Origin of the sequence: Sandarakinorhabdus sp. AAP62 (assembly GCF_000331225.1) — a bacterium.
Taxonomy (GTDB): Bacteria; Pseudomonadota; Alphaproteobacteria; order Sphingomonadales; family Sphingomonadaceae; genus Sandarakinorhabdus.
In genome coordinates this window covers 1-55,803 of sequence record NZ_ANFY01000020.1, presented here as the reverse complement: position 1 = coordinate 55,803, position 55,803 = coordinate 1, and the positions used below count along the sequence as shown (strand labels likewise).

The window sequence follows — 55,803 nt, the reverse complement described above, 5'->3', positions numbered from 1 at the left end:
CCCGCCTGTGCCACCCCTCTCCCGGGCCGCCTGCGGCGTCTCTCGACCTCTCCCCAACGGGGAGAGGTGACACAGGCTCGCCTATCCCCTAAAGCCGCGAGCACCATGACCGCGCCCGATTATCGCCCCACCGTTTTCCTGCCGAAAACCGACTTTCCGATGAAAGCCGGACTGCCGGAGCGCGAGCCGCAAATTCTGGCGAAATGGCAGGCGGCCGATCTCTATGCGCAGCTGCGCGCCGCCCGTAACGGCCGGGAAAAGTTCATCTATCACGACGGCCCGCCCTATGCGAACGGGGACATGCACATCGGCCACGCGCTGAACCACGTGCTGAAGGATGCCGTGGTGCGCACCCAGTCGCTGCTCGGCAAGGATGTACCCTATGTGCCCGGCTGGGATTGCCATGGCCTGCCCATCGAATGGAAGGTGGAAGAGGCCTATCGCGCCAAGAAGCTGAACAAGGATGATGTGCCGGCGAAGGATTTCCGCGCCGAATGCCGGGCGTACGCGCAGCATTGGGTGAATGTGCAAAGCCAGCAACTGCAGCGGCTGGGCATCAATGGCGACTGGAAGAAACCCTATCTCACCATGGACTTCGCGTCGGAAGCGACCATCGTTTCTGAACTGCTGAAGGTGGCGGAGAGCGGCCAGCTCTATCGCGGCGCCAAGCCGGTGATGTGGTCGCCCGTGGAAAAGACCGCGCTGGCTGATGCCGAGGTGGAATATCACGACATCACCTCCACGCAGATCGACGTGGCGTTCGAGATCACGCACGCGCCCAACGCGCCGGAACTGGTGGGGGCCTACGCCGTCATCTGGACGACGACACCGTGGACCATCCCGGTCAACCAGGGCATCGCTTTTAACCCCTTTTTCCATCATGTTCCATTGAGCGATGGTCTCAATGGAGCCACCAACGCCGGCTATGCTGCCTTTCGCTCGAATGACGGAAGGTTGTTTGTATTGTCACGCGCATTAGCAGGCGCGTTCGCTTCACGGTCAGGCCTTTCCCTTGTTGAAGAGCTTGAGGTTGGTCCTAACGCATTCACTGGTGCCTTCGTTCGCCATCCGATGCATCATCTCGGCAGTTTCTTTGCCGAGCTTCGCCCCTTCCTGCCCGGTGAGTTTGTTACTACCGATGCCGGCACAGGGCTCGTCCATATGGCTCCCGATCACGGCGAAGATGACTTCGCCTTGTGCAGGCGATGGGCGGATGAGCTTGGCACGCCGAATCTTCCTCTTCGGCCGGTGTTCGCCGTGGAGGGTGATGGCCGTTACCGCGCCGATTGGCTGTGGCTGGGCGGCGAGGCGAAGAATGTCATCAATCCCAATCTCAATGCCCCGGATGGGCCGATCTGCAGCGATCTGAAGGCGGCAGGGGCGCTGCTCTCTGCCGGACCGTTCGCGCACAGCTATCCGCACTCGTGGCGGTCGAAGAAGAAGGTGATCTTCCGCTGCACGCCGCAATGGTTCGTGCCGATGGACAAGCCCTTGGGGCACGAACCCTCCCCCAGCCCCTCCCTGCAAGCAGGGAGGGGAGAAGAAGCCCCCCTCCCTGCAAGGGAGGGGTTGGGGGAGGGTGCGAGCGCAGCGAGCCCGGACACACTCCGCAATCGCGCCCTTGCCGCCATTGCTGCCACCCAGTTCACGCCCGACAAGGGCCGCAACCGCATCGGTTCGATGGTGGAAGGCCGCCCCGATTGGGTGTTGAGCCGTCAGCGCGCCTGGGGCGTGCCAATCACCTTGTTCGTTGATCGCAAGACCGGCGAATATCTTGTTGATAAGGCGATCAATCAGAAGATCGTGGAACGCTTCAAGGCCGAAGGCGTCGACGCCTGGACGCCGGAATTCGCCGCCGAACTGCTGGGCGACAGGGTCGACCAGTATGAGCAGATCACCGACATTCTCGACGTGTGGTTCGACAGCGGCTGCACCCATGCCTATGTGCTGGAAAGCGGCATCTGGCCGGAATACGCCTGGCCGGCTGACCTCTATCTGGAAGGCAGCGACCAGCATCGCGGCTGGTTCCAGTCCAGCCTGCTGCAAAGTTGCGCGACGCGCGGCCGGGCGCCCTACAAGGCCATCCTCACCCACGGCTTCACCATGGATGCCAATGGGCGCAAGATGTCGAAGTCCGAAGGCAACACCATCAATCCGCTGGATGTGATGAAAACCTATGGCGCCGACATCTTGCGGCTGTGGGCGCTGAGTGTCGATTTCACCGAGGATCACCGCATCGGCGATGAGATCCTGAAGGGCGTGGCCGATCAGTATCGCAAATTGCGTAATACCTTCCGTTACTTGCTGGGCGCTCTTGATGGCTGGACGGAAGACGAACGCCTGCCCGTCGCGGAGATGCCGGCGCTGGAACGCTGGGTGCTGCACCGCCTCGCCCTGCTGTCGGCCGAATTGAAGGCGGCGGTGATCGCCTATGATTTCAACCGCTACACCAGCCTGATCACCGAGTTCGTGCAGAACGATCTTTCGGCCTTCGCCATGGATGTGCGCAAGGACAGCCTTTATTGCGACGCGCCGGCATCAACCACGCGCCGCGCCTGGCGCTCCGTGCTGGATATCACCTTCCACGCCCTCACCCGCTGGCTGGCGCCGGTGATGGTGTTCACCGCAGAGGAAGTGTGGGGCACGCGCTATCCCGACGCGGGCAGCGTGCACCTGCTGGAATGGCCGGAGATCGAAGCCGCCTGGCAGGATGAAGCGCTGGCCAATCAGTTCATTCTGGCGCGCAAGTTACGCGAAGAAGTCTATCTGAAACTGGAAGAAATGCGCCGCGCCAAGGAAATTGGCAGCTTCCTCGAAGCCGCCGTGCGCATCGAGACCACCAACGAGGATCATTTCGTCGCCTGCCAGTCGCTGGATCTGGCCGAACTGCTGCTGGTCGCCCGGGTTGACCTGCTGAAGGGCGCCAGCGACGCGCTGACCGTGGGCAAGACCGACGACGCCAAATGTGCCCGCTGCTGGCGGCACTTGCCTGATGTGGACAGCGACAGCGGCCTGTGCGGGCGCTGCGATGCGGTGGTAAATGGCTAAGCGCGGCTATCTTCTCGCCCTCGTGGTGTTGATCCTTGATCAGATCAGCAAATATTGGGTGCTGGAGATCATCCACCTGCCGGAACGCGGCGGCATCGATGTGCTGCCCTTCTTCCGCCTGACCTTCGTGGGCAATATCGGCGTGTCCATGGGCATGTTGCAGGCCGATAGCGATCTGGGGCGCTGGCTGCTCACCGCTGTCACGGCAGGCATCGCGCTGGCCGTGGCCAATTGGCTGCGCCGGGAACAGCATCCCGTGGACGTGGCGGCCCTGGGCCTGGTGCTGGGCGGCGCGATCGGCAACATCCTCGATCGGGTGCGCTTTGGCTATGTGGTCGATTTCCTGCACTTCTTCTGGCAGCAATATAGTTTCTGGGTCTTCAATCTTGCCGATGCGGCGATTACAGTGGGCGTGATTTTACTGCTGGTCCGCGCCGTGCTGGCCAAGCCCGCCGAACAAAGGGACACGAAAGATGCGTAACCTGTTGATCCTGACCGTTTGTGCGCTGGCGCTGACGGCCTGCGGCGGCAAGCGGAACCAGCTGAGCGGCCGTGGCCCGGATGAACTGGCCATTGCCCGCGGCGCGCCGCTGGTGGTGCCGCCCGATTTCGCGCTGGCCCCGCCCACGCCAGGCGCACCACGGGCCGTGGGCGTTGATTCCCAGGCCGCCGCCATGGAAGCCCTGTTCGGCCCCGGCGTGAAGCCGCCGCCGAAGAGCGCCGCCGAACAGCAATTGCTGGATCGCGCCGGCGCCAACACACCCGATCCCGCCGTGCGCAGCCAGGCCGGCGATCCGCGCACCAGCACGGTGAACAAGGGCGTGTTCCTGCAGGAAGTGCTCGCAGCGCCGGTTGGCGTGCGTGACAGCAAGGTGGCCGAGTTCAAGACTCCAGCCTGATCGGCAGGTGATGGGCGTCCGGGGCGCTCGACACCGCCCCCTGACGGTGTGGCCCGCGCCCCGGACCGATGCACGGAAGCCGGCACTGCCCGCAACCGGCAGATCCTGCACGCCCACTGATGAATTGCACGAGGTCAGCGCCCCGAGTCATGTCGGGAAATTCCCCTAATCGCTGTCGATCCGGATCGTGCGCGCCAACAAGGCGTCGCCGGTGGTGACGCTGATGCCATGATCCCCCGGCTGGAAGTGCCAGCGCCCTGCCCCGCGCCAGCGCAGATCGGCCAGCCGCACCGTCATCATCACGATACGGGTTTCGCCGGGCTGCAGGGCAACACGGGTGAAGGCCGCCAGCTTGCGCGGCCAGCGTTCCACAGGGCCGGGCGGCGACGTCACAAAGGCGAGCACCGGCGTTTCGGCCGCCATCGCACCGTCGTTGCTGACCGCCACACTGATCAAAAGCGCGCTGCCGGATTGGCGCAGCGCCAGCGCCCGCAGGCCAAAGCGCGTGTAGCTGAGACCATGGCCAAAGCCATAGCGCGGCGCCGTGCCGGCGGAATCAAACAGCGCATAGCCGTGCCAAAGATCATAGGTGATGGCTGCTGCCGTGCGATCGAACCGCGGATAATGCGCCGGATCGCGCGCCACCGTGAACGGCAGCCGGCCCGAGGGTGAAACCTGCCCAAACAGCAGACGTGCCAGCGCAGTGCCGCCGGCCTGGCCGCTGTAGAAGCTCTGCAGGATGGCGCCGGCCTGTTCGTGCCAGGGTTCGACCAGCACGGCGGACCCGGCGACGATCACCACCACCAGCGGCTTGCCAGCGCTTGCAGCTGCCTTGATCAGGGCGATCTGGTCAGCCGGCAGACCGAGGTCGGACCGGTCGCCGCCAATGTCCTTGCCGCCGCCCTCCTGGCCAAGCGTGATGCCGCCGGGGATATATTCGCCTTCTTCCTGCGCGGTGTAGCCAGCGATCACCACGACGGCATCGGCGGACTGCGCGGCGGCCGTGGCGGCAGCCAGATCGGCTTCGTCGCCGGTGACCACCTGGCTAACCGCAGACAGGCCCTCCAGTGCGGTCACGACATGACGGGCGCGCACCCGCGACGAGCCATTGTCGCCCGTATTGGCGATTCCAGCCAGCCGACCCAGCACGGCCAGCCTGGTGCCCGGCGCGAACGGCAGCACGCTGTCGTTCTTCAACAGCACGGCCGATTTTTCCGCCGCTTCCAGCGCCAGGGCGGCATGGGCCGGGCTGGCGACCAGCGATTCCGGATAGTCGGGCAACGGGTCTTCGGCGCTGCTGAGGCTGTAGAGCGTCGTCAGGATGCGGCGGCAGGCCGTGTCGACCACCGAAGCGGCCAGGGTCCCGGCCTCGACAGCGGCGAGCAGCTTCTCGCCCCACACACGCGGTTCCGGATTTTCGACGTCAAGGCCGGCGGCGGCACCCCAGACGGTGTGAACGCCCATGATCCAGTCCGAATGCACGAAGCCGGTGAAGCCCCATTCGTGGCGAAGGATATCGGTGAGCAGCGTGCGATTCTCGCCGCAATATTCGCCGTTCAGCTTGTTGTAGGCGCTCATCACGCTGCGGCAGCCGGCGTCGAGCACGGTCTTGAAATGCGGCAGATAGACTTCGTGCAGCGCGCGCTCGTCGATGCTCACATCCACGGTGAAACGCATGTTTTCCATGGAGTTGAGGGCGAAATGCTTGACCGTGGCGCAGACATTGTGCGCCTGCAGACCGATGGCGAGGGCCGCGCCCATCGCGCCCAGGTGCTGCGGATCCTCGCCATAGGTTTCCTGCGCGCGGCCCCAGGCCGGGTGGCGCAGCAGGTTGATGCAGACAGCGCCGGAAAGATTGCAACCCTGGGCGCGCAGTTCGATGGCCATGGCCTCACCGATGCGGCGTTCCAGATCGGTATCAAACGTCGCGCCGCGCGCCATGGTGCAGGGAAAACAGGTCGATTGCCCGCGTGCGACGCCGCGCGGACCGTCGGAGAAGAAGAACGCCGGCACTCCCAGCCGTGCGACGCCGCCGCCCGCGCGATAGGGCGAGGCGCCCCAGACCTTGCCATCAGCCTTGTATTGCTTGAAAAATCCCTGGCCCGACATCATGGCGACCTTTTCCGCCAGTGTTGCTGTCGCCAGCACATTTTCGACCCGTTCGGCGATCGCGGTGTCGGACAGGCCGGGTTCCGGGAGCAGGGGCAGATTGATCATGCGCGGCAGGCTAAGCCCATCGCGGCTTGATTCCCAGCCGGCTTTGCAGTGAGGTGCCCGCCATGACGATGAAAGCAAATGGGGGGCGGGAAGCAAGCGGGGGCTGCCATTGCGGCAAGGTGCATTTTCGGGTGCGCTTTGCCGATCCGCCGGAACTGCTCGATTGCAATTGTTCGATCTGCGCCAAGACCGGGTTTCTGCACCTGATTGTCGACAAGGCGGATTTCACGCTGGAACGCGGCACCGATGCGCTCAGTGATTATCGCTGGGGCAGCGGCACGGCGCAGCATCTGTTTTGCAGCACCTGCGGCATCAAGAGCTTCTATGTGCCACGCTCGCATCCGCACGGATATTCGGTGAACTGGCGGGCGCTGGACGGGGTGGAGGATGTGGCGCCGCGCATCCGCGCCTACGACGGACGGCACTGGGAAAAGGCGCGGGCCGAGCTGGGCTGACCGCCACGGCGTGAAACCGCGCTGGCTGATGCTGCGTAGCTGGGCAGGTCAGCAACACCTGTCGGCCGGGTGGCTGATGTGTCTTTTTCCAGACACGGCGGCGCGCTCACCCAGCGTATCGGGGCTGGTCTTCCGGGGGGAACCAGCCGCGCCGCCTCCCTTTTGGCTCAGCGGCCGGTCTGCCCCCGGTGCAGCAGCATGGCATCGGCCAGCACCAGCGCCACCATCGCTTCCAGCACCGGGGCGGCACGGATGCCGACGCACGGATCATGGCGGCCCTTGGTGACGATTTCGGCGGCAGCGCCGTCCCTGGTGATGGTTTCGACCGGCGTGAGGATCGAACTGGTGGGTTTGAGCGCCATGCGCACCACGATCGGCTGGCCCGTGGAGATACCGCCCGCGATACCGCCCGCATGGTTGGAAAGGAACTCCGGGCCGCCTTCGCCGGGCCGCATGCGATCAGCGTTTTCTTCACCGCGCAGGCGGGCAGCGGCGAAACCGTCGCCGATCTCGACGGCTTTCACCGCGTTGATGCTCATGGCGGCGTTGGCCAGTTGCGCGTCCAGCTTGTGGTAGAGCGGGCTGCCCCACCCGGCCGGCACGCCGGTGGCCACGCATTCGACGATGGCGCCAAGCGAGGAGCCGGATTTGCGCGCCGCGTCGAGGTTTTCGGCCCAGATGGCGGCGGTCACAGCGTCAGGGCACCAGAAGGGATTGCGCTCCATCTCGGCCAGATCGAGCCGGCTGCGATCAATGGAGACGCCTCCGATTTCAACCAGATAGGCCGTTATGTTCACACCGGGAATGATTTTTCGCGCCACTGCGCCAGCGGCCACGCGGCTCGCCGTTTCACGCGCCGACGAGCGCCCACCGCCACGCGGATCGCGCAGGCCATATTTGGCATCATAGGCATAATCAGCGTGGCCGGGCCGATATTTGGCGGCGACGTCGCTGTAATCCTTGGAGCGCTGATCGACATTCTCGATCATCAGGCTGATCGGCGTACCGGTGGTCTGGCCTTCATACACGCCCGACAGGATGCGGACTGCATCCGGCTCCTGGCGCTGGGTGGTGAACTTGTTCTGGCCGGGCCGGCGCTTGTCGAGAAAGGGCTGGATATCGGTTTCGGACAGCGCCAGGCCGGGAGGGCAACCATCCACCACCGCACCGATCGCCGGCCCGTGGCTCTCGCCCCAGGTGGTGAAGCGCAGCAGATGTCCGAAGCTGTTCAGGCTCATTTTTCGAGCCCGATATCCGGCGCATCCTCCGCCTTCATGCCGATCACATTGTAGCCGGCATCGACATGGTGGGTTTCGCCGGTCACGCCGCTGGCGAGATCGGAGAGCAGGTAAAGGCCGGCGCCGCCGACATCCTCGATGGTGACATTGCGGCGCAGCGGGCTGTTATATTCGTTCCACTTCATGATGTAGCGGAAATCGCCGATGCCACTGGCAGCCAGCGTCTTGATCGGGCCGGCGGAAATGGCATTGACGCGCACATTCTGCGGGCCGAGGTCCATCGCCAGATATTTCACGCTGCATTCCAGCGCCGCCTTGGCCACGCCCATCACGTTGTAATGCGGGATCACCTTTTCAGCGCCATAGTAGGACAGGGTGAGCATGGCGCCGCCTGCAGGCATCATCGCGGCGGCTCGCTGGGCCACCGCGGTGAAGCTGTAGACGGACACGTTCATGGTCAGCAGGAAATTATCCAGGCTGGTATCGACATAGCGGCCGCGCAGCTCGTTCTTGTCGGAAAAGCCGATGGCGTGGACGAGGAAATCGATGGTCGGCCATTCGGCGGCCAACGCGGCGAAGCAGGCATCCATGCTTTCGGTGCTGGAGACGTCACATTCGAACAGGCGCGCGACGCCCAGCGCTTCGGCCAGCGGGCGCACCCGCTTTTCCATCATCGGGCCCTGATAGCTGAAGGCGAGGTCGGCGCCCTGTTCGGCCAGGGCCTTGGCAATGCCCCAGGCCAGGCTCTTGTCGTTGGCCAGGCCCATGATGAGGCCGCGCTTGCCGGTCATGATTCCCATGAAAATCTCCTTGGAGGCGGCCTTAATGGGCAATTGCGGCAATTTCCAGCCGGGCACGGCCGACAGCGGCATTCAGTTGCGCGCCAAGCACCAGGCCAAGGCCGATGATGTAGAAATAGAGCAAGGCGATGATCACCCCCGCCAGGCTGCCATAGGTGAGCGCATAATCATTGAACAGCGTGAGGGCACGCGGCAGCGCCAGGGTGGTGGCCGTCCACGCCGCCGCCGTGGCCAGCGCACCGGGCCAACTCGGCGCCACCCGGAAACGGCGCGGGCACAGCACCGAGAACAGCGACCACAGCGCCAGAAACAGCAGCAGCGCCGGCACGATGCGCTGCAGGCCCAGCGCCGGAAACACATTGGCCGCCATCGGCATCAGCCGATAGACGAAGGTTTCCGCGCCTGTCACCACCACCTGCGCGGCAAAGGCCAGCAGCAGCAGGATCACCAGCGCCAGCACTTCGGCCAATCCGATCAGCCGCCAGCGCCAGAACGGCATTTCCGATGGCGTACCATAGGCTTGCTGCACGATGGTCCTGAGTGTGACCAGCACGCCGCTGCTGGTCCACAGCGCGACGATCAGGCCGAAGGTGACCACGCCGCCCGTGGCCGGCGCCGCCACCACGTCGCGGATGGCTGGCGCGATGATGGCCGTCACTCCTTGCGGCAGCGCATTCAGAAAGCCGTTGACCGCCGCCAGGCCATCGGCGGTGCGGCCCAGCCGACCGGCAATGGAGGCGAGCAGGATGACGAACGGAAACAGCGTGACCAGGCTGAGATAGGCGAGGTTTCCGGCATGGGTGAAGCCGTGCTGGAACGTCCCGTCGACAGTATCGGCCACGATGCGGCGCAGCGACAGGCGCCGGGCAGAGGCGGCTTCAGCCATCAAGCGTGGCACGGATATTGCGCGGATCAAGGAAGCTTTCGGCAAAGGCCTTCAGCGTTTCATCATCCGGCGGAATATCGATCTGCACCGTCACCAATTGATCTCCGCGGGTGCCATCAAGCTTGCGGAAGCCCCTGCCCTTCAACCGGAACATGCGGCCCGAACTGGTGCCGGGCGGAATGGAAAGCGAGACCATGCCTTCGGCGGTGGGCATGCGGATCTTGGCGCCCAGCACGGCTTCGTCCAGCTTGATCGGCAGTGTCAGCCGCACATCGTCGCCATCGCGGCTGAGCGCGCGGTGCGGCGCGATCTCGATGGTGACAATGGCATCGCCGTTGCCGCCGGGGCCGGGCTCGCCCTTGCCGGCCAGCCGCATCTGCTTGCCGGATTCCAGGCCGGCCGGCAGCTTGATCTCGATGGTCTGTCCCGATCGCAGGGTGACGCGCTGCGGGGTCAGCTGCACGGCGTCGGTGAAGGGCACGGTAAGGCGATAGGCAACATCGGGCCCGCGCACCTGGGTGCGAAAGCCGCGGCCGCTGCCGCTGCTGCCGCCAAACGGGCTGCGGCCGCCGAAAATTTCGGCAAACAGATCATCGGCCGCGCCAGCAAAATCGGCACCGCCGCCGGCGCGCGCACCGCTGCCGAAATCGCGCGGGTTGAAGCCGCCACCGCCGCCGAAACCCCCGCCAGCAAAGGGATTGGTGGGCTGGCCATCGGGGCCGATTTCGCCGCGATCGAACTGGCCGCGCTTGGCCGCGTCGGACAGAAGTTCATAGGCCAGATTGGCTTCCTTGAAGCGCTCCAGCGCCTTGGGATCATCGGCGTTGCGGTCGGGGTGATTGTCCTTGGCGAGCTTGCGGAACGCCTTCTTGATATCGGCATCGCTGGCCGAACGTGGCACGCCCAAAACGCTGTAGGGATCTCGCATCGTCTGTCTTTATCCTGTTGGCCCAGAGATTGGCAGCAAGGGGCCGCTTTGCAAGCCCATACAGCCACCCTGCGGCACTGGCCAGCGTCACCATCCTGCGGCATGGGCGTTGGTCATGTCGCACCGCCTGATTCGCGCCCTTTTGCCCCTTGCCCTGCTGGTCGCGCAGCCGGCCTGGGCGTGGAGCGAATTTGCCCACCGCCTGACCGGCAGCATCGCCTGGAGCCAGCTGGCGCCGGCAGCGCGGGCCGAAGTACGGCGGCTGTTGCGGGCGGAAGCCCGGCTGGACACGCCGGAATGCCGGCTGGCCAGCATCGAGGATGCCAGCGTGTGGCCCGATTGCGTGCGCGGCCGCTACAGTGAGCGTTTCGCTTTCTCGGCGCCGTGGCATTATCAGAACATCAGCGTGTGTGCGCCGTTCGACATCAACGCCAAGTGCCCCAACGGCGATTGCGTGACGGCGCAGATCCCGCGCCAGCAGGCCATCCTGGCTGATCGCAGCCGGCCGGCGCATGAACGTCTGCAGGCCTTTTCCTTCCTGGTGCATTTCACCGGCGACATGCATCAGCCGTTGCATCTGGGCGACAAGGGCGATCTGGGTGGCAACCAGGTCCGTGCTGGTTATGGCGCCAAGGCGTTTGATCGCATGAACCTGCACCGGATCTGGGATTCGGATCTGGCCGAACGCGCGCTGACCGAACCGCCGGCGATCACCCCGCCGCGCATCACGCCGGCCATGCGCCGCGCCTTCACCGCCGAACCAGCCGCCACGCGGATCGCCATCTGGGCGCGGGACGCGTGGGAGATTTCGCGCACGGTCGCTTATCCGGAACTGCAAGGCTATCCTGATTCGTGCCCGATCCCCAGCGGGGAACGGCGCACCCTGCCGCGTGGACAAGTGACGCCCGATTATATCAGCAAGGCAACGCCAGCCGTGCGCGATCAGGTGGCCAAGGCCGGCAGCCGCATCGCCCTGCTGGTGAACGAGGCGCTGGCGCCGGGCGGGCGCAGCCGGTAACGTTCCGGCCGGGAGACGCCGGCCATGAACCTTGATGACGAACAGGAAAGCAGCAACATCGTAGATCGGCGCGGAGAGCGCGGGGGCGGTGGCATGCGGCTGCCGATCGGCGGCGGCAAGCTCGGCATCGGCGGCATGATCGTGGTGGGCGTGATCGCGCTGCTGCTGGGACAGAACCCGCTGGCAATGATCGGCATGGTGGAAGGTGCTGGCGTTGGTGGCCCGGGTGTGGGCCAGCCGCAGGAGGCCAATGCCCCATCAGCACCCCCTGCTCTGGATGGCGCGCATGACCGCTTCATTGCCAAGGTGCTGGGCAGCACCGAACGCACCTGGGATGCGGTGTTCCGCGATCAGTTGGGCAAGCCCTATCCGCAGCCAAAGCTCAACCTGTTCGAAGGCGGCGTGAACAGCGGCTGCGGCCAGGCCGATAGCGGCATGGGGCCGTTCTATTGCCCGGCAGACCAGCAGGTCTATCTGGATGCCAGCTTCTTCGATGATCTGTCGCGCCGCTTTGGCGCCCCCGGCGATTTTGCCGCTGCCTATGTGATCGCGCACGAAGTGGGCCATCATATCCAGACGGTGCTGGGCATTTCCGCCGAAGTGCAGAAGGCCCGCCGCGCGTCTGGGCCGGCGGAGGGCAATGCGCTTTCGGTGCGGCAGGAACTTCAGGCCGATTGCCTGGCCGGGGTGTGGGCACACCATAATCGCGATCTGCTGGAACCCGGCGATATCGAGGAAGGCCTGCGTGCTGCCGAGGCCATCGGGGATGACACGCTGCAGAAAAAGGCCGGGGCGCGGGTGAATCCGGAAAGCTTTACCCACGGCACGTCGGCACAGCGCATGCGCTGGCTGCAGGCCGGGCTGCAATCCGGGCAGATGAACAGCTGCGACACCTTTGCGGCGCGCAGGCTCTGACGCGGCTCAGCCCTTGCGGTCGGTGATGGTGATGCGGCCGCGCGCGACGCCGGCGGTGCCTTCATCCACGGCGATCACCATGCGATCACCATCATCGGTGGTGCCGGTGAGCGTGTTGCCGCTGCGGCTGGCGGGGCGGCCATCGGCGGCCAGCGCCTTGGCATACCAGTCCGCCACCTGCGTGGCGGTGCCGGGCGCCGTGAAGCCCAGCACGACCTGGCCGCGGCCATCATCGTCCTTGCCGCTGGCCTGCACATCGACATTGACCAGCTTTGCCCCCGGATAACGGCCCAGGCCATCAAGATCGAACTTGGCATCAGGTTCCATGCCTTCGGGGATCTTCACCTTGCCTGCCAAGCCGCCGGGCAATTTCAGTTCGACTTCGCCCGATTCCATGTCGGCCTTGATGTTCAGTTCGCCCTTCCCGCCATCGCTGCTATTTTCCTCGCTGTTCTCCAGCGCGATCTCGGCCGTGGTGCCTTCTTCCAGCTTTTCCTTCCGGTTGGCATCGCAGGCGGCGATGGCAACGCCGCACAGCAGGATGGCGATCAAGGCATTTTTCATGGCTTCAGGCTCCAGTGTATTGTAGATACAATACAGAAACAGGCCGCACGAATCAATGACCCTTGCGTGGGATGGCGTGCAGGCCGGCAACAATCAGCCCGCCCAGCAGGATGCCGAACAGGCCGGCTCCGCCCGCTTCCGCCAGCCAGCGCGCAACGCCGCCGGCGCCCTCCACCGCGTGCATGGCGGCGTGCAGCAGATCATGCGGCAGATGCGCGCCAAACTTGTGCAGGCCATCGATGACGATATGGCCGCCCACCCACAGCATGGCGAGCAGGCCCACCCAGCCCAGTATGGCCAGGAAAGCCGGCATGCCGGTGACCAGGCCGCGCCCGAACGCCGCCAGCGCGCCATTGTTCTTGCGGGCCAGAAACACGCCGAAATCATCGGCCTTCACGATCAGCGCGACAGCGCCATAGACCATTGCCGTGATGCCCAGCGCCACCACGGTCAAGGCGGCGGCCTGTTCGAAAATCGGTTCCTGCTCCACCGTACCCAGCGCGATGGCCATGATTTCGGCCGAAAGGATCATGTCGGTCCGGATGGCGCCCGACACCATGGAGCGTTCCTTTTCCACCGGGTCGAGGGCACCGATTTCCTCGGCAAATTCGTCATGCGGCGTCAGTTTTTCCCACAGTTTTTCCGCGCCTTCAAAGCACAGGAAGGCGCCGCCGGCCATCAGCAGCGGCGTGATGACGACGGGCAGGAAGTATGACAGGGCCAGCGCGCCAGGCAGCAGGAAGACCAGCTTGTTCTTCAAGCTGCCGCGCGCGATCTTGGCCACGATGGGGATCTCGCGATCGGCCGTGAAGCCGACGACATAGCGCGGCGTGACGGCTGCATCATCCACCACCACGCCCGCTGCCTTGGCCGAAGCCTTGGCCGCCGCAGCTGCCGTGTCATCCAGGCTGGAAACCGCCATGGTGCCGATGTCATCGACACTGGCTGCCGCCACCTTGGCGATGGCGGCAATATCATCCAGCAGTGCAAACAAACCGCTCGCCACGCGTCGTTCCCCCGTAAGTGCCAGGCCGTGATAGCGCAGCCAACGGCCAGCGCAATGCGGCGTTCAGCGGCGGTCGCGCAGAGCCAGCAGGATGGTCGCCACCACGCCCACGCCAAACCCGGCCAACAGCCCGATCGACGGTTGCCCGACCAGCGTGCCGCCAACTGCGCCCGCCACCAGGCCAAAGGCAATGAAGATACCGCCGCCGCGCTGTGGTGGCCGCGAAACAGGAGAGCCGGGAGACGCCATGCCCAGCCCCTTGCACCAGAGACGCGATGAGCGCCAGAGCCGGCTGCGGCTTGCGCTGTCTTGTCCATCCGGTAAACCCGGTCTGGTGCATCGGTTGCTGCCCCTCTTGCTCGTCGCTGCGGCCGGAACCGCACAGGCCCAGACTGCGCCCGCTGCCGAACCGCTGCCGATGCCGCCGCCTGCCACCGATGCGATTCCGGGGCCGGAATCGCCCCTGCCCGATCTGCCCGACAGCGATGCCGTGGCCTGGCCCGATGTCGAATCGACCACCGGCGCTGCCGACGCTCCGGATGCCGCCGTCCGCTACAGCGTGGAAGTCAGCGGCCTGGCCGAACTGGGCCTCGATGATGAATTCCGCAGCCTGTCGGCGCTGTGGCTGCACCGGGGCGAGGAAACCAACCTGGCGCAACTGGGCCGCCGCATCGCCGAAGACCGCGATCTGGCCGATCTGTTGCTGCGCTCGATCGGCCATTATGGCGGGCAGGCCCGGATCAGCATCGAGCCGGCACAGGCCGGCAGGCCCAGCATCGTGCGGGTGCGGGCGACGCCGGGGCCGATCTACAATTTCCGCGAGATCAGCATCACCGCCCCGATCGGCGCGCTGGGCCCCGATCCGGCGCGCATCGTGGGCCGGCTGCTGCCGATCCGGGTGGGCGATGCGGTGGAAGCCGCGCGCGTGCAATCGGCACAGGACGGCCTGCCGATCCGCCTTGCCGATGCCGGCTATCCGTTCGCGCGCATCGCACCGCCCGACATCACCATCGATCACGCCAGCCGCGATGCCACGCTGGTGCAAAGTGTCGATCTTGGCCGGCGCGGCGTGTTTGGCGCGATCCGCATTGATGATGGCGTGAAGGGCATGGACGAAAAACATGTCGGCCTGCTCGCCCGCTTCAAACCCGGAGACCGGTACAGCAACGCCGGGCGCGAGGATCTGCGCCGCGCGCTGGTGCAGACCGGCCTGTTCGGCGCGGTGGCGATCAAGCCCGGCGAGGGCGAAGTGCGCGAGGATGGCACCCAGACGGTCGATCTCGAAATCAGCAGCGAAGCCGCGCCCATGCGCACCATCGCCCTGGCCGGCGGTTTTTCCACCGGCCAGGGCGTACGCGCCGAAGGCAGCTGGACCCATCGCAACCTGTTTCCGCCCGAAGGCGCCTTCACCGCCCGCGCCGTCGCCGCCGAGCGCGAGCAGGTGGCGCAGGTGGAACTGCGCAAGCGCAATTTCGGCCAGCGTGATCGGCAGTTGCTGGTCACCGGCGGCTTCACGGCCAGCCAGCAATTCGCCTTTGCCGCCGAAACGCTGGGCATATCGGCGGCGCTGGCGCGCGAATCCAACATCCTGTGGCAGAAGGACTGGACCTGGAGCATTGGTGCCCAGGCGCTGATCACCAGCCAGCGCGACCGTTCGGTGCGCGGCGATCCGCGCCGCACCTTCACCGTGCTGGCGCTGCCGGCCAGCATCACCTGGGACCGGTCCGATGATCTGCTCAACCCCTCGCGGGGCTTCCGGCTGACCACGCGCCTCAGCCCGGAATTCACACTGAGAAACCAGAGCAATTTCAATTATCTCAAGGCCCAGTTCGAAGCGACGGCCTACAAGCCCTTTGGCGACAGCCTGGTGCTGGCCGGGCGCTTTCATCTGGGCAGCATCGTTGGCGCCAATCGCGGCGTGATCGCACCGGATCGGCGCTTCTATGCCGGTGGTGGCGGGTCGGTGCGCGGCTATGTGTTTCAGGGCGTTGGCCCGCGCAATGAGGACAATGTGCCGACCGGCGGCAACAGCCTGACCGAACTGGCGGTGGAAGCCCGCTATCGTTTCCAGGCGCTGGGCCAGGATCTGGGCATTGTCGCCTTCGTCGATGCCGGCGAGGTTTCCTCCGGCACCACCCCGGCCTTTGATCGGCTGTCGCTCGGCGCCGGCATCGGTGCGCGCTTCTACACCGGCTTTGGACCGGTGCGGGTGGATATCGCCACGCCGGTGAACCCGCAGCAGGGCGATCCCCGGCTGGTGTTCTATGTTTCCATCGGGCAGGCGTTCTGATGCGGCGCTGGCTGCGCCTTGCCTTGCTGTCGCTGCTGGCGCTGCTGGCGCTGATCATCGCCCTGCCCTTCGCGCTCGACACGCAACCCGGCCGCGACTGGGCGGCGCGCAGGCTGGGCGGCTTCAGCCTGGCCAATGGCCTTTCGCTGCATGTGACGCGCATCAGCGGCAGCCTGTGGGACAAGGCGACGCTGGAAGGCGTGGAACTGCACGATCAGCATGGCCGCTTCGCCCGCGCCCCGCGCGTGGCGCTCGACTGGTCACCTCGGGCGCTGATCGGCAACCGCTTCGAAGCCACCGAACTGATCATTCCCGATGCCACGCTGGAACGCCTGCCGCGCCTGAAGCCGGTGGCCGATCCGCGCATCCTGCCCGATATCGACATCAGCATCGACAGGCTGGAACTGGGCCGGCTGGTCGTGACAAAGGGTATCGCCGGGCCACAGCGGCTGCTGCGCGCGAAAAGCCGGCTTGATCTCCACGCCGGGCGGGCGCTGGTCGATCTGGATACGGCGGTGGCGGCGGGCGATACGCTGGCGCTGCACCTTGATGCAGAACCGGATCGCGACACGTTCGCGCTGGATGCCAGGCTGGCCGCGCCAGCCGGTGGCCTGGTGACGACACTGGCGCGGCTGCAGGCGCCGCTCAATGCCACTGCCACCGGGCGCGGGCGCTGGCGCGATTGGACCGGTCAGCTGGTGGCCAGGCTGGGCACCACGCCGCTGGCCAATCTGGCGCTGTCGGGCAAGGCGGGGGCGCTATCGGCGCGCGGGCGCATCGATCCGCTGCCGCTGCTGGGCGGTGCTGCCAATGATGCGCTGGCCGGCGGGCTGGCCGTGGTGGCCCAACTGGTGCCCGATGGCGACCTCATCCGACTGAAGCTCACCGCTGATGGCCGGCACTTCACTGGCCGCCTGAATGGCCGGATCGACCGCGCCGAAGAACGCTGGACCGACGCCGAAGCCCGGCTGGCGCTGGCAGATGGCAGCGCGCTCGCCAGATCGTGGGGCGTTGATGGGGGCCTGCTCAACGCGCGCCTTGCCGGGCCCTTGCTGGCGCCGCTGGTCGATGCGCGGCTGCTGGCAAAGCGGCTGGCGCTGCCGGGCGGGCTGGCGCTGAACGGACTTTCGGTGGCCGGGATTGCCGATCTGAACGAGACGGGCCTTTCGGTGCCGCTGGTTGCCGTCGCCACGGGCCTTGTTGGCCTCCCCGAAAATCTGGCGCCGCTGACCGGCAAATGGCGCGCCGAAGGCCGGCTGCTTTATGCCAGGGGCCAGTTGCAGACCAATGATCTGAAGCTGACCAGTGGGCCCTTGGCCGCTCGCATCGGCCTGTCGTTCGTGCCCGCCACCAGCGCCTGGGGGTTGAACGCGACGGGCGATGTGCGCGGTTGGGCGTTGCCGCAACTGGGACTGGCCGATGCCAGCTTCCGCGCCAATCTGAAACCCGGCGCCAACCAGAGCATCGCCGGCAACGGCGAATTCCGCCTGATCGCGGCGCGCCCGCCGGCCAGCGGGCTCACGCGCCTCACCGGTGGCGGCCTCACGCTGGGCGGGCGTTTTGCACTGCTGCCCGGCCTGGCGGTCACCCTGTCGGAGCTGGCGCTGTCCTCGCCGAAACTGGCTGCTGCCGGGCGGGCGGGTTGGGCCAATGGCCGTTTCACCCTGGCCGCCACCGGCAGAAGCCTCGATTGGGGGCCATTCGCCCTCGATGGCGAAGGCACTGCGGCCGCGCCGCACTTCACCGCCCGGCTGGCCAAGCCCGGCTATGGCCTCACCGCTGTCGCTGCCCGCATCGATCCCGCCGGCGATGGCTGGCGGGTGGAGGGTGACGCGCAATCCGGGCTGGGGCCGGTCACGCTGAAGGCCGATATCACGCTGTCGCCGGTGCTGCGGATCGATGTCGACCGGCTGGCAGCAGCCGATCTTGTCGCCAGCGGCCGGCTGGACCAGTCTGCCGCCGGGCCTTTCGCCGGCACGCTGGCGCTCGCCGGCAAGGGCCTCACCGGCAGCGCCAAACTGTCGGCCGCCGGCGACGTGCAGTTGGCTGAGCTGGCACTGGCCGGCGACATGCTCAACCTGCCGCTGGCGACGCCGATCACGGTTGACCGGCTGCGGCTTGCAGCGCGTGTGCTGCTGCCGGCCAGCGGGCCCGATATCGATGCCGCGCTTGATCTGGCCGGATTGGAACGCGGCAGCCTGGTGGTGGAAAAGGCGGTCGGCGCGCTACACATGGAGGGCGGTTCGGGCACCGCCAGCCTGGCACTGGCCGGCAACAGCGGCGAGGCGTTCAACCTCGCCTTCAGCGGCACCATCGCGCCCGATCGCTGGCAGATCAGCGGCGGCGGCGAATATGATGGCCGCGGCGCCAAACTGGCCGGGCCAGCGGTGATTACCCGCGATGCCGCCGGCTGGCACCTGGCGCCCGTCACGCTCACCAGCGCGCTCGGCAATGCCGAATTGGCTGGCGACTGGGGCGAGACGAAGCGGCTCAATGCCCGGCTCGACAAGGTGTCGCTGCAGATGGTGGGCCTGGCCTATCCGTCGCTCAATCTGGCCGGGCGGGTTTCGGGCACGCTGGCGCTGGCGCAGGCCGGGGATGCCGCCCCCACCGGCACGGCGGCCCTGCGCCTCAATGGTCTGTCGCGCAGCAACATCACCTCGACCTCAACCCCGATCGACGTTGGCCTCAACGCGGCGCTCGGTGCTGGCGGCACGGTGATGCGCGCGGTGATCGTGCGCGCCGGCAAGGTGGAAGGCCGTGCCCAGGCCCGATTGGGCCCGATCCCCGCCGGCGAGGCTGACCTCGTGTCCCGCCTGTTCGATGCCAGTGTTACCGGCCAATTGCGCTATGCCGGGCCGGCGCAGGATCTGTGGGGCTTGTCCGGCCTGACGGCGCTGGATGTGCGCGGCGCGGTGCAGGTGGCGGCCGATGTGTCGGGCACGCTGGGCGATCCGCAGGTGGCGGGCCAGATCCGCGGCACGGGCGGCCGGGTGGAAGCGCCCTTGTTGGGCGCAGTGGCCACCGATGTCAGCCTGGATGCCCGCTTCACCGCCTCAAAACTGGAACTCACCCGCTTTGCCGGCAAATCCGGACAGGGCAGCATCACTGGGTCGGGCGCCATCGACTTGAGCTATGAACGCGCCTTTCCGATGGATATCCGCATGGTGGCGACCAACGCCGCCATCCTGGGCCGCGACGATGTCTCGGCCACCGGCAGCGGCAATATCCGGGTGGCGACCGACGAATATGGCGGCGTCGTTTCAGGCGCCCTCACCCTGTCGCGCGCCGATTATCGGGTGGGGCGCACGGCCGTGGCCGATGTACCGGTGCTGCAGGTGACAGAGAAGAACACCCGCGTGCTCGGCCGGCGTACCCTGCAATATGTCGCCCCCACGCGCTGGCTGTTCAACCTTGCCATCAAGGCCGATCGCCGGCTGCTGGTGACGGGCATGGGGATCAATTCGGAATGGCAGGCCGATGTGCGGCTGCGCGGCGGCGCCACCACGCCAGAACTCTTTGGCCGGGTGCAACTGGTGCGCGGCGATTATGATTTTGCCGGGAAACGCTTCCAGCTCACCCGCGGCGATATCCGCTTCGTCGGCGGCTATCCGCCCGATCCGATCATTGCCGTGACCGCAGAAAACACCGGCAACGGCTTCACCGCCTTCCTGACCGTGGAGGGCACCGCACAACGGCCGCAGATCAAGTTCAGCTCCGTGCCGGCCCTGCCGGAAGACGAAGTGCTGTCGCGCGTGCTGTTCGGCAGCCGCGTCACCGATCTTTCGGCGCCCGAAGCCATCCAGTTGGCCGGTGCGCTGACCAGCCTGCGTGGTGGCGGCTTCAATCCGATCGGCGCGGTGGGCAAGGGGCTGGGCATCGATCGGCTGCGCATCCTGCCGGCCGATGTCGTCACCGGCCGGCGCACCACCGTCGCTGCCGGGCAATATGTGGGCCGCAATGTCTATGTGGAGCTTGCTACCGACGCGCAGGGCTATACCGCCACCAGCATCGAGATCGGGCTGACCCGCACCTTGTCGGTGCTCAGCCAGGTGGCAACGCTGGGCGGCACCTCGGCCAGCGTGCGCTGGAAGAAGGATTATTGAGGCAGTAGCCCAGCTGACAAAGCCAAAACCCGCTCATGCCGAGCTTGTCGAGGCACACGCCCCAGTCCGTGCGTGCCTCGACAAGCTCGGCATGAGCGGGTCTGGTCTTGTCCGGTCGCAGCGGAGAGTGGCGATTCAGCGCCCGATCAGCCGCTGCGCCGTCTGGTCCGCCACCACATCCGTCGCCAGCCCGCTGGTATCGGCTTCGGCAAACAGGGCCGCCAGGCGCGGGCCGATGGCGTCCACCTGTTCATGCACCTCGGCCAGAGTCACCTTGTTGCCTTCGGTCTTCGCCAGATATTCCGCCACCACCGAAATGATGCCGCCGGCGTTGATGACATAATCGGGGGCATAAAGAATGCCGCGCGCCGCCAGCCGGGCGCCGTCTTCGGGGGTTGCCAGCTGGTTGTTGGCAGCCCCTGCCACCACCGCCACGTCGAGCGCGGCGATGCTGTGCTGATCAAGGATCGCGCCCAGCGCGTTCGGGCTGAACACGTCGGCCTTCACTGCCATGATCGCCGAAACATCCACCTGGGTCGCGCCCAGTTCAGCGGCCAGTGCGGCAGCGCGGGCCGGATCGAAATCGGCGATGGTCAGGCGCGCGCCCTCGGCGGCCAGCGCCCGGGCCAGCGCACCGCCAACGCTGCCAACTCCCTGGATGGCGACGTGGAGGCCGGCGACACGATCGCTGCCCAGCTTGTGGCGCACGGCAGCCTTCAGCCCGGCCAGTGCCCCACGCGCGGTGAACGGGCCGGGATTGCCGCCCACTTCGCCGGGCGCAACCGGCAGGCCAGCGACATGCGCGGTGCGGCGGGACACGACCACCATGTCGTGCTCCGTCATGCCCACATCCTCGGCGGTGACATAATGGCCGCCCAGCGCGGCGACGGCGTCACCAAAGGCTTCCAGCAGCGCCTCTGTCTTGGGTGCGCCGCCTGACTGTGGGGCAATCAGCACCGCCTTGCCGCCGCCGGCCTTCAGGCCTGCCATGGCGTTCTTGTAGCTCATGCCGCGCGACAGGCGCAGCGCATCGGTGAGCGCAGCGGTCTCGCTGGCATAGGCCCAGCGCCGCACGCCGCCGGCCGCCGGGCCAAGATGGGTGGAATGGATGGCCACGATGGCATGCAGGCCGGTAGCCACATCCTGCACCAGCGCCACGCGTTCATGGCTGTCAAACGCCGGCGCGCCAGCGGCATCAAGCGCGGCCAGCTGCACGGTGGCGAAATGGGCAGCAGCGGTGGCAGCGGTCATCAGGGCGACTCCAACAGGCGAGATTTCATTGCGTCATATTGTAATAAAATTTCCGCAACGCGCAACGGCCATTCACGCACCGACGCCCGGAACTTCTGGCTTGCCTCTGGCCCCGCCCTCGTCTATCCCGCGCCTCCCGGCAGGATTGTCGTGGCGACTGTAGCTCAGCTGGTTAGAGCGCTGGTTTGTGGTACCAGAGGTCGCGGGTTCAAGCCCCGTCAGTCGCCCCACCTGTTTTCCGCACCTCGCCGCACGCAATGCGCGTGCCCGCATTGCCGGCCGGATCGCTGCGATAATCATCGGCCTTGGCGTGCAGCACCACCGCCGCGCCATCGGCATCAAGCAGCGGCGCGTCGCCATCGGCCAGGCGCAGCCCGGGCAGCATCAGGTTCATCTCCCCCATGCCCTTCTCGGTCACGGCCAGATTGGGCAGATCGCCGGCATGGGCACCCATCGGATTGTCGCGGCCATGCTGCTTGCCCGCCGGGTTGAAGTGCGGCCCGGCGCTGGTGAAATCCGGGCCAACACAGCGGCCGACGGCGTGCAGGTGCATGGCATATTGGCCTACCGGCAGCCCCTTCACCGTGGCGATCAGCTGCACGCCGTCGGCCATCTGCAGCAGTTCGACCTCGCCCAGGCTGTTGCCTTCCGCCGTGAGCAGGCGGGTGGAAAGCATCAGCGACGGCGGCGCGCCGCCCACCCTACCGAGGGATTCCGCCTTGAGCCCGCAGGCCGAAAGCGCCAGAAGCGGCAGGATCAGGGCGGCACGATGCATGAGATTCACTCCGAAATTTGCATCCCATAATGGCTGACAAGCCGATCAAGCGCCAGTTGCAGCACGAGTTTTCCCGCACGCACCGGCCAACCAAGCGCCCGTTCCGCCGCTTCCAGGCCTTCGCCCTGGCAGATCACCCGCCAGGCGATATCGGAAAGGCCCGGCCCGCAGGCAGCGACGGCCGCCTCGAAACGGCGCTTGGCCGCAATCTGTCCGCCGGAAAGATCGGGAGGCCCACCCGCATTGTGGCGCGCGGCTGCCGGCAGCGGATCCCAGCGCATCGTCACGCGCGGACCCAGTTGCGCATGGTGGAAATCGGCGCGCAGCCGTTCGCTGGCCAGCAGTTGCACCGGCGAGACATGGCCGCGCCGCACCAGCCAGGCCAGCGGCGATTCGGCCAGGTTCACCGTCACCCGGGCGCGATCGACGATATCCGGCGTGGCAAGGATTCGCGTCGCCAGCAGGCGATTTTCGGTTGGCGCAGCGATGTCTGGCGAGGCTGCAGAGGCACGGCGCGGCATGATTTATCTCCTTCATGGCACGTTGGAAGCAGGATAATCCTTGCACAAACCAACGTTTGTAGGACAGAACTAACCACATAGGTTATTTTAGAGGGAAAGATGCTCACTCGTATCCGCGACGTTCGCAAAGCGCGTGGCTTCACGCTGGCCGATGTCGCCGCCGCCTGCGATCCGCCCACCACGCCGCAAACCATCGGGCGGCTGGAAACCGGCATGCGCACCGTCTCCATCGATTGGCTGGAGCGCATCGCTACCGCGATGGCGGTGCCGGCCTCCAGCCTGGTCGCCCTGCCTGACCGCGCCGATGTGCCGGTGGCGGCGCTGATCGGCAGCAATGGCGCCGATGCACCCGAACGCCCGCGCACGCTGCTGCCGCCGCAACCGCAACCCGATCTGATCGGCCTGGTGGTGGAAACCGCCCAGGGCGATTATCGCAGCGGTGACGAACTGTGGGCACAACGCCTTGCCCCGGCCCAATTCGGCCGCGCCATCAACCGCGATGTGCTGGCGCCGCGCCCGGCCGGCCGCTTTGCCTTTGGTCGCCTGATCGCCGTGGACGGCGGCCGCATCCAGCTGCTGCCCACCACACCCGGCGCGCGCCAGCAGGTGCTGGCCGAAGTACCGTGGCTGGCCATGGTAACGCTGCTGGTCCGGCGGCCCTAGGCCAGGCTTAGCTCGGCAGATTGCCGTTCAGTTCCAGCGCCCTGCCTGCCAGGTGCAATGATCCGGTGACCAGCACCAGCGGCGGGCTTTCACTGTTGCGTGCGATGGCACGGATCGCCTTGGTGAGATCCGGCGCGGTGACAGCGGCCATGCCCATGGCCGATGCGGTAGCGGCCAGCCGGGCGGGATCATGCGCGGCATGGCCCGGCACCGGCACCGCATAAAGCGCCGAAGCCATGCCGGCAAAGCTCTTCAGAAAGCCCTCGGCATCCTTGGCCGCCAGCATGCCCGTGACCAGCAGCAGCCGCTGGCCGCTTTGCAGCAGGGGCCGCACGCTTTCCGCCAGGGCCCGCCCGGCAGCCGGGTTGTGACCGCCGTCGATCCACAGGCTGCTGCCCGTCGGTAACAAGGCGCACAGGGGCCCGCTTTCCAGTTTCTGCAGCCGCGCCGGCCATTCCACCCAGCCCATGCCAGCGCGATAGGCGGCATCCTTCACCGGCAGCGCCGTCTGGGCCCGCAGCATGGCGATGGCGAGCGCGGCATTGTCGTGCTGGTGGATGCCGGCCAGGCGCGGCAACGACACGGCCAGCTTTCCGGCTTCATCGCGGTAATGCAGCTGGCCCTCATAGGTCGCCGCATCCCAATCCTGGCCGCGAATCAATAGCTTGGCACCGGCGAGGCCCGCGACTTCTGCGATGCGGGCAGTGACGGCAGCCGGGTGGCGGCCGGTGACCAGCGGCACGCCCTTGCGCGCAATGCCGGCCTTTTCGCGGGCAATATCGAGGATGGTCGGGCCGAGCCATTGCGTGTGGTCCAGCCCGAGCTGCGCGATGCCCGAAACCAGCGCGGTGGGGATGATGTTGGTGGCATCCATCCGGCCGCCCAGGCCAACCTCGATGATGCAGGCATCGGCCGGCACCGTGGCAAAGGCCAGGAAGGCGGCGGCCGTGGTGAGTTCGAAGAAGGTGATTGGCGCTTCGCCGTTGCGGCTGACGACGTCGTTCAGCAATATGATCAGCGCATCATCGTCGATCAACTGGCCGGCAAGGCGGATCCGCTCGTTGAAGCGCACCAGATGCGGGCTCGAATAGACATGCACCCGCCGCCCTTCGGCTTCCAGGCAGGCGCGCAGCATGGCGCAGGTGCTGCCCTTGCCGTTGGTGCCGGCGACATGGAACACCGGCGGCAGGCGATGGTGCGGATTGCCAAGCGCGGCCAGCAAGCGTTCGAGCCGGCCGAGGGTGAGATCGATCTCGGTTGGGTGCAGATCGTGCGCCTTGCGGAGCAACGCGTCCAGGCGCGGGTTGTCAGACCGCGCCGGCGGCATGCGCGCGCCGGTCGGAGGCGGCGGCAGGCTCACGCGGCCACAATGTCCTTTGGCCGGCGCGCCATCAGCAGGGTAATCAGCCGGCCCAGCGTTTCCTTCAGGTCGCGGCGGTGCACCACCATGTCGAGCATGCCGTGTTCAAGCAGATATTCGGCGCGCTGGAAGCCTTCGGGCAGCTTCTCGCGGATGGTCTGTTCGATGACGCGCTGGCCGGCAAAACCAATCAGCGCATTGGGCTCGGCGATGTGGATGTCGCCCAGCATGGCATAGCTGGCCGTCACGCCACCGGTGGTGGGATCGGTGAGCACGACGATATAGGGCAGCCCGGCTTCGTTCAGCTGCTGGATGCCCACCGTCGAGCGCGGCATCTGCATGAGGGAGAGAATGCCTTCCTGCATGCGGGCGCCGCCGGCCGCGGTAAAGACGATATAGGGCGCGTTGGCCGCCAATGCTGCATCAACACCGGCCAGGAAAGCCTCCCCCACGCCCATGCCCATCGAACCGCCCATGAAGGCGAAATCCTGCACGCCCACGATTGCCCGCTGGCCCATGATCTGGCCATCGGCGACCATCATGGCTTCGGGTTCGCTGGTGGCGGCGCGGGCCGCTTTCAGGCGATCAGTGTATTTCTTCTGATCCTTGAACTTCAACGGATCTTCCGCGACTTTCGCCGCTGGCAGCAGCTTGTAATCGCCGTCGAACAACTGGGTGAAGCGCGCCTTGGGGCCGATGCGATCATGATGGTCGCACCGCGGGCAGACGCTGCCATTGTCTTCCCATTCCTTGGTGTAGACCATGGCGCCACAATTCTTGCACTTGGTCCACAGATTGTCGGGCGTGTCGCGGCGGGCGAGGAAACCCGTCAACTGCTGGCGGGTGCGGGTGATCCAGCTCATGCTGCTTGCTCCTTGCGGGCTGTTCGCACAGCCTGAGCCAGCGCCGCCACCTGGGCGGCAACGCGGGCGGGAATGTCGTTGGCGCGTTCCTCGGCGGCCGCACCGATGGCATCGACAATGGCGCTGCCCACCACCACGGCATCGGCATGGGCGGCAATCGCCGCAGCCTGCTCGGGCGTGCGCACACCAAAGCCGACGGCGATGGGCAGGCTGGTGGACGCCTTCAGGCGCGCCACGGCGGCGGCAATGTCGGTGGCGGCCGCGCTGTTGGCACCGGTCACACCGGCGACAGCGACATAATAGAGGAAACCCGACGCGCCATTGAGCACGGCCGGCAGGCGCTGGGCATCGGTGGTCGGCGTCGCCAGCCGCACCAGGTGCAGGCCATGGGCCGAAAGGGCGGGCACCAGTTCGCCAGCCTCTTCCGGCGGCAGATCGACAACGATGCAGCCGTCGATGCCGGCGGCCCTGGCGGCGGCCGCAAAGCGCTCCGGGCCGAAGGCGAGGATGGGGTTGAAATAGCCCATCAGCACAATCGGCGTGGCATCATCGGCCTTGCGGAAGTCCGTCACCATCGCCAGCAGCTGGCGTAGCGTGGTGCCGGCAGCAAGGCTGCGCAGATTGCCGCGCTGAATTGCCGGGCCATCGGCCATCGGATCGGTGAAGGGCATGCCGATCTCGATCACGTCGGCGCCTGCACCCGGCAGTGCGGCGAGGATTTCGGCGCTGGTGGCGAGATCAGGATCGCCCGCGGTCACGAAGGTGACCAGCGCAGCGCGCCCTTGTGCAGCGCAGGCGGCGAAGCGGGCGGACAGGCGGTCGCTCACATCGTCACTCCCAACGCGGCGGCGACGGTGAAGATGTCCTTGTCGCCGCGCCCGCACAGGTTGGCGATGATGATCTGGTCCTTGCCCATCGTCGGCGCGATGCGGGCGACAGCGGCGATGGCGTGGGCCGGTTCCAGCGCCGGAATGATGCCTTCGGTGCGGCACAAGAGCTGGAAGCCTTCCAGCGCTTCGGCATCGGTGGCGCTCTGATACTCCACCCGGCCAATGGCGTGCAGCCAGGCATGTTCGGGGCCGATGCCGGGATAATCCAGGCCGGCCGAAATGCTGTGGGCTTCGGTGATCTGGCCGTCTTCATCCTGCAGCAGCATGGTCTTGTTGCCGTGCAGCACCCCGGCGCGGCCACCGGCCAGCGAAGCCGCATGTTCGTGCGTGTTCAGGCCTTTGCCCGACGCTTCGATGCCAACGATCCGCACGTCCTTGTCATCAAGGAACGGGTGGAACAGGCCGATGGCGTTGGAGCCGCCACCAATGGAGGCGACCAGCAGATCGGGCAAGCGCCCTTCCCGCTCCAGGATTTGCGCGCGGGCTTCCTTGCCGATCACCGTCTGGAAATCGCGCACCAGTTCCGGATAGGGATGCGGGCCGGCCGCCGTGCCGATGATGTAGAAGGTGTCGTGCACATTGGTCACCCAATCGCGCAGCGCCTCGTTCATCGCGTCCTTCAGCGTCTTGCTGCCGCTCTCGACGCTGCGCACTTCGGCGCCCAGCAGCTTCATGCGGAACACGTTGGGCGCCTGCCGCTCGATATCGCGGGCGCCCATGAAGATGGTGCAGGGCAGGCCGAAGCGCGCCGCCACCGTTGCCGTCGCCACCCCGTGCTGGCCGGCGCCGGTTTCGGCAATGATGCGCGTCTTGCCCATGCGGCGGGCGAGCAGGATCTGGCCGATGCAGTTGTTGATCTTGTGCGCGCCGGTGTGATTCAGCTCGTCGCGCTTGAGGTAGATTTTCGCACCACCCAATTCGTCGGTGAGGCGTTCAGCGAAATAGAGCGGGCTGGGCCGGCCGACATAATGTTTGAGCAGGTCTTCCAGCTCGGCGTGGAAGGCCGGGTCCGCCTTGGCGTCCGTATAGGCCTGCTCCAGCTCAAGGATCAGCGGCATCAGCGTTTCGGCGACATAGCGGCCACCGAACTGGCCGAAATGCCCGTTGGCATCCGGTCCGGCGCGCAAGCTTGTTTCGGCGTTCATGCCGACCTCACAGCGTTGGCAAAGGCCCTGATCTTCTCCACCGATTTCACCCCTGCACTCTCTTCCACACCCGATGCCACGTCCACCAGCGCCGGCGCCACCCGGCGGATGGCCTCGGCAACATTGCCGATGCCCAGGCCGCCAGCCAGCCCGAACGGCCGCCCCGGCCGCGTATCAACCAGCAATTGCCAATCAAAGGCCAGGCCATTGCCACCGGGAAGCGGAGCGTCGTTAGGCGCTTTGGCATCAAGGAGCAACAGGTCGGCCGGCCCTGCGGCTTTTTCCGCCGCGCGGATATCGGCGCGGGTTTTCACGCCGGCCGCCAGCCAGACCGGCATATTATGGCGCGATTTCAATTCGTTCAGCCGTTCAGGCGACACATCGTGCAGCTGCAGGATGGTAATGCCGGCTGCGATCACGGCGGCGACCAACGCTTCATCGGGCGCCACCAGCACGGCCACCCGGCCCACACCAGCCGGCACGCGGGCGATCAGCGCGGCTGATGCGGCCGGATCGACAAAGCGCGGGCTGGGCGCGAAATAGTTGAAACCCAGATGCGCAGCGCCCACGGCAACCGCTGCATCCACCGTTTCCGGGGTGCTGAGGCCACAGATCTTGAACGGGGTCACAGGCTGGCGGCGATGGCGGCAGCCGCCGCGGCCGGATCAGCAGCCGCCGTGATCGGGCGGCCGATCACCAGCACACCGGCACCCGCGGCCAGCGCCTGCGCTGGCGTCATCACGCGCTTCTGGTCACCCACATCGCTGCCGGCCGGGCGCACGCCGGGAATGACGAACAGGCCGCCGGGCCATTGCGCCTTCACCGCCGCAACCTCGTGCGGCGAGCAGACAATGCCGTCCAGCCCGGCGCTGCGTGCCAGCCCTGCCAGGCGGCCAGCCTGAACAGCCGCCCCATCGGGCACCCCGGCGCTCAGCAGATCATCATCATCCAGGCTGGTGAGCACGGTCACCGCCACCACGCGGGTAAGGGCCGGCGCCGCAGCGCGGGCCGCCGCCAGCATGGCGTGACCACCGGCGGCGTGGACCGTCAGGATCGACGGCGCCAGCGGTGCCAGGCTCTTGATTGCACCGGCCACCGTGTTGGGAATGTCGTGCAGCTTCAGATCAAGGAACAGCGGCAGCGACTGGCTTTCCATCACGGCGGCGACACCCGCCGGGCCGTGGGCGCAGAAAAACTCCAGCCCCAGCTTCACCCCGCCAACATGCGGCGCCACTGCCGCCACCAGCGCACGTGCAGCCGCCACATCGGGCATATCCACTGCCACGAAAACCGGATTGGTCATGGCATCAGGCTCCGCTGGAAGGAGAGGCAATCTGTGTCTGCTCGCCCCGGGGCGGACGAACCCGGCGGCTTTCGGCCAGCGGGCGCAACAGGACGTGCCACGCCCAGGTGGGGATCACGCCCGCCAGGAAGGCGCCGCCCAGCAGCAGCGGCAATGGCACTGCCGTGGGCGTGCCATCCGGCAGGATGAAATCCACCAGCGTCCAGTTGGACACCGCCAGCAGGATGAAGATCACGGCGATCGCCGCCACGAAAACCCAGCGGAAAATCGCCATCACAGCTCTCCGTCAACCGGGGTGATACCAGCTTCCGCCAACGCCGCCATCAGGCTTTGCGCCACCTCTGCCAGTTGCGCTTCGCTGGTCGAGCGCATGACGAAATTGGCGCCGGTCTTGCCTTCGCGCCAGAACGGATAGGAACCGATCTGCACGCCGGGATTGTCCTTCTCGGTGCGCTTCAGGATGTCGGCGGCCTTGCTTTCCTGAGTCCAGGCACCAACCGTGCGTGACAGCACGGGCGCGCCACCGGGCAGTTTGCCATCCAGCCAGGCCAGCATGCCCTGGGTGATCATCGGCACGCCGGCCATGATGAAGATATTTTCCACGCGGATGCCCGGCGCCTTGGTGCGCGGATTTTCGATCAGGCTGGCGCCAGCCGGGGTGCGGGCCATGCGCAGGCGAGCATCGGTGAGCTGATCACCATAATGCGCGGCCAATATGGCGCGGGCATCGGGGTGCACGATCACTTCAACGCCCAGCGCGGCAGCGATGGCGTCCACGGTGATATCATCGTGCGTCGGGCCGATACCGCCAGTGGTGAAAAGATAGTCGTGCTTTATGCGCAGGGCGTTGATGGCTTCGGCGATGGCGTCCATCTCGTCGGCGACCACACGCACTTCCTTCAGGCGGATACCCTGCACGCCCAGCCATTTCGCCAGATAGGCGGCGTTGGCATCCTGGGTGCGGCCCGAGAGGATCTCGTCCCCGATGATCACCAGGGCGGCGGTGTAAATGCGGCTGCTGTCGCTCATGACTGGCGACTTAGCGCAGGCGGGCGGCCGTGACCATGGCGAAGATGGACTTTGCCGGTCCAAATCCCTATGTGCGAAAGGATGACGCAAGCGCTGTATACCACGGTAATGGACCCGCACGAGGGCCAGTTGCGCCTGCACGGGGCTGCGGCCTTTGAAGGCATGCGCAAGGCCGGCCGGCTGGCGGCCGAGGTGCTGGACCATCTCACCCCGCACGTGCTGCCCGAAGTCGCCACTATCGAGCTCGATACGATGGCGTGGGAGTTCGTGCGTGCTGCCGGCGCGGCTTCGGCGACGGTGTTCTATCGCGGCTATTCCCATTCGCTGTGCACCAGCGTCAATCATGTCGTGTGCCACGGCATTCCCGGCCCCAAGAAGCTGAAGAGCGGCGACATCATCAATATCGATGTCACCGTGGTGGTGGACGGCTGGTATGGCGACACCAGCCGCATGTTTCTGGTTGGCGATGTGCCGCTGAAGGCGCGCAAGCTGGTTGATGTCACCTATGAATGCCTGATGCTGGGTATTGAACAGGCGAAGCCCGGCAAGACGCTGGGCGACGTGGGCCACGCCATCCAGACCCATGCCGAACGCAACCGCTTTTCGGTGGTGCGCGATTTCTGCGGGCACGGGCTGGGCCAGGATTTCCACACCGCACCCAATGTAGTGCATGTCGGCAAGCCGGGTCGCGGGGTGGTGCTGAAGCCTGGCATGTTCTTCACCATCGAACCGATGATCAACGCCGGCGGCCCGGCCGTGAAGGTTCTGGACGATGGCTGGACGGCCGTGACACGCGACCGCTCGCTGTCGGCGCAGTTCGAACATAGTATCGGGATCACCGAAACCGGCTGCGAAATCTTCACGGCCTCGCCCAAGGGCTGGCTGGTGCCGCCGTACAGCTGATCAGCGGCGCTTTGGCGGCGGCTTCTTCGCCGGCGGCTTCACAACAGGTTTGGCTGGCGGTTTCGGCAGCGGAATCAGCCGGTTCACGCTGATGATCTTCACCGGCGTCTCGATCATCTGGCCCTTCATCACACCTTCGCCCTTGGTGGCAGAGATCGGCACGTTCAGGATCCTGCGCACCACGTCCAGGCCTTCGGTCACCCGGCCGAACACGGCAAAACCGAGATTGTCGCCCGGCCCAGCCGGATTGGCATCCAGCCCCTTCAGATTGCCCAGGATGAAGAAAAATTGCGCCTGCGCCGTGCCAGGCGCCGCGCGGGCCAGGCTGACAGCGCCTTCATCATGGGTGAGGCCCGTGGCGGTTGTCGGTTCGTGCGCCACCGGTGGCAGCAGCTTGCGGCCATCCTGGATGCCGGCCTGCACCAGGCCGATGCTGCCATCGGGCACCACCTTGTAGGCGCGATAGAAGGCACTGCCATCCAGCCGCCTTTCATCGACATGCTTGAGGATATAGCCCGCGGTCACCGGTGCGCGTTCGGTTTCCAGCGCGATGGTGATGGGCCCCAGTTCGGTGGTCATCACCACCTTCACCGTCGCCGGCTCGGGTGCAGCGGGCGGCGGCGGCGGCGGGGCTGGCACCTCTTGTGCAAGGGTGGGAAGGGCCAGCCCCAACAGGGCGGCGGCAAGAAGAGCGCGGCGAATCATGGCCGCAGCATAACCGTGCCGGCCGCAATCGCTACAGCTTGCAGGTGTTGACCCCGACCAGTCGATAAAGCGGGCAGAAACCAACCAGCCCGGTGACCAGCGGCACCAGCCCCAGCCAACCCCATGGTGTTTGCGGACCAACGAACACCATGGCGATCAGGGCAATGCCCAGCCCGGTCCGCAGAACGCGATCAATCGTGCCTTCGTTGCGCATGTCGGATTCCCTTTCATTGTTGCCCGAACAACATGGCACCGAGCAGGCCAATCGACGTTGATCCTGATCAAATCACCCGCAACGGCAGCCGCAGGAACCGGCGGCCCTTGGCATCGGCGGACGGCAGTTCGCCAGCAGCGATATTCACCTGCAGGCTGGGCAGGATCAGCAGCGGCGGCGCCAGGGTGGCGTCGCGGGCGCGGCGCATGGCGATGAAATCGGCGGCTTCCACGCCATCATGCACATGCACATTGCCGGCCTTCTGCGCGGCCACCGTGGTTTCGCAGGCAAAATCGCTGCGCCCGGCCGGCAGATAATCATGGCCCACGAAGATCCGGGTTTCCGGCGGCAGCGCCAGGAGCTTCTGGATGGAGGCATGCAGCGTCGCGGCGTCGCCGCCCGGAAAATCACAGCGCGCGGTGCCATAGTCCGGCATGAACATCGTATCACCCACAAAGGCCGCATCGCCTATCAGATAGGTGACGCAGGCCGGCGTGTGGCCCGGCGTGTGCAGCACGCGGATGGTGAGATTGCCGAGCGGCAGGGTGGCGCCCTCCTCCACCAGCATGTCGAACTGGCGGCCATCGGTAGCCAGATCATCCATGGCAAAGCGCGGCGCAAATTCGCGCTGCACATCGCCAATGCGCGCGCCGATCACCAGCGGCGCGCCCGTCTTGTCGCGCAGCCAGTGGCCGCCGGCCAGGTGATCGGCGTGCACGTGGGTTTCCATCACATATTTCAGTTGCAGCTGGCGCTGCTGCACCGTGGCGAGCAACCGATCCAACCCGGCGTGGGAAACCACAGCCCCCTTGGGCTCATAATCCAGCACGGCATCGATGATGACAGCATGGCCCGTGGCCGGATCGGCCACCAGATAGGTCCAGCTGTTGGTGGCAGGATCAAAGAAGGGGGTGATATCAGGGTGATTGGCGATGGTGTTCATGCGAGTCTCCTATCAACTTATATTATCACTTGCTAATTTAGATTCAACTGATATATTTCGACCCATGATCCCGACCGACCTTGCCAAATTCGAACAATCTGCAGGGGCTGCGGCGCGCCTTTTGAAGGCGATGGCGCATGATAGCCGGCTGCTGGTGCTGTGCCAGTTGGTCGATGGCGAAATGCAGGCCGGCCAGTTTGCCACCCGCCTGTCGCAATCGGCGCTGTCGCAGCATCTGGCGATGCTGCGCACCGAAGGGCTGGTTGCCACCCGTCGCGAAGGCCAGGCGATTTTCTATCGCCTCGCCAATCCGGCGGTGAAAGCCGTGATCACCACCCTGGCCGGCATCTACTGCCCCCCACCGGCCGACATTCTGGAGACGAACCATGTTGAAAAGCTTGTCACCCTCTGAAGCGGCAACGCTGGTCGATGCCGGCCATGCCCTGCTTGTCGATGTGCGCGAAGCCGGGGAATTTGCCGGTCGCCACATCCCCGGCGCCCTGTCGCTGCCCTTGAGCCTGCCCGATTCCGGTCCGCTGGCCTGCGGCATGGACAGCAGCCTGATCTTCACCTGCCAGACCGGGCGGCGCACCAGCAGCAACGCCGGGCGCTTGCTGGCCCGGGTTCCGGGTGGCCGCGCCTTCGTGCTGGAAGGCGGTGTTGACGCCTGGGCCCGGGCTGGCCTGCCGATTGCTGGCAGCGAAGCGACACAGGCGATCCCGATCATGCGCCAGGTGCAGATTGCCGCCGGCCTGCTGGTGCTGACCGGCGTGCTGCTCAGCATCTTCGTGGCGCCACCGTGGATCGCGCTGGCCGGCTTCGTCGGCGCGGGCCTCAGCTTTGCCGGTCTGACCGGCTGGTGCGGCATGGCCCAGTTGCTTGGCATGATGCCGTGGAACCGGCGTACGGCGTGATCCGATGACGGAAATGCTGCTCGCCGCCCTCGGCGGAGCCATCATCGCCCTGCTGCTCGGCCTCTTTGGCGGCGGCGGTTCGGTGCTGGCCACGCCATGGCTGCTCTATGCCGTGGGCATAGCCGATGCGCATGTGGCGATTGGCACGGGGGCAGCGGCGGTCGCGTTGAATGCCGGCGCCAATCTGGCACTGCAGGCACGGGCCGGCACGGTGAAATGGCCCTGTGCGCTCAGCTTTGCCGGGGCAGGCCTCGCCGGCTCCCTGGCCGGCGCAGCGCTGGCCCAGCGTGTGGACGGCACGGCGCTGCTCGGCGGCTTTGCGCTGGCGATGCTGGCGGTGGGTTTCGCCATGCTGCGACCACCGCGTGATGCAGGCGATCCGGCCGTGCGGCTGGATGCGGCGATGACGCTGAAACTGGTGCCGGCCGGGCTGGCGGTCGGGCTGGCTGCCGGCTTTTTCGGCATTGGCGGCGGCTTCCTGATCGTGCCCGGCCTGATGGCGGCGACGGGGATGACGCTGGCCAATGCCGCGGCCTCGTCGCTGGTGTCGGTGCTGATCTTCGGTCTCGCCACCTCGGCAACCTATGCAGCCTCGGGGCGGGTCGACGTCCCTGCCCTGCTGGCGATGCTGGCCGGCGGCCTGATCGGCGTGCTGGCGGCGCGGCAGCTGGCACCGAAACTGGCCGGCCATGCCCTGCTGGCGCGCCGGCTGTTTGCCGCGATGGTGATCCTGACTGCCCTTTATGTCGGCTGGCGGGCGCTGGGCTGAGCTTCAGGCCGGCTGTTCGGCCGTGAACCAGCCAAAACAGGCAATCACGCCATAGCAGGCGGCCGGCAAGGCCAGGCCCAGCGCGAGGCTGCCGCTGGCATCGACCAGCATGCCGGTGAGCAGCGGCACCACCGCGCCGCCGACAATGGCGACATTGATGATCCCCGAACCATCGGCGGCACGTGCGCCAAGGCCTTCGCAAGCCAGGCTGAAGATGGTGGGGAACATGATGGCATTCATCAGCCCGATGGCCAGCAGGCTGTAGCCCGACACATCACCCGTCGTCTGGGTGGATATCGTGATCAGCACCATGGCCCCGACCGCGACCAGCGCCAGCAAGCGGCCCGGCGCCACCAGTCGCAGCAGCGCCGAACCGATGAAGCGGCCCACCATGGCACCGCCCCAATAGAGGCCAATCAGCTTGCCGGCCTGTTGTTCGGCCAGGCCCATCACCTGCGCCTGACCAAGATAGGAAACGATCAGCGAGCCGATCGACACTTCGGCGCCAACATAAAGGAAGATGCACAGCGCGCCGAAGCCGAAACGACGCTGGCCGAGCAGATCGAGCCCGGCGAGGCCAGCGCTGGCTTCATGCTGTTCGGCCGGCAGGGCATTGCGGAAGAGCCAGACGACACCGGCGACCACTGCCAGCGCCACGGCCAAGCCGAGATAGCCGTTGACAATGGCCTGGCTGCCGGCGGTGCGATAGGCATCCAGCGCTGCGCCCGACAATTCGCCCGCCGACTGGCTGGCCAGCGCCCCCAGGATCAGGATGGCGCCGAAATAGGGAAAGATCGTCGTGCCCAGCGAGTTGAAGGCCTGCGCGAAGGTCAGCCGGCTGTGCGTGGTTTCCGGCTTGCCGAGCATGGAAATCAACGGGTTGGCGACCACTTGCACGATCACCACGCCGCTGGCCAGCACGAACAGAGCGGCAAGGAACAGGCCATAGGTGGCGGTGCTGCTGGCCGGAATGAACATCAGGCAGCCGATCATCATCAGCGCCAGCCCGGTCACCGCGCCGCGCATGTAGCCGACGCGCTTGACCAGTTTCGCTGCCGGAATGCCGATCACGGCATAGGCGGCGAAAAAGCATACCTGCACCAGCATGGCCTGGGTGTAGCTGAGGGTGAAAAGCTCCTTCAGCTTGGGAATGATGACGTCGTTCAGGCTGGTGATGCCGCCGAAGATGAAGAACAGCGCCAGCACGAAGACCTGCAGGCGCGGCGCTTCGACATGGCCGGCCACCGGGCGATCAGCAGTGACAGAGGGTGCGGCCATGGCAGGTTCCGATCAGATCAGGGCGCTGCTGGCGGGCAGGCCGGAAGCGGCAAGGGTTGGCTTAGACGGGCCGTGCGCAAACTCATGGCAAATCCACGCGGTGCTGCCAAGCGCAGCGGTGTGCCAACATGCGCAAGATCGGCCCCGGCCGCCGCAAAACAGGCCAGCGGAATCTCCAGCTTGGCCGGTTGCCCTTGCGGCAAGGCGCGCAGCGCAGCGCTGATATCAAGCGTCGCGCCGCCCAGGCTGAGCCGCACCGGGCCCGTGGCCAGCGCATCGATGCGCCAATCCAGCTGCAGGGCAAAGCCGCCGGTGCCCTGGCGGGACAGGCTGACCGGCGGACCATCGATGGCAATGGCGCCGGGCGCTGTCCAGCGGAACTGGCGCGCATCTTCCTGGGCCGAAATATCGACGGCGCGGGCGGTCACGACGCTATCCACACCCAGGCGCCAGGGATCGAGGATCTTGCCGCGCAGCATGTAACTGTCTTCGCTGGCCACCGCCGCCAGATCCATTTTCGGATCCTCGCTGAGGCTGCCAACAGTGACAGCGGTGCGGTAATTCAAACCATGGCCCACCGGCAGCACAGGCGAGGCCACCGGCGAGCGGGCGTCAGCCGGCCAGGCAAAGGGCAAGCGGCCGGTGAAATCGCGGGCCGGCGTGCCGTCGCGGCGCGCCACCAGCACATCGGCCACACCCTGCCCTTGCGAACCCGGCAGCCAGGCCGCGACAAAGGCATCAGAGGCATTGATCAGTTTCGGCACGAACAGCGGCCGCCCCGACAGGAAGACGGAAACCACTTTGGTGCCCTGCGCCTTCAACCGGGCAATCAGCTCGGCCTCGCCGGCCAGCGTCCGGAAGGCCAGATCGGGCACATCGCCCTGGAATTCGGCATAAGGCTGCTCACCAAACACCACGATGGCCACATCGGGCTTGCCGGGTGCGGCGCCATCGCTGGCAATCACCGCTTCGCCGCCAGCGTCGCGCACGGCGGCGGCGATCGCACGACCAATGGTCTGGCCCTTGGGGAAATCCGCCGCGCTGGTGTCGGTGCCCTGCCAGGTCACCGTCCAGCCGCCGCTCTGCATCGCCATATTGTCGGCACCGGGGCCAGCAATCAGCACGCGCGCGCCGGGCCGAACCGGCAGCACGCCATCATTGTTCTTCAGCAGCACCAAAGATTTGGCCACGGCTTCGCGGGCAACTTCGAGATGATCCGGCACGCCGATGCGCGACGGGTCACCACGCTCCATCGGCGCGGCGTCGAGCAGGCCCAGCTGCGCCTTCACGCGCAGCACGCGGCGCACGGCATCATCGATGCGGGCCGGCTTGATGGTGCCGCGGCGGGCGTGGCGCAGCGTGCTGTCGAACAGGCCCTTCCAACTGTCGGGCGCCATCACCAGGTCGAGCCCGGCATTGATGGTGTGCGGGCAATCGGTGGGCGTGCAGCCGGGGATCTGGCCGTGGCCATTCCAATCCCCCACCACCAGGCCTTCGAAACCCATGCGCCCCTTGAGGACATCGGTGAGCAGATACTGGTTGCCGTGCGCCTTGGCGCCGTTCCAGCTGGAGAAACTGGCCATCACGGCCAGAACGCCACTTTCCACCGCCGGCGCATAACCAGCCGCATGCACGGCGACCAGTTCGGCTTCGCTGATGCGGGCATCGCCCTGATCCTTGCCGCCTTCGGTGCCGCCATCGGCAACGAAATGCTTGGCCGTGGCAGCCACCTTGTTGGCCGGCAGCGGCGTGCCGGCCTGGAGCGGCCCCTGCAGGCCAAGCGTGAGCGCCCGGGCATAGGCCGCGATCAGCGACGGCTGCGCCGAATAGCCTTCATAGCTGCGACCCCAGCGCAGATCCTGCGGCACAGCGAGCGTGGGCGCGAACGTCCAGTCGATGCCGCTGCCCGACAGTTCGGCGGCGGTCACGGCACCAATGCGTTGCAGCAATTCGGGATCATGGGCAGCGCCCAGGCCGATATTGTGCGGGAAGATGGTCGCCCCTGGCAGATTGCTGTGGCCGTGCACGGCATCGACGCCAAACAGGATCGGGATGCCGGCACCCGACCGGCGCGACATGGCGCGAAATTCGCTGACCAGCTTCACCCAGGTCGCGGCATCGGCGCGTTCATTGCCATAAGGGCCGCCATTGCCGCCGGCGAGGATCGAACCCAGCGGATAGCGCTTGAGATCGCTCGGCTGGATGGCGGTGATATCGGCCTGAATCAGCTGGCCGACCTTCTGGCGCAGCGTCATCCGCTGGATGAGGGCGGTGATGCGCGCTTCGGTGGCCGGATCGGTGAGCGCGGCCGGGCTGCGCGTGGCAGGCCACGCCTGCGGATCGGCTTGTGCGGCCTGTGGTACTGCCACTGCCAGCACGATCAGGCCCATCAGCCAGCGCGCCTTCTTCATTGCCATCCCCTGCCCCGGCTCCCGCTGCACCCTGTTGCCAGATGCTGGCGGGATGGGTGCCATCGGCACCCGGTTCCACTCGCAAGCAGCACGTGTTCGCACTGCCTTCACCAACATCGTGAGATGTTGTGAACGTTCTCACCATTTCACGGATGCAAAGCGAAATCAAGAGGCTGCCGTTCGCCTGTCCCGTCAGTCCCGGCGCGACAGGCTGGCCAGCACAAGAGCACTCGTCAGGCACAAGACCGCAAGCGCCGCGAACAGCCCGGAAAAACCGAAGCGCGGCACCAGGCCAACGGTGATCCACGGCATGATCAGCGACGGGATGGTGTTGGTGAGATTGAACAGGCCAAGGTCACGTCCGCGCCGGTCCGGCCGTGGCAGCACACGCAGCGTCTGGGCGCTGTGCAGCGCCAGAAACACTGCCGAGGCCAGCGAAAACAGCGCAAAAGCCGCCGCTGCTGCCACCAGTCCCTGCGCCAGCGCCATCGCGACCAGCCCGACGAACGCGCCAAGGGCCGCCAGCACCAGCGGCCGGAACGGCTGGCCATGCCGATCGGCCCAGCGTCCGGCTGCCAGCGTCACAGGTGCCGAGACCACCAGCGCGGCAGCAAACACCCCAGCGACACGATTGTCGGTCATGTCGGCATCGACCGCCACGAACCAGAAATAGAGATAGGCAAACAGGGTCGCTTCGGCGATCTGCAGGGCCAGACGGGCCAGCCACATCCGGCGCACTGTGGCGGCAGGGTGCAGTGGCGGCGCGGGCTTGGCCAGCGGCGCCGGATCGGTTCGCCCCGGCAGCGGCAACAACAGGATCGGCAGCACCGTGCCGGCCACCAGCGCCGCCACCAGCGCCAGCCGGCCCTGCGGCGACATCAGATCCGGCCAGGTGACCAGCGCGCCCGACAGCGCACCCAGGCCCGGCGCGAACGCCAGCAGCCCGCCGAGCAAGCCCTTCTGGTCGTCGGGCACATGGTCCCCGGCCAGCGCTGCCAGCGGCGCCATCATCATGTTGAGCGCCAATTGCCAGGCAACGATCAGCACCAGCAGCATGTCGAGGCTGTTTGCCTGCCCCATCGCCAGCAGCAGCAGGCACGACAGCAACAATCCGGCGGCAATCCATGGCCGCCGCCGGCCGCTCAGGTCACTGAGCCAGCCAAACAGGAGATGGCCGGCACTGGCCGCCATCGCCCCGCCAAAACTGAGCCAGGCCAGCCAGTCGACGCCCACGCTTGTGCCCGCCAGGCCTTCGACCTTCACCGGCAACAGGATGGTCAGGAACGGCACATAGGCAATCGCCGCGCCCGCCCAGGCCAGTGCATAGAGCAGCAGGAAGCGGCGCGGCGCGACCGCGTCAGCCACGCCGGGCCACCGATGACCGTTCGATCAGGCGGGATGTCACCACGGTCAGCGTTTCCGGCAGCGGATCGCCCTTCAGCGAAGCAATGATCAGCTCGACCGCGGTGGACGCCGTGGCGGCAATCGACTGATCGATGGCGGTCAGCGGCGGCTGGGCGAACTGGACAACGGGCGTATTGTCGAAACTGATGATCGACAGATCGTCCGGCACGGCCAACCCCAACGCGCGCGCCACGTCCAGTGTGGCGATCGCCATCTGATCATTGCTGGCGATGATGGCGGTCGGCCGCTGCGGCGGATCAAGCAGGCGCAGCGCCGCCGTCCGGCCAGAATCATAGGAGAAATCCCCGGCATCGAGCAGACCATCGGTCGCCAGCCCGGCTTCGGCCATCGCGGCGCGCCAGCCATCGACGCGCCAGCCGCTCAGTTCATATTCGCTCGAACCGGCGATGAAGCCGATCCTGCTGTGGCCATGATCGATCAGGTGGCGCGTCGCGGTGCGGGCCGAGCCTTCATCGTCCATCGAGACCGGAATGCCAGCTTGACGTTGCTTGGATCCGATGCGGACGAACGGCATGTCCTGTTCGGCAAGGAAGGCAACGATCTGCGGATTGTCGCTGTGCGGCGGGGTCAGGATGATGCCGTCGGGCTGCAGCGCGGCGATCGCACCGGCCAGTTCGCGTTCGACATGATCGCTGTGCGTGTCGACCAGTTCAAAGATCATGCGATAGCCGTGCTCGGCACATTTCAGCATGCCGCCCAGCAGCATCTGGTCAACCCAGTCAGTGCCCTGCCGCGCCTGCCAATCGGCGATGGTGCGATCCCGATCGTTGATGGCGAGAATGAGATAGGATCGCGAGCCGCTCATGCGCTGGGCCGCGATGGACGGCACATAGCCCAGCCGGTCGATGGCGGCCTGCACGCGCTCCTTGGTTTCGGGGCGCACATTGGGCTCGTTGTTGATGACACGGCTGACGGTCTGCAACGACACGTCTGCCTCGGCGGCGACATGCCGGATCGTCACGGCCTGGCGACGTCTTGCCATGCTTCAACTGCCTCTCTTCACGCGGCTTTATGCGCCTGCGCCGCCGCATCGGTAGCACCGCAATAGCGCGCGACATAGGCGTGATGGTCAGGCAGGCCGGCCACCGTTTTTGTCACGCTGTCGCGCAGGCCACCCAGGAAGGCCTTCAGCTCTTCCGGGCGCAGCTTGGCCGCGACGGGGTGATGGCTCTGCGGCACGATCCCCTGCCCCATCATCACCTGCACCCAGCTGTTTTCCACGAAAAGCTCTTCATTCTTGCGGAAGACGCGAGCCGTTTCGCGGAACAGTTCGATCTTGTGGGCAAGGCTGTCGGGGATTTCCATGCTCGCCATCTGGCGCCAGAACGGGCTGTCGCGGCGCTGGGTCACCTTGTAGTGCAGGATCAGGAAATCGCGGATCTGCTCCATGTCGGTGAACATCTGCTCGTTGAATTCGGCGCGGTCGCGCTCGCTCACCTTGCCGGCGGGCAGCATGCGGCAGATGCGCAGCACGGCGCGCTGGATCAGGTGGATGGAGGTCGATTCCAGCGGCTCCATGAATCCGCCAGACAGGCCGACCGCGACGCAATTGCGGTGCCACTGCTTGCGGCGCACCCCTGTGCGGTAACTGATGATGTTGGGCTTCACCAGCTTCTCGCCCTCGATGGTGGCGAACAGGCGTTCCTGCGCGGCCTCCTGGCTCAGATAGCGGCTGCAATAGACGATGCCATTGCCTTGCCGGTGCTGCAGCGGGATGCGCCACTGCCAGCCGGCATCATGGGCGATGGCGCGGGTATAGGGCACGGCAGGGCGCACGCTTGCCGTCTGGATGGCGATGGCGCTGTCGCAGGGCAGCCAGTTGGTCCAGTCATCAAAGCCGGCGTGCAGTGCGCCTTCGATCAGCAGGGCGCGGAAACCGGTGCAATCGATGAACAGATCGCCTTCGATGCGGCGATCACCATCAAGGCAAAGCGCGGCGATGTCGCCGCTCTCGCCATCCAGTTCGACGGCGCTGATGCGGCCTTCGATGCGCCTTGCCCCGCCAGCCTCGGCGCGCTTGCGCAGGAAGGCGGCATAAAGGGCGCTGTCGAGCTGATAGGCATAGTTCAGCCGGTCATCGGGCAGATGGGCAAACTTCGATTGCATTGCCGCCTGCAGTTCCAGCGCATAATCATCATAGGGCGCGTCGTGGCCCTGCGTTTGCCCATGCAGCCAGAAATGCTGGAAGCCGGCCGACCAGTGATCCTTGCCGGTGCTGCCAAAGCTGTGGAAATATTTATGGCCCACATCACGCCAGTTTTCGAACATGATGCCCAGCTTGAAGGTGGCCTGGGTGGCGCGCATGAACTCGGCTTCATTGATGCCGAGCAGACGATTGAACAGCACGATCGGCGGAATGGTGCTTTCGCCCACGCCGATGGTGCCGATGGCATCGGATTCCACCAGGGTCAGATCGATCACCGGCCCCAGCGTGTGCGCCAGCGCCGCGGCGGCCATCCAGCCGCCCGTGCCGCCACCTGCAACCACGACCCTCAGTGGCTTGGCATTCATCGCGACAATCCTCTCAACAAACGGGCCTTGATCTGGCCGGCGGTGGTGGCGTCCAGCGGCGCCAATATTCCGCGGGCGCCGTCAGGCAGATGGGCGGTGACCATATCATCCGCGGCAAACACATGATGATCAAACAAGGCCTGCCACTGCGCGCGCTGCTGCGGCGGCAGGTCGCGCACGGCCAGGATGGCATGCAGCAGGGCATCTTCGGGATTGCCAAGCCAGCGCGGCACATCGCGCCACCAGAAGTTGATCAGCACATTGAAGGCCGCCAAGCCTTCAACATGATGCCACCACAGCGACGGCACGAAAATCGCATCGCCCGGCTCCAGTTCCGCCACCTGCGCGTGGCGCAACGCCTCGGCAAAACGCGGGTAGCGCGCCAGATCGGGCGCCCGCACGTCAACCATGCTGACCTGGCGGCCGGCCGGGGTATTTTCCAGCGGGCCCAGATAGAGATTGGCGAACTGATCGGGCGGGAAGAGGGTGAAGCGGCGGCGCCCGACGGCGCAGACGGCGATATTTTCGGGAATGTCGTTGTGGGCGGCAATGCAGGTGCGGTTGCCGATCCAGATGCTGGCGATCGGCTGGCGCGCGCCCAGGGGCAGGGCGTGGCTTTCGGCGAGGCCGGTGAAATAATCGCCCATGTCGATGGAGGACAGATAGACGGTGGGCGCTGCGGGATCGGTTTCGGCCGCCGCCATCGCCGCCAGCCACTGCGGCAGCGGGGCCATCTCCATGCGAAAGTTCATCGCCATCGCCGCATCATAGAACAGGCGATCATCAGCCCCGATGCTGGCCGGAAAGGCGCGGTTGCGGGCATGGGCCGCCAGCCAGTCCCGCGCGACACCGGCGCCCCTGCGGCCCGCCTCCACCAGCGGCCAATCCGCCGCCAGCCCGCGCACCACGAACGGCCCGGTGGCACAAGTGACGCGCTGCGCCAGCGCATCCGGCGCCATTTTCTCCTCGGCCACGCGCGGCAGCCGCTCCAGCAGCGCAGCGTCAGCCATGATCCCGCCGGTTCTTGGCGCCCACCAGTCGCGCCAGATTGCCCAGCGATGCCAGCGCCATGTAGGTAGGGAGCAGATGGCCTTCGGCGTGAAGTTCGGCCAGCGCGCCCGGCTCCAGCGCCGCCAGTTTTTCCTCGTTTACCAGGTGATAGCCCACCAGCCGATGCATGGCGCCACTCTCCAGGGTCACGTCCATCGAAAAGGGTTCGATCAGGTCATAACGGATGAGCGCGGCGAAATAGTCACCACTGGCGCGGTAGCCAGCGTCGAGCGCGCCCAGCATGTCGGCAATCTGTTCGAGATAAGGCGTCGGCTGGCCGCCCGGCTCGAACAATTTGATGCCCTCGCCATTCCGGGAAATGCGGGGGTGGTCCATATCGATATGCACCTGCCCCGGCCCGTCGCTCGTCCGGCTGCGGCCAACCAGGAACGGCTGCACCGCCAGCGCCAGCGGGCGGTTGGTGGCATCCCAACGGTCGCCATCAAGAAAGAGATTCTCGCCCGGTTCAAAGCCCATCAGCACCAGCGCCGAAAAGGCCCCGGTGGCTTCATCCTGCCGAAACAGGATGGGATAATCGATGGCGAGGCGGCGAAATTCGGCCGGCACGGTGATGCAGGCCATCACCGCATCGCCGAGCGCCGCGCCGGGCTGCGCCAGCACCCGCAGATCGGCATGGGCGTCGTGGGTGAGGATCTGGTGGTTGGACATGGCGTTCCTCAAGCGGCCTGGGCCGCGATGGCGGCAAGATAGGTCCGGTTTTCGGGGAGACCGGCAGCCATGCGGCGGGCCCGGTCCTGTACTTCGGCAAGCCGGGCAGCGGCGGCGGTGATGGCGGCGGCAGGCGGCGGGAGCGGCAAGCCATGGCCCATGCCATAAAGCACATAGGCCTGGCTGGCCGCCGGAAACATCTCGTCGTGCAGCGGGAAATCGCGGGCCGATGGCGGATGCTCGCGCCAGAGGACCAGATCATCGGCAAGGCGCTGCGGGATGGTGGCCGGATCGCGCTGCGCCAGCCAATAAGGTTCGGTCCGGCGGCTCAGCACATAGTGCAGCTTGAGGAAATTGACGATCCGATCCCAGCGGGTGCGGAACATCTCGTTGAAGCGCGCGGCATGCACCGCCATCGCATCGCGGCTGGCCGGCAAGGCATCGGCCAGCGCCCGGGCCGAAAGTTCGATCAGCACAATGGCAGACGCTTCCAGTGGCTCGATAAAACCCGCCGAAAGGCCAACGGCAACCACATTGCCCTGCCAGAAGCGCGCCCGGTGGCCGGTGGCAAAGCTGAGCTTGCGCGGGGCCAGTGCGGTGACATCTGCCCCCGGCACCTGCGCGGCAACGTGCGCGCGCAGCACGTCATCGGCTTCGTCATCACGCATGAAACGCGAAGCATAGACGCAGCCGATGCCGCGCCGGGTGGGCAGTGCGATATCCCAGAGCCAGCCGGCGTGGTGGGCGGTGCCGATGGTCTGCGAAGCGACCGGGCTGCCGGGCAGCACCGGCACCTGTACAGCCAGGGCGCGATCGTTGAACGACACGTCTGACCGGTCGATCCATTCCACCTGACAATGGCCATTGATGAGCCGCGCCGCCTGACCGGTGCAATCGATGAACAGGTCCGCTGTCAGCGCGCGCCCATCAGCCAGCACCAGCGTCGCCACATCGCCGTTGGCCGCTGCCGTGGTGGCCGTGACATTGGCGGCAATGTGGGCCACCCCCAGGGCTTGCGTGGCGTGGCGGGTGAGCAGCCGGGCGAATTTGCCGGCGTCGAAATGATAGGCGTAGTTCAGCGCCCCGGCATAATCCGGCATGCCGCGCTGGCGCGGCGCCAGATGCTGGGCACAGGCGGCGGCTTGTGCCGTCATGGCCTCGGCAAAACCGCTGCCGGTCGCAGACCATGCATGGAGCAGTGCCGCCATGTCGCCGGGCGGTGGCAGGGTGAAGGGGTGGAGATAGGAGTCCCCCGCCTCCCCCGTGCGCCAGCCATCAAAGCGCGATCCCTGTTTGAACGAGGCATCGCAGGCGACAAGGAATTCCGCTTCGGAAATGCCGATGCCGGCCAGCGTTTCGCGCATGGTCGGCCAGGTGCCCTCGCCCACGCCGATGGTCGGGATATCGGGTGATTCCACCAGGGTGATGGCGAGGCCCGGATGCCGCGCCGCCAGCACACAGGCCGTGAGCCAGCCCGCGCTGCCGCCGCCGACGATCACCACCTGAAATGGCTGTTCAGCCCTCACGCACTCTCTCTCCCACAGGCAGACACTGGCAGAGCAGAAGAAGAGCCGCAACGCTTACGCGCGCGGCTCTCCCTGCGACCCGGCCGGTGACCCGGTCAGAAGCTGAAGCGCACCCCTGCCGTGTAGCGGGCATAACCTGGCGCTGCGAAGAACACCGTCTGATCGTTGCGCATGTGGCCGCGGCGATCAGCATTGGTGATGTTGATGCCTTCAACAAAGGCGGTCAGGCCCTTCTTGAATTCCCACGAGGCCGAAACGTCGAACTGGCCATAAGGATCAACATAGAAGGGATCGAAGCCATAGCCTGACAGGAAGCCATCACGCCAGTTGTAGGCAACACGGGCCTGGATGCCGTTCTTGTCGTAGTAGAGCACGGCGTTGGCGCTGTCGCTGACCCCGTTCACCGCGAATTGGGTGGCGGTGTAGCGCAGCGTGTTGTCGAAGCTCGTGTCGCTGTTGACGATGGTGTAGTTCAGGATGACGCCAATACCGGTGTCCCAGAAGCTGTGCTGAACGGCGAATTCGAAGCCATGCAGCTTGGCCACCTGGGCACTGTTGCCCGGTTGGGTGACGGTGAACACCACGTCGGGATCGGCCGCCTGACCGATGATGCCATCGGCAACGCCATTGTTGAAGCGCACCACGCTGGGGCGGTTCACGGCCAGCCAACCAAGAATGGCAGCGAAGTTGGGGTTGCCGCCCAGCGCCGCCCGCGCTGCCTGCACCGCGGCGCCCTGCGCCGGGTTGGGCAGATCAAACAGCGGCCCCTGGGTAGTGGTGTTGGCAATGAAGTTGCTCACGTTCTTGTGGAAGAAGCCCACCGAAACATAGCTGTCCCTGCCGTAATACCACTCCGCCGACAGATCGATGTTCTTCGATTTGTACGGCAGCAGACCGGGATTGCCGCTGCTGGCCGTGCTGCCGCCATTGGGTCGCAGCGGCTGGGCGACCGTGATGCCGCCCTGCATGCTGGTGTAATCCGGACGGGTGACGGTGTGGCTGTACGATGCGCGCAGACGAATGCTGTCCACCGGTGCCAGATCGAAATCGAAGGCCGGCAGCCAGTTGTCATACTCACCGCGCAGGGTGTTGAACGAGGAGGCATTGCCGCCAACCAGGCTCATTTCGTTATCGGCCACCCAGACGACGCCGGTTGGCACCGGCACCAGGGCCGTCGAGTTGATGCGCGTCTTTTCATAGCGCAGGCCGAGCCGCACGTTGGCGCGCATATCCCCCAGATCGAACTTGTGGGTCGACTGGATATAGGGCGCCCAGGTTTCTTCGGTGATGCGGCGATCGGTGGCGCCGGGCGCGCTGAAGCTGGCAAGGCAGGCGCCCTGCACCGTGCTGGCGTTGCAGATGCCGAGCCGGCTCTGCAGCAAGCCAACCAGCGCCGCCGTATCAACCTGGAAATAGTTGGGGATGATGCCCGGCGCCTGGCTGCCGTTCATGCCCTGCAGCCGGTCCGGCAGGCCCGTGATGGTGTAGAGCGAATCCGGCGTGTCGGCCGCACTGAGCGTGCCACCCCAGCTGTCGTTCTGGATGACGTTGAAGGCCGAACGCACCTTGTTCTCGGTGTAGGTCACGCCGAAATCGAGGCTGTCGATGAGATCGGATTCGAAATCATAACCGCCGCGCAGCGACACCTCGTTGATGGTGTCCTTCATATAGGCATTGCGGAAGCTGTTGCCGGCCGGGCGGATGCTGCTGGCCGCGAAGTTCACACCCGGGTTCAGGGCAACGGAAATCACCGGCATTTCGGTCGTGAAATCCACCTTCTGGCTGGCCACACCGTAAATGGCACTGCCGACGGCGCTGTTGCTGCCAAAGGGCGACGTCGGCTTGCTTTCCGCGGTCGAATGATGGGCATCAAGTTCGACACGCAGGCCGCCGGGACCATCCCACTTGATGTTGCCGCCCAGCGATTTGTTGATGTTGCGATTGGCAGCCAGCGCCCCGGTGATGGCGAGGTCCTTGCCTTCGCCCGCGCCGAAATCCTCGGCATAGAAATTGGGGCCAGCGGCCGGACCATTGGTCCAGCTGCTGCTGGTGTTGTTGTGGTTGAACCACACGCCGATGCTGTTGGTGCGCGCATCGATGGTGTTCTGCGAATAGGTATAGTCCAACACCATGTTCAGCGTGTCGGTGGGCTTCACCTGCAGCACGACCTGGCCGTTGATGCGTTCACGATCGATATCGGTGAAATCATAACCGGCGTTCTGGGTCACCTGATAGGTATCATTCGGACCCGGACGGTTCTGCGTCTTGGCGAAATTGCCGCGCCAATCATTGGCATCAACCGGCAGCGAGCCCCAGTTGTTTTCATTGCCCAGATAGCCTTCGCGCCAGCCGGCGTTGAACTGCGCCAGGCTCGCCTTGCGGCGCTGATAGATGCCGGTGACGAGGATGCCGACGCGATCATCGGCAAAGGTCTTGGACAGGATGCCCGACACTTCCGGGGTCACCTTGGTGTCCTGGAAGGTATGGTCGATCATGCCCTTGACCGAGATGCTGCCCTTGAAACCGGGGCGATCAAGCGGACGCGGGGTCTGGATGTTGATGACCGAACCGATACCGCCGGTCTGCAGCGTGGCGCGGCCCGACTTGTACACCTGCACGCCGGCAATGCCTTCGGCGGCGAGGTTGGCAAAATCGAAGCTGCGCGAGGCCGGCGCTTCGCAGCAGCTGCCCAGGCCCGAAGCCGGCATCTGGCGGCCGTTCAGCAGCACCAGGTTGAAATCGGGGCCGAAGCCGCGAACCGTGACCTTCGAACCTTCGCCGTTCTGACGGTCGATCGACACGCCGGTGATGCGCTGCAGCGATTCGGCGAGGTTGGTGTCGGGGAATTTGCCGATATCTTCGGCCGAGATGGCGTCGACGACACCCAAGGCATCACGCTTGACGCTCAATGATTTCTGCAAGCTGGCCCGAATCCCGGAGACGACGATCATCTCCTCGTCACCGGCGTCGGCGGCCGCAGCCGTTTGCGCCTGCGCCATCACTGGCTGCGCAGCAACACCAAGGGCCAGCACGGAAGCACCAACCATGAAACGGCCCATAGCCGGACGTAACGACATGATCATCAGCGATTCTCTCCCCCAGATCGCTCATCCGACGCTATGATTTGCGGCGGTTGTGAACGTTCACTATCGAGATTCGGTAAATGAGAACGTTCTCGTAGTCAAGCTTCTGTCACAAACGCCCAGCGCGAAACGAATGCATTGTGCTCCCGAAAGCACACTGCCTTGGGAGCTGGAGCACAATGATCAGGCGGGGATGGTGACCGGCCGCCCTGAGGGGGGAGGATTGGCGGCCTAGACCAATTCGCAGGCCAGTCGCTTCAGGCCGCGGTGGATGTTGATCTTGACCAGCGATTCCGACTGCCCGCTGGCCGCAGAGGCCTCGACGATCGACATTCCATCGATCTTGACCAGGCGGATGGCATCGGCCTGGGCCGGCCGCAAACGGCCAAGCAGGCCGCGCACGGCATGGCAACTGACGACATCGATTTCGTGGCTGGCCGAAAAACTGTCCATCGGCGGCAGCAATTGCTCGCGCTCCATCGCCCGCAGCCGATCAACCCATTTGAAGCGGGCAATGGCGGCAAGCCAGGGCCGCAGCGGCTGCGTGCAATCGAAATCATGCCGGCGGTGATGCAGCGCGATCAGCGTTTCCTGCACCGCATCCTCGACATGGGCCATCGGCAGGCGCCGCCGGAAATAGCGCGCCAGCCACAGCCTGGCTTCGGCCATCAACGTGTCATAGGCGCGCCGGTCGCCGCTGCGCCCGCGTTCGATCAGCCCCGACCAATGTGCGGTCATGTCTGGCCGTGCCGCAGCGACCGCAGCACCTGTTCTTACCTGTCTGGTCATGGACTGCCCTCCAATCACCCGGCTTACTGTCGCCGGGGATGCACAGAAGGCACAGCCATGAAGGGTGCATGGGTTTGATGCCGGCAGGCTATGACCGGCCCACACCCCTTGTGGTGCGTTGCAACAATGTTAGGATGAACAGCGTCATGGAAATGCACCAGATCCGCTACTTCCTGTCGGCGGCGCGACTGTTGAACTTCACCCGCGCGGCGGAGCAATGCCATGTCGCACAGCCGTCGCTCACCCGCGCTATCCAGAAACTGGAAGAGGAACTGGGCGGCCCCCTGTTCCGGCGCGAGCGGGCCCGCACCCACCTCACCGAACTCGGCCGCCTGATGTTGCCGCACCTGGAACGCACCTATCGTGCCGCCGAAGATGCCAAGGCGTTGGCCAAGGGGTTCGGCAAGGGGCAGGTCGCACCGCTGGTGCTGGGTGTATGTTCGCTGGTCGAATCGGCCACGCTCGATGCCGTGCTGGCCGAGCTGGGCGAGGCCATGCCGGGCCTGCAGCTGAATGTGGTGGGCGGCACCAGCGCCGAATTGCTCGAACAGGCGCTGGCAGGCCAGCTTGACCTGATGATCATCGAGGCACCGGCCGATACCCCTGAACGTTTCGAAGCGTGGCGCTTGTTCAGCCACGAGTATCGCATGGTGGTGCGGCGCGACCATCCGGCGGCCAACCAGGCCATGGTGACGATGGCCGATCTGCTGCGGGAACCACTGATCGATCATGCCTGCGAAGGATTGGCGGCATTGCGCCGCCAGGCTGAAGTGGTGGGCATGTCGCTCACCCTGCGCCATGCCGCGCGCGATATCGGCCAGCTGAAACGGCTGATCAGCGCCGGGCTGGGCACCGGCTTCATGCCCGATCCGCGCGAACCGGCCATGTGCGCGATTCCGGTGGCGGGCGCCGCCGTCCGTGCCGATGTGGTGCTGGCCGGCATTCAGGGCCGGCGCCGCAGCCTGGCGGCCGACAGTTTCGTGCGGGCCAGCCGGGCCCGCCAGTGGGACAGTCCCTCAGGCTGAGCCCAGCGCGGCGATCACGGCCGCCGGTTCGGCCCGGCGACGGAAATCGGGATCGACGAAGGCAAAACGCACCACCCCGCCGCCATCGAGCAGATAGGTGGCCGGAATCGGCAGCAGGCGCCCGCTGCCGCCAAACAGCGCCGCCAGATCATCACCGCCCTCGCGGTAGGTCGCTGCCAGTTCGGCCGGAATGCTGATCACCAGCCCCAGGGCCAGGCACAGGCCCAGATCGACGTCGACCAGCCCAAGTCCGCCGGCGCGTGTCGCAAGGGCAGTGCCCTGCCCGGCCAGTTCGGCGGAAATCGTGATCAGGCGCGAGCCGGCTGCCGCCAATGCTTCGGCGGCATCACCCCACGCCGCACTTTCGACCCGGCACCAGGGGCACCACAGGCCGCGATGGAAGCTGATCACCAAGGGCGTTCCAGGCGCCAGCAGTTCGGCCAGGGTGTGAAAGCGCCCGGCGGCATCCGGCAAGGCAAAGCCGGGGAAGTGCTGCCCCACCTGCGGCGCCCGCCGGCCAGCGCCCAGGGCTGCCAGCTTTGCCACCAGCCCGTCATAATCGGCGGCAAGGTGTGCAAGGCGTTCGGTTTCGGCCTGCAGGGCGGGCGCAATCGGCGTCATGACCGCGTGATAGACCGGGCCGCCGCCGCAGCGCCAGTGGGCGATGTAACGGGGATGCTGCCGCTGCCGAACACGCAATCATGGCCAATGCGGTACGGACGGAAAACGCCCCGGTGGTGATCATCGGCGCCGGCTTTGCCGGTTTGGCCGCAGCGCGGGCGCTGGGTGCCGCCGGGATCAGCACCGTGGTCATCGATCGACAGAATCACCATCTCTTCCAGCCGTTGCTTTATCAGGTGGCCACGGCCGGCCTGTCTGCGGCCGATATCGCGGCCCCCATCCGTACCATCCTGCGCGATCTGCCGGATGTAGGCGTGCTGATGGACGAGGTTGTCGGGATCGACCGCGTGGCCCGATCGGTGCAACTGGCCAGCGGCGGCCACATCACCTTTGCCCAACTGGTGGTCGCGAGCGGCGCTCGCCATGCCTATTTCCGCAATCCCGAATGGGCGGCCCATGCGCCGGGCATCAAGACCATCGACGATGCCATCCGCGTGCGGCGCGATCTGTTGCTGGCGCTGGAACGGGCCGAGACCATGCGCGCCGAGCAGCGCGAGACGCGGGCCGATCATCTCACTTTCGTGGTGGTCGGGGGCGGACCGACCGGGGTGGAACTGGCCGGTGCCATCGCCGAACTGACCCGCCATGCCGCCGAGCGCGACTTTCCCCATATCACCCGCAATTGCGTGCGCGTGATCCTGGTGGACAGTGGCGACCGGCTGCTGAAGGCGCTGCCCGAAGCGCTTTCCGCTGCTGCTTCCCGCGCGCTGATGGGGCTGGGGGTGGAAATCCGTCTCAATGCCCGGGTGACAGCGCTCGCAGCCGGGCAGATCATGATCGGCGACGCCCGCCTGCCCGCCGCCGTCACCATCTGGGCGGCCGGCGTGGCGGCATCGCCGGCTGCACGCTGGCTGGGCGCGGCGGCCGATGGCAGCGGGCGGGTGCTGGTCGGGCCGGATCTGGCCTTGCCCGATGATGCGGAGATCTTTGTGGTTGGCGACACGGCGGCGGCCTGCAATGCCGATGGCGCGGCCGTGCCCGGAGTCGCCACCGCCGCCAAGCAGATGGGCGAACATGCCGCCCGCGCCATCATCGCCCGCCGGCAGCAGCAGCCTGCGCCGCGGTTCCGCTATCGCCACCAAGGCAGCATGGCCACCATCGGCCGGTCGCATGCCGTTGCCGATCTGGGCTGGCTGCAATTGTCTGGCCTGCCCGGCTGGCTGCTGTGGTGCACGGTGCACCTGTGGTTCCTGGCCGGCTTCCGCAACCGACTGGTGGTGGGGGCAAACTGGCTGTGGCGCTATCTGACCTTCGAGTCGTCGGCGCGGCTGATCACCCAACAGGGAAACGACATGTCATGATGCTGATGCTGGCCTGTGTTTTCGCTGCGGCCATCGTTGGCTTTGCCGCGCATCAGGGCGGCACCTGCGGGGTGTTGGCGGTGCGCCACTGGATTGATCGGCGCGATGCACGGTTGCTGATCGGCTTCGTGCTGGCCAGCGGCGCGGCCACATTGGTGTGCCTGCCGCTGGCCTGGATGCTGGGACGCGGCGCGACGCTGCCGGGCAATGCACCGCTGGGCCTGCCGCTGGTGCTGGGCGGTGTGTTGCTGGGCGTTGGCGCAGTGGTGAACGGCGCCTGCCTGGTGGGTTCGTTGTGGCGGATGGGCAACGGCGAGGTTCATCTGATCGGCCTGCCCGTGGGCATCGTAGCGGGCGACATGCTGGGCCGGGCGCTGGGCTGGCGGGTGATGGTGGCGCCCAGCCGGTTCGCCCATCCCGATCGGGCTGGCCTGATGCTGGTGGCGATGGGGGCCGTGCTGCTGGCGCTGGCCTGGCGCTGGCTGGTGCGCCAGGGGCCAGACGCGCGGCGGCTGGCCGTTACCATGGCGATGATGGGGGGCGCCGGCAGCCTGTTGTTTGTCGCCATGCCTGGCTGGACCTGGGCCGATGTGGTGATCGAACAGGTGCAGGCCCTGGCCAGCGGTCACGCCACCGGTGGCAGCGCACCCGTGCGCGTCACGCTGGCCACGTTGGCGGGGGCGCTGGCCTCGGGCTGGATGGCCGGGCAATTGCATGTGAAATGGCGGGGCTGGCTGGCAGTGGTGCGCAGCCTGCTGGGCGGATTGCTGATGATGCTGGGCATCGGCCTCATTCCCGGCGGCAATGATGCGCTGCTGCTGGGATCGGCGCCGGCAGGGGCGATCAGTGCGCTGCTGGCCTTTGGGGTGATGAACCTCACCATATTGGTGCTGGCCAGTGCCGGCCAGCTCAACCCCGCGGCACCACCAGCCCGGCACTGAGCCATTCACGCAGCCAGGCTCCGATGGCGAGGCTGTCGGCCCCGCTGGCATCACAGGCCGGGCCAAAGCGCTGCCCGGCTGCCAGTGCCGCCAGCAGTTCGCCCTCCCCGGCTGAAGTGCGGCGAAAGCGCGGCTCCAGCCGGTCGCGCCACACCAGCACCAGGCCCGGCGCCATGGCCGCGGTGATCGGCTGGGCGGGAATGGCGGCCCAGATCGCATCGGCATTGGTGGCAAAGGCCAGCAACGAGGTGCCGGGTGCCAGTTTCAGGCGCAGGGCTTCCCAATCGATATCGGGATCCTGGGCCCATGTGGCCGGCTGCGGATCGGCTGCGGCAAAGGCGCTGCGCAAGGCCCAATCCAGCGCTGCCAGTTCCGCCACTTCGCGTTCATCCGGTTGCTGGCGACGCAGATATTCCGGAAAATCATCGCCATAATCGGCCAGCGTCCAGCTGCTCGACGGGCTGATCGCGGCATAGGCCAGGGCCAGCGCAGTAAAGGCCTCGCCGCCCAGCCAATGCAGGGTTTTCGCGAAATTGTCGGCCAGCCCATCCACCAGCATGGCGCGAGCGGCATGGGTATGCACGGCGAGCCCGGCAGGGCGCTCCACGGCATCGGCCAGGGCACCCAGATCGCCGGCGATGAGGCCGGCCTGAAACTGCCGCTGGAACCGGGCCAGTGTCACAGGCTCACCTTCGCGTCCACGGCGCGGGCGCGGTCCAGTTCGGCCAGCAGATCGGCAAGCGGCGGGATATCATCGTCCCGTTCGATCATCACTGCCACCGGGCCGGCGCGGCGGCGCACTTCGGCATAAAGATCCCACACCGGTTCCGGCACCGGCGTGTCGTGCGTGTCGATCAGCAGGCCATCAGCGCCCTGGCTTGGGCCAGCCAGATGCAATTGGCGCACCGCATCCCAGGGGATGCCGTCCAGCCAGGCCAGCGGGTCGCAGCCGTGATTGTGGCCCGAAACATGGATATTGTTCACATCCAGCAGAAGGGCGCAGCCGGTGCGCTGCACCAGTGCCGCCAGGAACTCCCATTCGGTCATGCGGCTGGCGCGAAACGCCAGATAGGTCGATGGATTTTCCACCAGAAGCGGCCGGCCCAGCGCCGCCTGCGCCTGCTCGATATTGCGGCAGACGATGGTCAGCGCTTCTTCGGTATAGGGGATGGGCAACAGATCATGGCTGTTCACCCCGTCGATGCCCGTCCATGCCAGATGGTCGGACACCCACAGCGGCTCGATCGCATCCGCCAGTTGCTTCAGGCGGGAAAGATAGGCCGCATCAAGGCCGGTGGCCGTGCCCAGGCTCATCGACACGCCGTGAAGCACCACATCATGATGCTGGCGCACCCGGGCCAGCACATCGGCGGGCCGGCCGCCATCGACCATGAAATTTTCCGAAATCACTTCCACGAAATCGACCGGCACATTGCCGGCCAGAAACAGATCGTGATGCGGCCGCCGCAGACCAAGGCCATAAAGGCTGCGAGTCAGCGGCGGGATCATGCACGTCCTCCAGCGCCAGGCGCAGACAGGTCGGTGGGGGGCCGGCCCCGGGGATGCGGCCGGCCCCGCGCCGGCTTACTTCTCGGTCAGCCGGCCGCCGGCGGCCTTGCAAGCCTTCACGGTGAGCGCCTTGAAGCCCTGGCCCTTGCAGGCATTCTGGCCCTTGCAGGCGCTGCTGGCGGTCGCGCAATCCGAAGTGCCCTTGCAGGTGTTGATGCCATAACAGTGCACGACCTTTTCTTCGGCCGCTGCCGCCGATTGGGCGACGATGCCACCGGAAACCGCCACGACAGCGGCGGCAGTGGCGAGGGAAATACGGGTAGCGAGCATGTTCATCTCCATAGCTTGGCGCCGGGGCGAATGCCGCTGCGCCTGTTGCCGCCTCCCCATGGTGGCAGCACTGGCTTGTCCGCACCAGCCTGCATGATGGTTACATGGCGGCGATCTGTAACCAATCCCGAGGCTGCCGCGAAATTGGGGACAGTGCCGGTGATGAACGATGTCCGCCTCCCCGCCGGTACCAGCGCGGCTGCCGCCTTGCCCCGATTTGGCGGCAGCCGCGCTCCCCAGCGGATGGCGGCAACTGGAGGCAAACCATGAACAGCAAGACGATTCTGGGCGCCGCCGTGCTCGCCGCCCTGGCGGCCAGCGCCGCAACCGCAGCCGACAAGCCCAAGATGGAAAAATGCTTTGGCGTCGCGAAGGCGGGCCAGAATGACTGCGCCGCCGGTGCGGGCACCAGCTGTGCCGGCACGTCGAAGGTGGATTATCAGAAGAACGCCTGGAAGCTGGTGCCGGCCGGCACCTGCACCAAGATCAAGACGCCCAAGGGCACGGGCTCGCTGACCGCGGCCTGATCCTGCCCTGATGCACGGGACACTTGACCGGGGGCAGCCGGCCCAGCGCCGGCTCGGCGCGGGCATCGGCCTGCGCCTGCCGCACCTGGCCGAACTGGCGGCCGGCAGCACCACGCTGCCGGCCGACCT

At 66.3% G+C, this 55,803-nt stretch carries 53 protein-coding genes and 1 tRNA gene; 18 read left to right on the top strand and 36 right to left on the bottom strand.

Annotation, left to right across the window (positions count from 1 at the left end; translation table 11 throughout):
- The first annotated feature begins 105 nt into the window (after window positions 1–105).
- The 3 genes from ileS to D619_RS0114885 are packed head-to-tail and all read left to right on the top strand — an operon-like array spanning window position 106 to window position 3,947.
- Window positions 106–3,048 (top strand): isoleucine--tRNA ligase, encoded by a 2,943-nt coding sequence (gene ileS, locus D619_RS0114895; RefSeq protein WP_017669403.1) that lies wholly within the window; start codon window positions 106–108, stop codon window positions 3,046–3,048.
- The gene (gene lspA / locus D619_RS0114890; protein ID WP_017669402.1) at window positions 3,041–3,529 is read left to right on the top strand and encodes a signal peptidase II; all 489 of its coding nucleotides are present in this window, start codon (window positions 3,041–3,043) and stop codon (window positions 3,527–3,529) included. The genes ileS and lspA overlap by 8 nt, the downstream gene beginning before the upstream one ends.
- The gene (locus D619_RS0114885) at window positions 3,522–3,947 is read left to right on the top strand and encodes a DUF3035 domain-containing protein (protein WP_017669401.1); all 426 of its coding nucleotides are present in this window, start codon (window positions 3,522–3,524) and stop codon (window positions 3,945–3,947) included. Before lspA ends, D619_RS0114885 begins: the two co-directional genes overlap by 8 nt.
- Before the next feature lie 165 nt (window positions 3,948–4,112).
- On the opposite strand, the gene D619_RS16935 is transcribed toward D619_RS0114885, so the two are convergent.
- Window positions 4,113–6,164 carry a glycoside hydrolase family 3 C-terminal domain-containing protein gene (locus tag D619_RS16935; RefSeq protein ID WP_017669400.1) on the bottom strand — a complete coding sequence of 684 codons (2,052 nt, stop codon included), beginning with the start codon at window positions 6,162–6,164 and terminating at the stop codon, window positions 4,113–4,115.
- A 119-nt stretch (window positions 6,165–6,283) separates the two neighbouring features.
- Between D619_RS16935 and D619_RS0114875 the strand changes: the two genes are divergently transcribed.
- The gene (locus tag D619_RS0114875; protein ID WP_243442658.1) at window positions 6,284–6,619 is read left to right on the top strand and encodes a GFA family protein; all 336 of its coding nucleotides are present in this window, start codon (window positions 6,284–6,286) and stop codon (window positions 6,617–6,619) included.
- A gap of 167 nt (window positions 6,620–6,786) precedes the next feature.
- On the opposite strand, the gene aroC is transcribed toward D619_RS0114875, so the two are convergent.
- From aroC to D619_RS0114855, 4 genes are read right to left on the bottom strand one after another with little or no spacing between them, the layout of a single operon-like run.
- Complete coding sequence (gene aroC / locus D619_RS0114870; protein WP_017669398.1) at window positions 6,787–7,857, bottom strand: chorismate synthase; 1,071 nt, start codon at window positions 7,855–7,857, stop codon at window positions 6,787–6,789.
- Window positions 7,854–8,648, bottom strand: a complete 795-nt coding sequence (gene fabI, locus D619_RS0114865; protein ID WP_026091098.1) for an enoyl-ACP reductase FabI — start codon at window positions 8,646–8,648, stop codon at window positions 7,854–7,856. The genes aroC and fabI overlap by 4 nt, the downstream gene beginning before the upstream one ends.
- A 31-nt stretch (window positions 8,649–8,679) precedes the next feature.
- Complete coding sequence (locus tag D619_RS16930; RefSeq protein ID WP_017669396.1) at window positions 8,680–9,543, bottom strand: YhjD/YihY/BrkB family envelope integrity protein; 864 nt, start codon at window positions 9,541–9,543, stop codon at window positions 8,680–8,682.
- The gene (locus D619_RS0114855) at window positions 9,536–10,471 is read right to left on the bottom strand and encodes a DnaJ C-terminal domain-containing protein (RefSeq protein ID WP_017669395.1); all 936 of its coding nucleotides are present in this window, start codon (window positions 10,469–10,471) and stop codon (window positions 9,536–9,538) included. Before D619_RS0114855 ends, D619_RS16930 begins: the two co-directional genes overlap by 8 nt.
- Before the next feature lie 115 nt (window positions 10,472–10,586).
- On the opposite strand from D619_RS0114855, the gene D619_RS0114850 reads away from it, so the two are divergent.
- Together D619_RS0114850 and D619_RS0114845 are read left to right on the top strand one after the other, a co-directional pair.
- Window positions 10,587–11,489 carry a S1/P1 nuclease gene (locus D619_RS0114850; protein WP_017669394.1) on the top strand — a complete coding sequence of 301 codons (903 nt, stop codon included), beginning with the start codon at window positions 10,587–10,589 and terminating at the stop codon, window positions 11,487–11,489.
- 24 nt (window positions 11,490–11,513) lie between these two features.
- The gene (locus D619_RS0114845) at window positions 11,514–12,404 is read left to right on the top strand and encodes a neutral zinc metallopeptidase (RefSeq protein WP_017669393.1); all 891 of its coding nucleotides are present in this window, start codon (window positions 11,514–11,516) and stop codon (window positions 12,402–12,404) included.
- A gap of 6 nt (window positions 12,405–12,410) precedes the next feature.
- Here the strand turns inward: D619_RS0114845 and D619_RS17480 are convergent, their stop codons facing one another.
- The 3 genes from D619_RS17480 to D619_RS17960 all read right to left on the bottom strand — a co-directional run bounded on the left by D619_RS17480 (window position 12,411) and on the right by D619_RS17960 (window position 14,223).
- Window positions 12,411–12,968 (bottom strand): hypothetical protein, encoded by a 558-nt coding sequence (locus tag D619_RS17480; protein WP_017669392.1) that lies wholly within the window; start codon window positions 12,966–12,968, stop codon window positions 12,411–12,413.
- A gap of 52 nt (window positions 12,969–13,020) precedes the next feature.
- Window positions 13,021–13,974: a DUF808 domain-containing protein gene (locus D619_RS0114835; protein WP_026091097.1), complete on the bottom strand. Its 954-nt coding sequence runs from the start codon at window positions 13,972–13,974 to the stop codon at window positions 13,021–13,023.
- A 63-nt stretch (window positions 13,975–14,037) separates the two neighbouring features.
- A complete protein-coding gene (locus D619_RS17960) occupies window positions 14,038–14,223 on the bottom strand; it encodes a hypothetical protein (protein WP_017669390.1) in 186 nt (61 codons plus the stop codon).
- An 85-nt stretch (window positions 14,224–14,308) separates the two neighbouring features.
- On the opposite strand from D619_RS17960, the gene D619_RS0114825 reads away from it, so the two are divergent.
- Window positions 14,309–16,264 carry a BamA/TamA family outer membrane protein gene (locus D619_RS0114825; protein ID WP_017669389.1) on the top strand — a complete coding sequence of 652 codons (1,956 nt, stop codon included), beginning with the start codon at window positions 14,309–14,311 and terminating at the stop codon, window positions 16,262–16,264.
- Window positions 16,264–20,370, top strand: a complete 4,107-nt coding sequence (locus D619_RS0114820) for a translocation/assembly module TamB domain-containing protein (RefSeq protein ID WP_017669388.1) — start codon at window positions 16,264–16,266, stop codon at window positions 20,368–20,370. Before D619_RS0114825 ends, D619_RS0114820 begins: the two co-directional genes overlap by 1 nt.
- Window positions 20,371–20,505: 135 nt before the next feature.
- Here the strand turns inward: D619_RS0114820 and D619_RS0114815 are convergent, their stop codons facing one another.
- Window positions 20,506–21,621 carry an amino acid dehydrogenase gene (locus D619_RS0114815; RefSeq protein ID WP_017669387.1) on the bottom strand — a complete coding sequence of 372 codons (1,116 nt, stop codon included), beginning with the start codon at window positions 21,619–21,621 and terminating at the stop codon, window positions 20,506–20,508.
- Between the two features lie 153 nt (window positions 21,622–21,774).
- Here D619_RS0114815 and D619_RS0114810 point away from each other — a divergent pair.
- Window positions 21,775–21,851 (top strand) — tRNA-His (locus D619_RS0114810).
- Here the strand turns inward: D619_RS0114810 and D619_RS17715 are convergent.
- Both D619_RS17715 and D619_RS0114800 read right to left on the bottom strand, forming a co-directional pair.
- Window positions 21,830–22,396 (bottom strand): superoxide dismutase family protein, encoded by a 567-nt coding sequence (locus tag D619_RS17715; RefSeq protein WP_026091095.1) that lies wholly within the window; start codon window positions 22,394–22,396, stop codon window positions 21,830–21,832. The two genes, D619_RS0114810 and D619_RS17715, sit on opposite strands and share 22 nt — an antisense overlap.
- 5 nt (window positions 22,397–22,401) lie before the next feature.
- Window positions 22,402–22,917: a DUF6456 domain-containing protein gene (locus D619_RS0114800; RefSeq protein WP_017669386.1), complete on the bottom strand. Its 516-nt coding sequence runs from the start codon at window positions 22,915–22,917 to the stop codon at window positions 22,402–22,404.
- 99 nt (window positions 22,918–23,016) lie between these two features.
- On the opposite strand from D619_RS0114800, the gene D619_RS0114795 reads away from it, so the two are divergent.
- Window positions 23,017–23,580 carry a helix-turn-helix transcriptional regulator gene (locus tag D619_RS0114795; protein WP_017669385.1) on the top strand — a complete coding sequence of 188 codons (564 nt, stop codon included), beginning with the start codon at window positions 23,017–23,019 and terminating at the stop codon, window positions 23,578–23,580.
- A 7-nt stretch (window positions 23,581–23,587) separates the two neighbouring features.
- On the opposite strand, the gene D619_RS0114790 is transcribed toward D619_RS0114795, so the two are convergent.
- The 8 genes from D619_RS0114790 to D619_RS0114755 are packed head-to-tail and all read right to left on the bottom strand — an operon-like array spanning window position 23,588 to window position 30,170.
- Complete coding sequence (locus tag D619_RS0114790; protein WP_017669384.1) at window positions 23,588–24,940, bottom strand: hypothetical protein; 1,353 nt, start codon at window positions 24,938–24,940, stop codon at window positions 23,588–23,590.
- Window positions 24,937–25,803: an acetyl-CoA carboxylase, carboxyltransferase subunit beta gene (gene accD, locus D619_RS0114785; protein ID WP_017669383.1), complete on the bottom strand. Its 867-nt coding sequence runs from the start codon at window positions 25,801–25,803 to the stop codon at window positions 24,937–24,939. Before accD ends, D619_RS0114790 begins: the two co-directional genes overlap by 4 nt.
- Window positions 25,800–26,630: a tryptophan synthase subunit alpha gene (gene trpA / locus D619_RS0114780; RefSeq protein ID WP_017669382.1), complete on the bottom strand. Its 831-nt coding sequence runs from the start codon at window positions 26,628–26,630 to the stop codon at window positions 25,800–25,802. Before trpA ends, accD begins: the two co-directional genes overlap by 4 nt.
- Window positions 26,627–27,838, bottom strand: a complete 1,212-nt coding sequence (trpB, locus tag D619_RS0114775) for a tryptophan synthase subunit beta (RefSeq protein WP_017669381.1) — start codon at window positions 27,836–27,838, stop codon at window positions 26,627–26,629. The genes trpA and trpB overlap by 4 nt, the downstream gene beginning before the upstream one ends.
- Complete coding sequence (locus D619_RS0114770; RefSeq protein ID WP_017669380.1) at window positions 27,835–28,467, bottom strand: phosphoribosylanthranilate isomerase; 633 nt, start codon at window positions 28,465–28,467, stop codon at window positions 27,835–27,837. The genes trpB and D619_RS0114770 overlap by 4 nt, the downstream gene beginning before the upstream one ends.
- On the bottom strand, window positions 28,464–29,141 hold the full coding sequence (pyrF, locus tag D619_RS0114765; protein WP_017669379.1) for an orotidine-5'-phosphate decarboxylase: 678 nt from the start codon (window positions 29,139–29,141) through the stop codon (window positions 28,464–28,466). Before pyrF ends, D619_RS0114770 begins: the two co-directional genes overlap by 4 nt.
- Window positions 29,142–29,145: 4 nt before the next feature.
- Window positions 29,146–29,415, bottom strand: a complete 270-nt coding sequence (locus tag D619_RS16915) for a hypothetical protein (protein ID WP_017669378.1) — start codon at window positions 29,413–29,415, stop codon at window positions 29,146–29,148.
- A complete protein-coding gene (locus tag D619_RS0114755; RefSeq protein ID WP_017669377.1) occupies window positions 29,415–30,170 on the bottom strand; it encodes a molybdopterin-binding protein in 756 nt (251 codons plus the stop codon). The genes D619_RS16915 and D619_RS0114755 overlap by 1 nt, the downstream gene beginning before the upstream one ends.
- A gap of 81 nt (window positions 30,171–30,251) precedes the next feature.
- Here D619_RS0114755 and map point away from each other — a divergent pair, with 81 nt between their 5' ends.
- Entirely contained in the window at window positions 30,252–31,073 is an 822-nt protein-coding gene (gene map / locus D619_RS0114750) for a type I methionyl aminopeptidase (RefSeq protein WP_017669376.1), read from the top strand.
- Here the strand turns inward: map and D619_RS0114745 are convergent, their stop codons facing one another.
- From D619_RS0114745 to D619_RS0114735, 3 genes are all read right to left on the bottom strand, one after another.
- Window positions 31,074–31,778 (bottom strand): peptidylprolyl isomerase, encoded by a 705-nt coding sequence (locus tag D619_RS0114745; RefSeq protein ID WP_017669375.1) that lies wholly within the window; start codon window positions 31,776–31,778, stop codon window positions 31,074–31,076.
- Window positions 31,779–31,809: 31 nt separating this feature from the next.
- Window positions 31,810–31,992: a DUF2892 domain-containing protein gene (locus D619_RS0114740; protein WP_017669374.1), complete on the bottom strand. Its 183-nt coding sequence runs from the start codon at window positions 31,990–31,992 to the stop codon at window positions 31,810–31,812.
- A 67-nt stretch (window positions 31,993–32,059) separates the two neighbouring features.
- Window positions 32,060–32,935 carry an MBL fold metallo-hydrolase gene (locus tag D619_RS0114735; protein WP_017669373.1) on the bottom strand — a complete coding sequence of 292 codons (876 nt, stop codon included), beginning with the start codon at window positions 32,933–32,935 and terminating at the stop codon, window positions 32,060–32,062.
- A 64-nt stretch (window positions 32,936–32,999) separates the two neighbouring features.
- Here D619_RS0114735 and D619_RS0114730 point away from each other — a divergent pair, with 64 nt between their 5' ends.
- Genes D619_RS0114730 through D619_RS0114720 form a run of 3 tightly spaced genes read left to right on the top strand, consistent with a single transcriptional unit; the run spans window position 33,000 to window position 34,618 of the window.
- Entirely contained in the window at window positions 33,000–33,347 is a 348-nt protein-coding gene (locus D619_RS0114730) for a metalloregulator ArsR/SmtB family transcription factor (RefSeq protein WP_017669372.1), read from the top strand.
- Window positions 33,322–33,849, top strand: a complete 528-nt coding sequence (locus D619_RS0114725) for a rhodanese family protein (protein ID WP_033373749.1) — start codon at window positions 33,322–33,324, stop codon at window positions 33,847–33,849. Before D619_RS0114730 ends, D619_RS0114725 begins: the two co-directional genes overlap by 26 nt.
- A 4-nt stretch (window positions 33,850–33,853) precedes the next feature.
- Window positions 33,854–34,618 (top strand): sulfite exporter TauE/SafE family protein, encoded by a 765-nt coding sequence (locus D619_RS0114720; RefSeq protein ID WP_017669370.1) that lies wholly within the window; start codon window positions 33,854–33,856, stop codon window positions 34,616–34,618.
- A gap of 3 nt (window positions 34,619–34,621) precedes the next feature.
- Here D619_RS0114720 and D619_RS0114715 read toward each other — a convergent pair whose 3' ends face one another.
- From D619_RS0114715 to D619_RS0114670, 10 genes are all read right to left on the bottom strand, one after another.
- Window positions 34,622–35,896 (bottom strand): sugar MFS transporter, encoded by a 1,275-nt coding sequence (locus tag D619_RS0114715; protein ID WP_017669369.1) that lies wholly within the window; start codon window positions 35,894–35,896, stop codon window positions 34,622–34,624.
- Between the two features lie 17 nt (window positions 35,897–35,913).
- The gene (locus D619_RS16910; RefSeq protein ID WP_152417482.1) at window positions 35,914–38,313 is read right to left on the bottom strand and encodes a glycoside hydrolase family 3 protein; all 2,400 of its coding nucleotides are present in this window, start codon (window positions 38,311–38,313) and stop codon (window positions 35,914–35,916) included.
- Between the two features lie 186 nt (window positions 38,314–38,499).
- A complete protein-coding gene (locus D619_RS0114705; RefSeq protein WP_017669367.1) occupies window positions 38,500–39,672 on the bottom strand; it encodes an MFS transporter in 1,173 nt (390 codons plus the stop codon).
- Entirely contained in the window at window positions 39,665–40,714 is a 1,050-nt protein-coding gene (locus D619_RS0114700; protein ID WP_026091091.1) for a LacI family DNA-binding transcriptional regulator, read from the bottom strand. Before D619_RS0114700 ends, D619_RS0114705 begins: the two co-directional genes overlap by 8 nt.
- Before the next feature lie 17 nt (window positions 40,715–40,731).
- Window positions 40,732–42,243: a tryptophan halogenase family protein gene (locus tag D619_RS0114695; RefSeq protein WP_017669365.1), complete on the bottom strand. Its 1,512-nt coding sequence runs from the start codon at window positions 42,241–42,243 to the stop codon at window positions 40,732–40,734.
- The gene (locus D619_RS0114690) at window positions 42,240–43,253 is read right to left on the bottom strand and encodes a cupin-like domain-containing protein (protein WP_017669364.1); all 1,014 of its coding nucleotides are present in this window, start codon (window positions 43,251–43,253) and stop codon (window positions 42,240–42,242) included. The genes D619_RS0114695 and D619_RS0114690 overlap by 4 nt, the downstream gene beginning before the upstream one ends.
- On the bottom strand, window positions 43,246–43,962 hold the full coding sequence (locus tag D619_RS0114685; RefSeq protein WP_017669363.1) for a SapC family protein: 717 nt from the start codon (window positions 43,960–43,962) through the stop codon (window positions 43,246–43,248). Before D619_RS0114685 ends, D619_RS0114690 begins: the two co-directional genes overlap by 8 nt.
- Before the next feature lie 8 nt (window positions 43,963–43,970).
- Window positions 43,971–45,488: a tryptophan halogenase family protein gene (locus D619_RS0114680; protein ID WP_033373748.1), complete on the bottom strand. Its 1,518-nt coding sequence runs from the start codon at window positions 45,486–45,488 to the stop codon at window positions 43,971–43,973.
- Between the two features lie 95 nt (window positions 45,489–45,583).
- Window positions 45,584–48,535: a TonB-dependent receptor gene (locus D619_RS0114675; protein ID WP_243442657.1), complete on the bottom strand. Its 2,952-nt coding sequence runs from the start codon at window positions 48,533–48,535 to the stop codon at window positions 45,584–45,586.
- A 267-nt stretch (window positions 48,536–48,802) separates the two neighbouring features.
- Window positions 48,803–49,309: a sigma factor gene (locus tag D619_RS0114670; protein ID WP_017669360.1), complete on the bottom strand. Its 507-nt coding sequence runs from the start codon at window positions 49,307–49,309 to the stop codon at window positions 48,803–48,805.
- A gap of 185 nt (window positions 49,310–49,494) precedes the next feature.
- On the opposite strand from D619_RS0114670, the gene D619_RS16905 reads away from it, so the two are divergent.
- Entirely contained in the window at window positions 49,495–50,385 is an 891-nt protein-coding gene (locus D619_RS16905) for a LysR family transcriptional regulator (protein WP_017669359.1), read from the top strand.
- Here D619_RS16905 and D619_RS16900 read toward each other — a convergent pair.
- A complete protein-coding gene (locus D619_RS16900) occupies window positions 50,377–51,006 on the bottom strand; it encodes a redoxin domain-containing protein (protein WP_017669358.1) in 630 nt (209 codons plus the stop codon). The genes D619_RS16905 and D619_RS16900 overlap by 9 nt on opposite strands.
- Window positions 51,007–51,086: 80 nt before the next feature.
- On the opposite strand from D619_RS16900, the gene D619_RS0114655 reads away from it, so the two are divergent.
- Both D619_RS0114655 and D619_RS0114650 read left to right on the top strand, forming a co-directional pair.
- Entirely contained in the window at window positions 51,087–52,367 is a 1,281-nt protein-coding gene (locus D619_RS0114655; RefSeq protein ID WP_017669357.1) for an NAD(P)/FAD-dependent oxidoreductase, read from the top strand.
- Window positions 52,364–53,308 (top strand): YeeE/YedE thiosulfate transporter family protein, encoded by a 945-nt coding sequence (locus D619_RS0114650; RefSeq protein WP_020480509.1) that lies wholly within the window; start codon window positions 52,364–52,366, stop codon window positions 53,306–53,308. The genes D619_RS0114655 and D619_RS0114650 overlap by 4 nt, the downstream gene beginning before the upstream one ends.
- Here D619_RS0114650 and D619_RS16895 read toward each other — a convergent pair.
- The 3 genes from D619_RS16895 to D619_RS0114635 all read right to left on the bottom strand — a co-directional run bounded on the left by D619_RS16895 (window position 53,277) and on the right by D619_RS0114635 (window position 55,153).
- Window positions 53,277–53,990, bottom strand: coding sequence for a DNA-binding domain-containing protein (locus tag D619_RS16895; RefSeq protein WP_017669355.1), 714 nt, complete (start codon window positions 53,988–53,990; stop codon window positions 53,277–53,279). The genes D619_RS0114650 and D619_RS16895 overlap by 32 nt on opposite strands.
- Window positions 53,987–54,814 carry a DUF692 domain-containing protein gene (locus D619_RS0114640; RefSeq protein ID WP_193743319.1) on the bottom strand — a complete coding sequence of 276 codons (828 nt, stop codon included), beginning with the start codon at window positions 54,812–54,814 and terminating at the stop codon, window positions 53,987–53,989. Before D619_RS0114640 ends, D619_RS16895 begins: the two co-directional genes overlap by 4 nt.
- 78 nt (window positions 54,815–54,892) lie before the next feature.
- The gene (locus D619_RS0114635) at window positions 54,893–55,153 is read right to left on the bottom strand and encodes a hypothetical protein (protein WP_026091089.1); all 261 of its coding nucleotides are present in this window, start codon (window positions 55,151–55,153) and stop codon (window positions 54,893–54,895) included.
- Window positions 55,154–55,413: 260 nt separating this feature from the next.
- Between D619_RS0114635 and D619_RS0114630 the strand changes: the two genes are divergently transcribed.
- A complete protein-coding gene (locus D619_RS0114630; protein WP_017669352.1) occupies window positions 55,414–55,674 on the top strand; it encodes a DUF2282 domain-containing protein in 261 nt (86 codons plus the stop codon).
- Window positions 55,675–55,803 lie beyond the last annotated feature (129 nt).

Bases quoted from the DNA above. Each gene is read 5' to 3' on its own strand.
- ileS (WP_017669403.1), top strand. From the start codon at position 106: ATGACCGCGCCCGATTATCGCCCCACCGTTTTCCTGCCGAAAACCGAC.
- lspA (WP_017669402.1), top strand. From the start codon at position 3,041: ATGGCTAAGCGCGGCTATCTTCTCGCCCTCGTGGTGTTGATCCTTGAT.
- D619_RS0114885 (WP_017669401.1), top strand. From the start codon at position 3,522: ATGCGTAACCTGTTGATCCTGACCGTTTGTGCGCTGGCGCTGACGGCC.
- D619_RS16935 (WP_017669400.1), bottom strand. From the start codon at position 6,164: ATGATCAATCTGCCCCTGCTCCCGGAACCCGGCCTGTCCGACACCGCG.
- aroC (WP_017669398.1), bottom strand. From the start codon at position 7,857: ATGAGCCTGAACAGCTTCGGACATCTGCTGCGCTTCACCACCTGGGGC.
- fabI (WP_026091098.1), bottom strand. From the start codon at position 8,648: ATGACCGGCAAGCGCGGCCTCATCATGGGCCTGGCCAACGACAAGAGC.
- D619_RS16930 (WP_017669396.1), bottom strand. From the start codon at position 9,543: ATGGCTGAAGCCGCCTCTGCCCGGCGCCTGTCGCTGCGCCGCATCGTG.
- D619_RS0114855 (WP_017669395.1), bottom strand. From the start codon at position 10,471: ATGCGAGATCCCTACAGCGTTTTGGGCGTGCCACGTTCGGCCAGCGAT.
- D619_RS0114850 (WP_017669394.1), top strand. From the start codon at position 10,587: ATGTCGCACCGCCTGATTCGCGCCCTTTTGCCCCTTGCCCTGCTGGTC.
- D619_RS0114845 (WP_017669393.1), top strand. From the start codon at position 11,514: ATGAACCTTGATGACGAACAGGAAAGCAGCAACATCGTAGATCGGCGC.
- D619_RS17480 (WP_017669392.1), bottom strand. From the start codon at position 12,968: ATGAAAAATGCCTTGATCGCCATCCTGCTGTGCGGCGTTGCCATCGCC.
- D619_RS17960 (WP_017669390.1), bottom strand. From the start codon at position 14,223: ATGGCGTCTCCCGGCTCTCCTGTTTCGCGGCCACCACAGCGCGGCGGC.
- D619_RS0114820 (WP_017669388.1), top strand. From the start codon at position 16,264: ATGCGGCGCTGGCTGCGCCTTGCCTTGCTGTCGCTGCTGGCGCTGCTG.
- D619_RS0114815 (WP_017669387.1), bottom strand. From the start codon at position 21,621: ATGACCGCTGCCACCGCTGCTGCCCATTTCGCCACCGTGCAGCTGGCC.
- D619_RS17715 (WP_026091095.1), bottom strand. From the start codon at position 22,396: ATGCATCGTGCCGCCCTGATCCTGCCGCTTCTGGCGCTTTCGGCCTGC.
- D619_RS0114800 (WP_017669386.1), bottom strand. From the start codon at position 22,917: ATGCCGCGCCGTGCCTCTGCAGCCTCGCCAGACATCGCTGCGCCAACC.
- D619_RS0114795 (WP_017669385.1), top strand. From the start codon at position 23,017: ATGCTCACTCGTATCCGCGACGTTCGCAAAGCGCGTGGCTTCACGCTG.
- accD (WP_017669383.1), bottom strand. From the start codon at position 25,803: ATGAGCTGGATCACCCGCACCCGCCAGCAGTTGACGGGTTTCCTCGCC.
- trpB (WP_017669381.1), bottom strand. From the start codon at position 27,838: ATGAACGCCGAAACAAGCTTGCGCGCCGGACCGGATGCCAACGGGCAT.
- pyrF (WP_017669379.1), bottom strand. From the start codon at position 29,141: ATGACCAATCCGGTTTTCGTGGCAGTGGATATGCCCGATGTGGCGGCT.
- D619_RS16915 (WP_017669378.1), bottom strand. From the start codon at position 29,415: ATGGCGATTTTCCGCTGGGTTTTCGTGGCGGCGATCGCCGTGATCTTC.
- D619_RS0114755 (WP_017669377.1), bottom strand. From the start codon at position 30,170: ATGAGCGACAGCAGCCGCATTTACACCGCCGCCCTGGTGATCATCGGG.
- map (WP_017669376.1), top strand. From the start codon at position 30,252: ATGACGCAAGCGCTGTATACCACGGTAATGGACCCGCACGAGGGCCAG.
- D619_RS0114745 (WP_017669375.1), bottom strand. From the start codon at position 31,778: ATGATTCGCCGCGCTCTTCTTGCCGCCGCCCTGTTGGGGCTGGCCCTT.
- D619_RS0114740 (WP_017669374.1), bottom strand. From the start codon at position 31,992: ATGCGCAACGAAGGCACGATTGATCGCGTTCTGCGGACCGGGCTGGGC.
- D619_RS0114735 (WP_017669373.1), bottom strand. From the start codon at position 32,935: ATGAACACCATCGCCAATCACCCTGATATCACCCCCTTCTTTGATCCT.
- D619_RS0114730 (WP_017669372.1), top strand. From the start codon at position 33,000: ATGATCCCGACCGACCTTGCCAAATTCGAACAATCTGCAGGGGCTGCG.
- D619_RS0114725 (WP_033373749.1), top strand. From the start codon at position 33,322: ATGTTGAAAAGCTTGTCACCCTCTGAAGCGGCAACGCTGGTCGATGCC.
- D619_RS0114720 (WP_017669370.1), top strand. From the start codon at position 33,854: ATGACGGAAATGCTGCTCGCCGCCCTCGGCGGAGCCATCATCGCCCTG.
- D619_RS0114715 (WP_017669369.1), bottom strand. From the start codon at position 35,896: ATGGCCGCACCCTCTGTCACTGCTGATCGCCCGGTGGCCGGCCATGTC.
- D619_RS16910 (WP_152417482.1), bottom strand. From the start codon at position 38,313: ATGGCAATGAAGAAGGCGCGCTGGCTGATGGGCCTGATCGTGCTGGCA.
- D619_RS0114700 (WP_026091091.1), bottom strand. From the start codon at position 40,714: ATGGCAAGACGTCGCCAGGCCGTGACGATCCGGCATGTCGCCGCCGAG.
- D619_RS0114695 (WP_017669365.1), bottom strand. From the start codon at position 42,243: ATGAATGCCAAGCCACTGAGGGTCGTGGTTGCAGGTGGCGGCACGGGC.
- D619_RS0114690 (WP_017669364.1), bottom strand. From the start codon at position 43,253: ATGGCTGACGCTGCGCTGCTGGAGCGGCTGCCGCGCGTGGCCGAGGAG.
- D619_RS0114685 (WP_017669363.1), bottom strand. From the start codon at position 43,962: ATGTCCAACCACCAGATCCTCACCCACGACGCCCATGCCGATCTGCGG.
- D619_RS0114675 (WP_243442657.1), bottom strand. From the start codon at position 48,535: ATGGTTGGTGCTTCCGTGCTGGCCCTTGGTGTTGCTGCGCAGCCAGTG.
- D619_RS0114670 (WP_017669360.1), bottom strand. From the start codon at position 49,309: ATGACCGCACATTGGTCGGGGCTGATCGAACGCGGGCGCAGCGGCGAC.
- D619_RS16905 (WP_017669359.1), top strand. From the start codon at position 49,495: ATGAACAGCGTCATGGAAATGCACCAGATCCGCTACTTCCTGTCGGCG.
- D619_RS16900 (WP_017669358.1), bottom strand. From the start codon at position 51,006: ATGACGCCGATTGCGCCCGCCCTGCAGGCCGAAACCGAACGCCTTGCA.
- D619_RS0114655 (WP_017669357.1), top strand. From the start codon at position 51,087: ATGGCCAATGCGGTACGGACGGAAAACGCCCCGGTGGTGATCATCGGC.
- D619_RS0114650 (WP_020480509.1), top strand. From the start codon at position 52,364: ATGATGCTGATGCTGGCCTGTGTTTTCGCTGCGGCCATCGTTGGCTTT.
- D619_RS0114635 (WP_026091089.1), bottom strand. From the start codon at position 55,153: ATGAACATGCTCGCTACCCGTATTTCCCTCGCCACTGCCGCCGCTGTC.
- D619_RS0114630 (WP_017669352.1), top strand. From the start codon at position 55,414: ATGAACAGCAAGACGATTCTGGGCGCCGCCGTGCTCGCCGCCCTGGCG.